The organism is Streptomyces sp. CC208A, from assembly GCF_030010625.1.
In the GTDB taxonomy this organism is placed as follows: Bacteria; Actinomycetota; Actinomycetes; order Streptomycetales; family Streptomycetaceae; genus Streptomyces.
Map to the genome: position 1 here is coordinate 111,305 of NZ_JASCXN010000013.1, position 57,671 is coordinate 168,975.

General features: G+C 73.0%; 48 protein-coding genes, 3 tRNA genes and 1 pseudogene (1 of these 52 cut by a window edge). 21 read left to right on the forward strand and 31 right to left on the reverse strand.

Going from position 1 to position 57,671, the window contains the following annotated elements; all coding sequences use genetic code 11:
• The 10 genes and pseudogenes from QK442_RS16670 to QK442_RS16715 all read right to left on the reverse strand — a co-directional run.
• Positions 1–831, reverse strand: the 5' portion of a protein-coding gene (locus tag QK442_RS16670; RefSeq protein ID WP_282694723.1) for an MFS transporter. The gene continues 729 nt to the left of window position 1, outside the view; the window shows 831 of its 1,560 coding nt (coding positions 1–831); it begins with the start codon at positions 829–831; its stop codon lies off the left edge, out of view.
• 72 nt (positions 832–903) lie between these two features.
• Entirely contained in the window at positions 904–2,967 is a 2,064-nt protein-coding gene (locus QK442_RS16675; protein ID WP_282694724.1) for a glycosyltransferase family 39 protein, read from the reverse strand.
• On the reverse strand, positions 2,964–4,247 hold the full coding sequence (locus tag QK442_RS16680; RefSeq protein WP_282694725.1) for a bifunctional glycosyltransferase family 2/GtrA family protein: 1,284 nt from the start codon (positions 4,245–4,247) through the stop codon (positions 2,964–2,966). Before QK442_RS16680 ends, QK442_RS16675 begins: the two co-directional genes overlap by 4 nt.
• A 26-nt stretch (positions 4,248–4,273) precedes the next feature.
• The gene (locus QK442_RS16685) at positions 4,274–5,818 is read right to left on the reverse strand and encodes a HAMP domain-containing sensor histidine kinase (protein ID WP_282694726.1); all 1,545 of its coding nucleotides are present in this window, start codon (positions 5,816–5,818) and stop codon (positions 4,274–4,276) included.
• Between the two features lie 5 nt (positions 5,819–5,823).
• Positions 5,824–6,579 (reverse strand): response regulator transcription factor, encoded by a 756-nt coding sequence (locus QK442_RS16690; protein ID WP_282694727.1) that lies wholly within the window; start codon positions 6,577–6,579, stop codon positions 5,824–5,826.
• 138 nt (positions 6,580–6,717) lie between these two features.
• Entirely contained in the window at positions 6,718–7,620 is a 903-nt protein-coding gene (locus tag QK442_RS16695) for an amidohydrolase family protein (RefSeq protein ID WP_282694728.1), read from the reverse strand.
• Entirely contained in the window at positions 7,607–7,942 is a 336-nt protein-coding gene (locus tag QK442_RS16700; RefSeq protein WP_282694729.1) for an antibiotic biosynthesis monooxygenase, read from the reverse strand. Before QK442_RS16700 ends, QK442_RS16695 begins: the two co-directional genes overlap by 14 nt.
• A gap of 87 nt (positions 7,943–8,029) precedes the next feature.
• Positions 8,030–8,895, reverse strand: a pseudogene (locus tag QK442_RS16705) (DUF2797 domain-containing protein).
• 26 nt (positions 8,896–8,921) lie between these two features.
• Entirely contained in the window at positions 8,922–9,743 is an 822-nt protein-coding gene (locus tag QK442_RS16710; RefSeq protein ID WP_282694730.1) for a BRO family protein, read from the reverse strand.
• Positions 9,744–9,870: 127 nt separating this feature from the next.
• Positions 9,871–10,236: a PH domain-containing protein gene (locus tag QK442_RS16715; protein WP_282694731.1), complete on the reverse strand. Its 366-nt coding sequence runs from the start codon at positions 10,234–10,236 to the stop codon at positions 9,871–9,873.
• Positions 10,237–10,428: 192 nt separating this feature from the next.
• Between QK442_RS16715 and QK442_RS16720 the strand changes: the two genes are divergently transcribed.
• Complete coding sequence (locus tag QK442_RS16720; RefSeq protein ID WP_282694732.1) at positions 10,429–10,758, forward strand: hypothetical protein; 330 nt, start codon at positions 10,429–10,431, stop codon at positions 10,756–10,758.
• A gap of 161 nt (positions 10,759–10,919) precedes the next feature.
• Here QK442_RS16720 and QK442_RS16725 read toward each other — a convergent pair.
• Together QK442_RS16725 and QK442_RS16730 are read right to left on the reverse strand one after the other, a co-directional pair.
• Positions 10,920–10,992, reverse strand: a tRNA-Arg gene (locus tag QK442_RS16725).
• A gap of 297 nt (positions 10,993–11,289) precedes the next feature.
• Positions 11,290–11,380: transfer RNA gene (locus QK442_RS16730), tRNA-Ser, on the reverse strand.
• Positions 11,381–11,872: 492 nt separating this feature from the next.
• Here QK442_RS16730 and QK442_RS16735 point away from each other — a divergent pair.
• Together QK442_RS16735 and QK442_RS16740 are read left to right on the forward strand one after the other, a co-directional pair.
• On the forward strand, positions 11,873–12,325 hold the full coding sequence (locus QK442_RS16735) for an SSI family serine proteinase inhibitor (protein WP_282694733.1): 453 nt from the start codon (positions 11,873–11,875) through the stop codon (positions 12,323–12,325).
• 151 nt (positions 12,326–12,476) lie between these two features.
• Positions 12,477–16,070 carry a PAS domain-containing protein gene (locus QK442_RS16740; RefSeq protein WP_282694734.1) on the forward strand — a complete coding sequence of 1,198 codons (3,594 nt, stop codon included), beginning with the start codon at positions 12,477–12,479 and terminating at the stop codon, positions 16,068–16,070.
• A 66-nt stretch (positions 16,071–16,136) separates the two neighbouring features.
• Here the strand turns inward: QK442_RS16740 and QK442_RS16745 are convergent, their stop codons facing one another.
• The 9 genes from QK442_RS16745 to QK442_RS16785 form a co-directional block, all read right to left on the reverse strand.
• On the reverse strand, positions 16,137–17,789 hold the full coding sequence (locus QK442_RS16745; protein WP_282694735.1) for a long-chain fatty acid--CoA ligase: 1,653 nt from the start codon (positions 17,787–17,789) through the stop codon (positions 16,137–16,139).
• Positions 17,790–17,952: 163 nt separating this feature from the next.
• Entirely contained in the window at positions 17,953–18,564 is a 612-nt protein-coding gene (locus tag QK442_RS16750) for a SigE family RNA polymerase sigma factor (RefSeq protein WP_282694736.1), read from the reverse strand.
• A gap of 306 nt (positions 18,565–18,870) precedes the next feature.
• Positions 18,871–20,037, reverse strand: coding sequence for a lipid-transfer protein (locus tag QK442_RS16755; protein WP_282694737.1), 1,167 nt, complete (start codon positions 20,035–20,037; stop codon positions 18,871–18,873).
• On the reverse strand, positions 20,034–20,432 hold the full coding sequence (locus QK442_RS16760; protein WP_282694782.1) for a MaoC family dehydratase: 399 nt from the start codon (positions 20,430–20,432) through the stop codon (positions 20,034–20,036). Before QK442_RS16760 ends, QK442_RS16755 begins: the two co-directional genes overlap by 4 nt.
• Positions 20,433–20,446: 14 nt before the next feature.
• Complete coding sequence (locus QK442_RS16765; protein WP_282694738.1) at positions 20,447–21,490, reverse strand: acyl-CoA dehydrogenase family protein; 1,044 nt, start codon at positions 21,488–21,490, stop codon at positions 20,447–20,449.
• A gap of 16 nt (positions 21,491–21,506) precedes the next feature.
• Positions 21,507–22,508 (reverse strand): bifunctional MaoC family dehydratase N-terminal/OB-fold nucleic acid binding domain-containing protein, encoded by a 1,002-nt coding sequence (locus QK442_RS16770; protein ID WP_282694739.1) that lies wholly within the window; start codon positions 22,506–22,508, stop codon positions 21,507–21,509.
• Entirely contained in the window at positions 22,505–23,671 is a 1,167-nt protein-coding gene (locus QK442_RS16775) for an acyl-CoA dehydrogenase family protein (RefSeq protein WP_282694740.1), read from the reverse strand. The genes QK442_RS16770 and QK442_RS16775 overlap by 4 nt, the downstream gene beginning before the upstream one ends.
• Before the next feature lie 230 nt (positions 23,672–23,901).
• A complete protein-coding gene (locus QK442_RS16780) occupies positions 23,902–24,207 on the reverse strand; it encodes a hypothetical protein (protein ID WP_282694741.1) in 306 nt (101 codons plus the stop codon).
• Between the two features lie 528 nt (positions 24,208–24,735).
• A complete protein-coding gene (locus QK442_RS16785) occupies positions 24,736–25,269 on the reverse strand; it encodes an O-acetyl-ADP-ribose deacetylase (protein ID WP_282694742.1) in 534 nt (177 codons plus the stop codon).
• Positions 25,270–25,687: 418 nt separating this feature from the next.
• Between QK442_RS16785 and QK442_RS16790 the strand changes: the two genes are divergently transcribed.
• Positions 25,688–27,109, forward strand: coding sequence for a hypothetical protein (locus QK442_RS16790; protein WP_282694743.1), 1,422 nt, complete (start codon positions 25,688–25,690; stop codon positions 27,107–27,109).
• 77 nt (positions 27,110–27,186) lie between these two features.
• Here the strand turns inward: QK442_RS16790 and QK442_RS16795 are convergent.
• Positions 27,187–27,271: transfer RNA gene (locus tag QK442_RS16795), tRNA-Ser, on the reverse strand.
• A 97-nt stretch (positions 27,272–27,368) separates the two neighbouring features.
• Entirely contained in the window at positions 27,369–28,835 is a 1,467-nt protein-coding gene (locus QK442_RS16800; RefSeq protein ID WP_282694744.1) for a trypsin-like peptidase domain-containing protein, read from the reverse strand.
• A gap of 201 nt (positions 28,836–29,036) precedes the next feature.
• On the opposite strand from QK442_RS16800, the gene QK442_RS16805 reads away from it, so the two are divergent.
• From QK442_RS16805 to QK442_RS16815, 3 genes are all read left to right on the forward strand, one after another.
• Positions 29,037–29,876, forward strand: coding sequence for a glycerophosphodiester phosphodiesterase (locus QK442_RS16805; RefSeq protein WP_282694745.1), 840 nt, complete (start codon positions 29,037–29,039; stop codon positions 29,874–29,876).
• A gap of 90 nt (positions 29,877–29,966) precedes the next feature.
• Positions 29,967–30,578 carry an ATP-binding protein gene (locus QK442_RS16810; RefSeq protein ID WP_282694746.1) on the forward strand — a complete coding sequence of 204 codons (612 nt, stop codon included), beginning with the start codon at positions 29,967–29,969 and terminating at the stop codon, positions 30,576–30,578.
• Positions 30,579–31,031: 453 nt separating this feature from the next.
• Positions 31,032–32,009, forward strand: coding sequence for a DUF5926 family protein (locus QK442_RS16815; protein WP_282694747.1), 978 nt, complete (start codon positions 31,032–31,034; stop codon positions 32,007–32,009).
• Between the two features lie 219 nt (positions 32,010–32,228).
• Here QK442_RS16815 and QK442_RS16820 read toward each other — a convergent pair whose 3' ends face one another.
• Together QK442_RS16820 and QK442_RS16825 are read right to left on the reverse strand one after the other, a co-directional pair.
• A complete protein-coding gene (locus QK442_RS16820; protein ID WP_282694748.1) occupies positions 32,229–32,906 on the reverse strand; it encodes a hypothetical protein in 678 nt (225 codons plus the stop codon).
• A gap of 219 nt (positions 32,907–33,125) precedes the next feature.
• Positions 33,126–33,962 (reverse strand): bifunctional DNA primase/polymerase, encoded by an 837-nt coding sequence (locus tag QK442_RS16825; protein ID WP_282694749.1) that lies wholly within the window; start codon positions 33,960–33,962, stop codon positions 33,126–33,128.
• 552 nt (positions 33,963–34,514) lie between these two features.
• Here QK442_RS16825 and QK442_RS16830 point away from each other — a divergent pair.
• Positions 34,515–36,005 (forward strand): PP2C family protein-serine/threonine phosphatase, encoded by a 1,491-nt coding sequence (locus QK442_RS16830; RefSeq protein WP_282694750.1) that lies wholly within the window; start codon positions 34,515–34,517, stop codon positions 36,003–36,005.
• A 130-nt stretch (positions 36,006–36,135) separates the two neighbouring features.
• The gene (locus tag QK442_RS16835; RefSeq protein ID WP_282694751.1) at positions 36,136–37,593 is read left to right on the forward strand and encodes an aminopeptidase P family protein; all 1,458 of its coding nucleotides are present in this window, start codon (positions 36,136–36,138) and stop codon (positions 37,591–37,593) included.
• 79 nt (positions 37,594–37,672) lie between these two features.
• Here the strand turns inward: QK442_RS16835 and QK442_RS16840 are convergent, their stop codons facing one another.
• Positions 37,673–38,116, reverse strand: coding sequence for an ATP-binding protein (locus tag QK442_RS16840; protein ID WP_282694752.1), 444 nt, complete (start codon positions 38,114–38,116; stop codon positions 37,673–37,675).
• A gap of 251 nt (positions 38,117–38,367) precedes the next feature.
• Here QK442_RS16840 and QK442_RS16845 point away from each other — a divergent pair, with 251 nt between their 5' ends.
• The 9 genes from QK442_RS16845 (at position 38,368) to QK442_RS16885 (ending at position 48,169) form a co-directional block, all read left to right on the forward strand.
• On the forward strand, positions 38,368–39,150 hold the full coding sequence (locus tag QK442_RS16845) for a hypothetical protein (protein ID WP_282694753.1): 783 nt from the start codon (positions 38,368–38,370) through the stop codon (positions 39,148–39,150).
• Between the two features lie 143 nt (positions 39,151–39,293).
• Positions 39,294–40,061 (forward strand): YcnI family protein, encoded by a 768-nt coding sequence (locus QK442_RS16850; RefSeq protein ID WP_282694754.1) that lies wholly within the window; start codon positions 39,294–39,296, stop codon positions 40,059–40,061.
• Positions 40,062–40,139: 78 nt separating this feature from the next.
• The gene (locus tag QK442_RS16855) at positions 40,140–40,871 is read left to right on the forward strand and encodes an SCO family protein (protein WP_282694755.1); all 732 of its coding nucleotides are present in this window, start codon (positions 40,140–40,142) and stop codon (positions 40,869–40,871) included.
• Positions 40,868–41,320: a copper chaperone PCu(A)C gene (locus QK442_RS16860; protein ID WP_282694756.1), complete on the forward strand. Its 453-nt coding sequence runs from the start codon at positions 40,868–40,870 to the stop codon at positions 41,318–41,320. The genes QK442_RS16855 and QK442_RS16860 overlap by 4 nt, the downstream gene beginning before the upstream one ends.
• A gap of 57 nt (positions 41,321–41,377) precedes the next feature.
• On the forward strand, positions 41,378–43,291 hold the full coding sequence (locus QK442_RS16865; RefSeq protein WP_282694783.1) for a copper resistance protein CopC: 1,914 nt from the start codon (positions 41,378–41,380) through the stop codon (positions 43,289–43,291).
• 102 nt (positions 43,292–43,393) lie between these two features.
• Positions 43,394–44,632, forward strand: coding sequence for an iron uptake transporter deferrochelatase/peroxidase subunit (gene efeB, locus QK442_RS16870; protein ID WP_282694784.1), 1,239 nt, complete (start codon positions 43,394–43,396; stop codon positions 44,630–44,632).
• A gap of 42 nt (positions 44,633–44,674) precedes the next feature.
• Positions 44,675–45,610, forward strand: coding sequence for a prephenate dehydratase (pheA, locus tag QK442_RS16875; RefSeq protein WP_282694757.1), 936 nt, complete (start codon positions 44,675–44,677; stop codon positions 45,608–45,610).
• A 466-nt stretch (positions 45,611–46,076) separates the two neighbouring features.
• Entirely contained in the window at positions 46,077–47,366 is a 1,290-nt protein-coding gene (gene serS / locus QK442_RS16880) for a serine--tRNA ligase (RefSeq protein ID WP_282694758.1), read from the forward strand.
• Entirely contained in the window at positions 47,363–48,169 is an 807-nt protein-coding gene (locus tag QK442_RS16885) for an HAD family hydrolase (protein ID WP_282694759.1), read from the forward strand. Before serS ends, QK442_RS16885 begins: the two co-directional genes overlap by 4 nt.
• Positions 48,170–48,462: 293 nt before the next feature.
• Here the strand turns inward: QK442_RS16885 and lpdA are convergent, their stop codons facing one another.
• From lpdA to QK442_RS16910, 5 genes are all read right to left on the reverse strand, one after another.
• Positions 48,463–49,866 (reverse strand): dihydrolipoyl dehydrogenase, encoded by a 1,404-nt coding sequence (gene lpdA, locus QK442_RS16890; RefSeq protein ID WP_282694760.1) that lies wholly within the window; start codon positions 49,864–49,866, stop codon positions 48,463–48,465.
• A gap of 145 nt (positions 49,867–50,011) precedes the next feature.
• Positions 50,012–50,731 (reverse strand): ABC transporter permease, encoded by a 720-nt coding sequence (locus tag QK442_RS16895; RefSeq protein WP_282694761.1) that lies wholly within the window; start codon positions 50,729–50,731, stop codon positions 50,012–50,014.
• A gap of 16 nt (positions 50,732–50,747) precedes the next feature.
• The gene (locus QK442_RS16900) at positions 50,748–51,659 is read right to left on the reverse strand and encodes an ABC transporter ATP-binding protein (protein ID WP_282694762.1); all 912 of its coding nucleotides are present in this window, start codon (positions 51,657–51,659) and stop codon (positions 50,748–50,750) included.
• Positions 51,656–52,546 (reverse strand): ABC transporter permease, encoded by an 891-nt coding sequence (locus QK442_RS16905; RefSeq protein WP_282694763.1) that lies wholly within the window; start codon positions 52,544–52,546, stop codon positions 51,656–51,658. The genes QK442_RS16900 and QK442_RS16905 overlap by 4 nt, the downstream gene beginning before the upstream one ends.
• Positions 52,543–53,505 carry an ABC transporter ATP-binding protein gene (locus tag QK442_RS16910; RefSeq protein WP_282694785.1) on the reverse strand — a complete coding sequence of 321 codons (963 nt, stop codon included), beginning with the start codon at positions 53,503–53,505 and terminating at the stop codon, positions 52,543–52,545. Before QK442_RS16910 ends, QK442_RS16905 begins: the two co-directional genes overlap by 4 nt.
• A 361-nt stretch (positions 53,506–53,866) precedes the next feature.
• Between QK442_RS16910 and QK442_RS16915 the strand changes: the two genes are divergently transcribed.
• The 3 genes from QK442_RS16915 (at position 53,867) to QK442_RS16925 (ending at position 57,630) form a co-directional block, all read left to right on the forward strand.
• Positions 53,867–54,712, forward strand: coding sequence for a M24 family metallopeptidase (locus tag QK442_RS16915; RefSeq protein ID WP_282694764.1), 846 nt, complete (start codon positions 53,867–53,869; stop codon positions 54,710–54,712).
• The gene (locus QK442_RS16920) at positions 54,712–56,511 is read left to right on the forward strand and encodes an SDR family oxidoreductase (RefSeq protein ID WP_282694765.1); all 1,800 of its coding nucleotides are present in this window, start codon (positions 54,712–54,714) and stop codon (positions 56,509–56,511) included. The genes QK442_RS16915 and QK442_RS16920 overlap by 1 nt, the downstream gene beginning before the upstream one ends.
• A 174-nt stretch (positions 56,512–56,685) precedes the next feature.
• Positions 56,686–57,630, forward strand: coding sequence for a MerR family transcriptional regulator (locus QK442_RS16925; RefSeq protein ID WP_282694766.1), 945 nt, complete (start codon positions 56,686–56,688; stop codon positions 57,628–57,630).
• The last annotated feature ends 41 nt before the right edge of the window (positions 57,631–57,671 follow it).

Consider the following 57,671-nt stretch of genomic DNA (forward strand, 5'->3'; position numbering starts at 1 on the left):
CGCGCCCACGAACTTCTGGTTGCGGAAGAAGTGCATGTCGAGCATCGGGTACGGGGTCCGCAGCTCCCACAGCGCGAACGCGGCGAGGACGGCGACGCCGAGCGCGGCCGGGACCAGCACCTCGGCGGAGGTCCAGCCGTGCTCCGGGCCGGTGATGATCGCGTACACGGCGGCGGTCATGCCGACGGTGGAGAGCAGTGCGCCGAGCAGGTCGGGGCGGTCGCCCTGGGGGTTCTTCGACTCGGGGACCAGTTTGAGGACCGCGACCAGGCCGATGACGGCGACCGGGATGTTGATCAGGAAGATCATCCCCCACCAGAAGTGGTCGAGGATCGCGCCGCCGATCAGCGGTCCGGCGGCGAAGCCGAGCGAGCTGACGGTGGCCCAGAGCGCGATGGCCTTCACGCGCTCGGAGTCGTCGAAGATCTGCATGACGACGGCGAGCGTGGTGGTCATCAGGAGCGCGCCGCCGACGCCCATGCCCGCGCGGGCGGCGATCAGCTGGCCGGTGGAACCCGCCAGACCGGCGGCGAGCGAGCCGAGGCCGAAGAGCGCGAGACCGACGGCGAGCAGCTTCTTGCGGCCGTAGCGGTCGGCCGCGTTGCCGGCGGTGAGGAGAAGGCCGGACTGGACGAGCGAGTAGGCGTTGATCATCCACTGGATGTCGCTGGTGGAGGCGTGCAGCTCCGTGGTCAGCGAGGGGATGGCGACGCTGAGGACGGTGTTGTCGAGGAGCACGGTGAGCTGGGCGAGACAGATGACGCCGAGGATCAGCCAGCGCTGGGGGTGGCCGCCGGTCGCCACGGGCGTGGCCGTGGGCGTGGCTGTCATGGAGACTCCTATACGGTGTACGAGCTTCAAGGCTCGTACACCGTATAGGAGGTCTCGTACGCTGTATAGCGGTTATTTCTTCGGGGCGGTCAGGTCGTAGAAGGTGGCGTTGCCGACGGTGGTGGGGGTGAAGTTCTCCTGGACCCAGGTGCTGATCTCGGAGCTGCCGCCAGGCCCGCCCATGCCTCCGCCTCCGCCTCCGCCTCCGCCGATGAAGTAGTGGATCCGGCCTTCGGCGACGTACTGCTTGAACCGGGCGAGGGTCGGGGACGGGTCGCTGCCGTTGAAGCCGCCGATCGCCATGACCGGCTTCTCGGTGGCGAGCTGGTAACTGGCCGCGTTCTGGGCGCCGATCGCGGCGGCGGCCCAGGTGTACGCGTCGGCGTCCTGAAGCAGCTTCGCCTTCGCCTCCGTACCGACACTGGCGCCGTTGAGGAGACCGGCCATGCCGCCGCCACCGCCACCGCCGCCTGCGCGTTCGCCGAAGGCGGGGGGCTGTCGGCCGTTTCGGTTCTGGCCGCCTCCCGGGAAACCGTTCGGGGGCTGCGTACCGTTCGGGGGCTGCATGCCGTTCGGGGGCCGCACGCCTCCGTCCGTACGTCGGCCGCCCCCGTCCATGCGCGGGCCCGCGCCCGAGGGGCCCGCCGTGACGATGGAGCCCTGGTGGCCGGTGGAGAGCGTCTCCAGGGTGTACGCGAAGGGGCCCGCGAGTCCGGCCGCCAGGCCGAGTCCCGCCGCGGCGAGGCCGAGGCGCCGGCCGGTCCGGCCCGCGAGGAGCAGCCCGAGCGCGGCGACCGCGCCCACGGCGAGCACCGCCCAGCGCAGCCACGGCAGGTGGTCCGGCGTACGGCCGAGCAGCACCCACCCCCACCAGGCCGTCGCGCCCACCACGACCGCGAGGCCCGCCGAGGCGAGCGGCGCCGTCCGCTCCTCCCACAGCACCGCCGCGCCCATGCCGATCAGGGCGGCGAGGTACGGGGCCAGGGCCACCGTGTAGTACTCGTGGAAGATGCCGGCCATGAAGCTGAAGACGCCCAGCGTCATCAGCAGCGACCCGCCCCACGCCAGGAACGCGGCCCGGGCCGTGTCCGTGCGCGGCGCCTTCCGGGTGACGACGAGTCCGGCGAGGAGCAGGAGCAGCGCGGCCGGGAGGAGCCAGGAGATCTGGCCGCCGTTGGAGTCGTCGAACATGCGCAGCAGCCCGGTCTCGCCCCAGCGGCCGCCCTGCCCGCCGCCGGGCCCGCCCATGCCGCCGCCTCCGCCGCCGACGCTGCCGACCTCGTTGCCGTTGATCCGGCCGAGGCCGTTGTAGCCGAAGGTCAGCTCCAGGAAGCTGTTGTTCTGCGAGCCGCCGACGTACGGGCGCGAGGCCGCCGGCCAGAGCTCGACGAGCGCGACCCACCAGCCGCCGGAGGCGAGCAGCGCGAGCCCGGCGAGGCCCAGCTGTCCGAACCGCTTCAGCGGCCGGGCCGGGGCGCACACCGCGTACACGAGCGCGAGCGGCGGCAGGATCAGGAAGGCCTGGAGGGTCTTCGTCAGGAACGCGAGCCCGAACGCGACCCCCGCCCCCACCAGCCACTTCGTTCCGCCCTCGGCCTGCTCCAGGGCCCGCAGCACCGCGTACACGGCCACCGTCATGAGCAGCGCGAGCAGCGCGTCCGGGTTGTTGAAGCGGAACATCAGCGCGGCGACCGGCGTCAGCGCGAGCACCGCGCCCGCGATCAGGCCGGCGCCCGCGCCGAAGCGGCGGCGGACGGCCGCGTACAGGACGGCGACCGTGGCCACGCCCATCAGCACCTCGGGCACCAGGATCTGCCAGGAGCCGAGGCCGAAGAGGCGGACGGAGAGCGCCATCGGCCAGAGCGCGGCCGGCGGCTTGTCGACGGTGATGGCGTTGGCGGCGTCGAGCGAGCCGAAGAAGAACGCCTTCCAGCTCTCGCCGCCGGCCTGGACGGCCGCCGAGTAGAAGGAGTTGGCGTAGCCGGAGGCGCTCAGGTTCCACAGGTAGAGCGCGGTGGTGACGGCGAGCAGGCCGAGGAGGGCGGGGCGCGCCCAGGGGGCGTCCTCGGGCCGGCCGCGCCAGAGCCGTACGAGGCGGGTCTCCCCGGCGGCCGGGGTCGGGGCGGTCGCGGTCATCGGGGGTCCCCCGTGGTCTGTCGGCGCTCCGGGAAGACCCAGAGCCGGAAGAGCAGGAAGCGCAGCACGGTCGCGGCGAGGTTGGCGACGACGAGCACGGCGAGTTCGGTGGAGTGCGCCGGGTCGCCGGTCGCCGCCCCGAGCGCGGCGAGCGATCCACTTGTCAGGGCGAGGCCGATGGCGAAGACCACCAGGCCCTGCGCCTGGTGGCGGACGGCCCGGTCGCGGCCCCGGACACCGAAGGTGAGGCGGCGGTTGGCGGCCGTGTTGGCGACGGCGGAGACGAGGAGGGCGGCGGCGTTGGCGGACTGGGCGCCGGTGCCGAGCCGGAAGAGGGAGTAGAGCGCGAGGTAGAAGAGCGTGGACGCCACGCCGACCGCGCAGAACCCGACCAGTTGGCGGGCGAGGCCGCCGGGGACCCCGGAGAGGGCGCGGTCGCGCGGGTCGTCGCCGAAGGGCCGGGCGAGCCGGTCCAGCGGCAGCGAGCCGGTCGCGAGCGCCCGCCCGACCCGCCACACGCCCTTCAGGTCGTCGGTGGCGGTCCGCACGATGTGCACGGTCGAGTCGGGGTCGTCGACCCAGTCGACCGGCACCTCGTGGATCCGAAGGCCGGCCCGCTCGGCGAGCACCAGCATCTCGGTGTCGAAGAACCAGCCGGTGTCCTCGACCATCGGAAGCAGCCGTTCGGCGACGTCCCGCCGGATCGCCTTGAAGCCGCACTGGGCGTCGGAGAAGCGGGCGGCGAGCGAGCCGCGCAGGATCAGGTTGTAGGCGCGGGAGACGAACTCCCGCTTGGGCCCGCGCACCACCCGCGAGGAGCGGGTGAGCCGGGACCCTATGGCCAGGTCGGAGTGGCCGGAGATCAGCGGCGCGACGAGCGGGAGGAGCGCGTTGAGGTCGGTGGACAGGTCCACGTCCATGTAGGCGAGGACGGGGGCGTCGGAGGCCGACCACGCGGTCCGCAGCGCCCGGCCGCGCCCCTTCTGTTCGAGCCGTACGGACCGCACCTCGGGCACCTCGGCGGCGAGGGCGGCGGCGATGTCGGGCGTGGCGTCGGTGGAGGCGTTGTCGGCGACGGTGACGCGGAAGCCGTACGGGAAGGTGCGCGCCAGGTGCGCGTGGAGCCGGCGGACGCAGGGCTCCAGGTCCTTCTCCTCGTTGTGGACGGGGATCACCACGTCCAGAACGGGCCGTCCCGCTTCGCTCACCGGCAGGTGCTCCCGGGCGGGGAGGGTGCCGGGGGCCTGCGTCGCGGGCCCCGCGAGGGTGTGGGTTCGCATGCCCACGACCCTCGCCGGGCCCCCTGTCACGGCTGTGTGATCAGCCTGTGGCCGGCCTGTGAGTCCGCCTCCGCGGGTGCGTCGGCCGCCGGAAGACGGACGGCGAAGACGGTCCGGCCGGGGGCGGACTCGACGGTCACCTCGCCCCCGTGGGCGGAGACGACGGCCCGCACGATGGCGAGGCCGAGCCCGGTGGAGCCGGCCTGCCGGGAGCGGGAGGCGTCGCCGCGCGCGAACCGCTCGAAGACGGCGGGCAGCAGCTCCGGCGGGATGCCGGGCCCGTCGTCCCGGACCTCGACGACGACGGCCGCGCCCTCGGCCCGGACGCGGGCGGTGACGGTGGTCCCGGGCGGGGTGTGCGTCCGGGCGTTGGCCAGCAGGTTGAGCAGCACCTGCTGGAGCCGGGCCGCGTCGCCGCGTACGGCCGCCGGTTCGCCCTCCCCGGGCAGTTCGAGGCGCCAGCGGTGGTCGGGCCCGGCGGCGCGGGCGTCCCCGACGGCGTCCACGACCAGTGGGACGAGGTCGGTGCTCTCGTATGAGAGGGGGCGCCCGGCATCGAGCCGGGCGAGCAGCAGCAAATCCTCGACCAGGCCCGTCATCCGGGTCGCCTCGGACTCGATCCGGCCGAGTGCGTGCCGGGTGTCGGGCCCGCACTCCTCCCGTCCGCGCCGGGTCAGTTCGGCGTAGCCGCGGATGGAGGCGAGGGGGGTGCGCAGTTCGTGGCTGGCGTCGGCGACGAACCGCCGGACCCGGGTCTCGCTCTGCTGGCGGGCGTCGAGGGCCGCGTGGACGTGGTCGAGCATCCGGTTGAGCGCGGCGCCGACCTGCCCGGCCTCGGTACGCGGATCGGCCTCGGCCTCCGGGACCCGCTGGTGGAGCGCCACCTCGCCGCTGTGCAGCGGCAGCCGGGCGACCTGCTCGGCGGTGGCGGCGACCCGGCGCAGCGGCCGCAGCGCGATCCGTACCAGCACGGTCCCGGCGAGCGAGGCGGCGACGAGGGAGGCGCCGGTGAGGCTCAGCTCGACGAGGACGAGGGTGGAGAGGGCGTTCTCGACCTCGGTGAGCGGGATGCCGGTGAGGAAGGCGCCGTGGACGCCCTCCGCGTACACGACCCGGTACGAGCCGAGCCCGCCGGGCAGCTCGACGGTGTGCGGCCGGGAGTCGCGGGGGACGGCGGCGAGCGCGGTCCGCTGGCCCTCGTCCAGGTCCTCGACCGGGAAGCGGGGCCGCTCGCCCGCGCCGCCGCCGGCCACCTCCGTCGAGTACCCCGCCTCGGTGACCTTCCCGTCCTCGACGACGGCGCCGAGGGCGCCGATCGGGGAGCCCGGGTCGCCGAGGAAGGCGAGCGGTCCGCGGCCCCGGACCGGATCCGGCCCGACCGGCAGGACGGGCGGCCCGGCGGCCCGCCGGGCGATCCCCGTCAGCTGCTCGTCGGCCCGGTCGTAGAGGTAGGAGCGGTACGCGATGGTGGTGACCGTGCCGATGACGGCCGCGACGACCGCGATCAGCGCGACGGCGGAGACCACGAGCCGCGTCCGCAGCGACCACGGCCGCCGGGGACGGAGGCGCATGAGGACTACTCCCCCGGCTTGATGAGGTAACCGGCCCCCCGCCGGGTGTGGATCATCGGCGAGCGCCCGGCGTCGATCTTCCGCCGCAGGTAGGAGATGTAGAGCTCGACGACGTTGGCCTGACCGCCGAAGTCGTACGACCACACCCGGTCGAGGATCTGCGCCTTGCTGAGCACCCGGCGCGGATTGCGCATGAGGTACCGAAGGAGCTCGAACTCGGTCGCGGTGAGGTGGATCGAGTCGCCGCCCCGGGTGACCTCGTGGCTGTCCTCGTCGAGGGTGAGATCGCCGACCGTGAGCACCGACTCGCTGCGGGCCTGCGCGGCCCCGGAGCGGCGGATCAGCCCGCGCAGCCGGGCGACGACCTCCTCCAGGCTGAACGGCTTGGTGACGTAGTCGTCGCCGCCGGCCGTGAGCCCCGCGATCCGGTCCTCGACGGCGTCCTTCGCTGTCAGGAAGAGGACCGGAACCTCCGGCAGCTCACGCCGGATCGAACCGAGCAGGCTGAGCCCGTCGACGTCCGGGAGCATGATGTCCAGGATGACGACGTCGGGCCGGAACTCCCGCACGGCCCGCAGGGCGCCGGCGCCGTCGCCGGCGCTGCGGACCTGCCAGCCCTCGTAGCGCAGGGCCATGGAGAGCAGTTCGGAGAGGGACGCCTCGTCGTCGACGACGAGGACACGGACGGCGGTGCCGTCGGCACGGAGCAGATCGGCGCGGGCGCCACGGCGGGCTGATGTGCTGCGAGTGGTGACGGTCATGGTCCCCACGCTCGCCGCCGCTACTGAGATCCCCCTTGCGCTTTCCTGTGAATTCCCTGAGAAAGCGGGAGGAGAGAGGCCGGGCGAGGTTTCACGTGAAACAGGGCAGCCGTGGTTTCACGTGAAACGAACGGTTGGTCACGGTTTCACGTGAAACATCGCGGCACCGTTGTCGTGGAGGACGGCCCGGAGCCAGTCGTCGCCGAGCCCGAGCCGTTCGAGGGCGTGGAGCTGGTGGAGGTACGGGTACGGGATGTTCGGGAAGTCGGAGCCGAGCAGGACCCGGTCCTGGAGGTCGGCCAGCCGCTTGAGCGCGTCGCCCGGGAAGGGCGCCAGCCGCTCGCTGAAGTCCGTGAACGCCATGGTGGTGTCCAGGTGCACGCCCTCGTACCGCTCGGCGAGCCCGAGGAAGTCCTCGTACTCCGGCATGCCCATGTGGGCCACGACCAGCCGCAGCCGGGGGTGCCGGGCGAGCAGCGCGCCGACCGGTCCGGGACCGGTGAAGGCGCCGGGCGCGGGGCCGGAGCCGCAGTGGATGACGATCGGGGTCCCGCTCTCGGCGAGCAGCCCCCACACCCCGTCGAGCAGGGGGTCGTTCGGGTCGAAGCCTCCGACCTGGAGGTGCACCTTGAAGACCCGCGCCCCCGCGTCGAGCGCCTGCCGCACGTACGCGGCGGCTTCCGGCTCGGGGAAGAAGGTCGCGGTGTGCAGGCAGTCGGGCGTCCGGGCGGCGAAGTCCGCGGCCCAGGCGTTGAGCCAGGCGCCCATGCCGGGCTTGTGCGGATAGAGCATCGAGGTGAAGGCGAGCACCCCGAAGCCGCGGAGCAGCTCGACCCGCCGCGCCTCCTCCTCGCGGTAGGTGATGGGCCAGGGCTGCCCGGTCAGCGGCCCGACGGCGTCGAAGTAGGCCCACACCTTGTCGAGGACGTTCTTCGGCATGAAGTGCGTGTGGACGTCGACGAGCCCGGGCAGCCCGAGCCGCGCGACGAACCCCCGCACCGCTGCCGCCTCCTCCGCCGCGCCGGGTTCACTCCCGCTCAAAGCCGTAACTCCGCTCGACCTTCCCGATGTGGACGCTGTACGCCGTGTACCAGTGCTCCCGCCCGTACTCCTTCGCCGCCGTGTGCGCGGCGTCGAGGCGCCAGGCGTCGAGCGACTCCAGGTCACGGAAGTAGGCGACGGTGATGCCGAGACCGCCGGGCGTGCGGGCGGACTCGTACCCGAGGAAGCCGGGGACGGCGGCGACCCGCTCGCGCAGGGAGGCGGCGGTCTCGGCGTACCCCTCGGGGGCGTCGGGCCGCAGGGAGGTGAAGACAGCGGTGTAGTAAGGCGGTTCGAGTCCGGAGACCGGTTTCTGAGTCATGCGATCACCCTCGCCGGACCGGACGCCCGGTGTCCACGGCCGCCGGCCAAAGGGATCCAAGACTTTACGAAGCCCGCCGCCGCCCCTTCAGAACAACCCGCCCTGCTCTCCCCCGCCCCCGGCATCGCCCACAGCACCGACGGGCACACTCCAGACATCACCCTCCCCACCCCGCTCCAGCCCCCACCCCCCGAGCAGCCGCCCGTCGAGCACGAGGTGGCGCCCGCCGGGGTCGAGCAGATGCAGGTCGGGCCCGGCGGCGGCGAGCACCCGCCCGGTGACGACCCCGCCGTCGACGAGCTCGGTGACGGTCCCGTCGAGGGCGGGCAGCGAGCCGATGCCGAAGACGTCCTCGTGGTCGTACGCGGCGAACGGCAGCGCCTCCAGGGTCTCCCGCCATCCGCCGACCCCCAGGGCCCGCGCGTACAGCTCCTCGACCTCGCCCCGCCGGGCGGCGGCGTCCGGCAGACCGACCCGCAGGGCCCGCTTCCGCTCGTACGACACCCGGTCGGGCACTCCGAGCACCTGCCGCAGCACCTCCTCGGTCCGCCGGCGGCCATCAGCGGCCCGCGTCCGAGCCAGCAGAAGGTGACGGCCCCCTGTTCGAGGAGCCGGACGGACCCCCGGTGCTCCCCGGTGATCCCGACCTTCACGGTGCCGGCCCCGAACCAGGCGAGGTAGACCCGGTAGGGCCGGGGGTCGTCGGCGAAGGTGTCGGCGGCGACGGAATGAACCCGGTCGAGCCGCGCACACTCGCCACACAGCCCGCCGGTGGACCGCCCCGGCACGGCGGCCCCGCCAGGACAGGGGTTCCCCCGCGCTCCAGGACAGACCCGCCCACCCACGGCCCGGAAGGCGAGCGCCCGCCCGTACACGACCGGACTCACCCGACCGCCCCACCACCGAAGCCCGGCGGACCCCCCGGCCCACCCGAGCCCACCACTCCGCCACACGCCCGACGTCCCCTCTCTCCGCCTCCTCAGGGAAGCACGTAGATCCGGGTCCCGTCCGGGCAGGGATCACCGACCTCGCGCATGCAGCCGCGTTCGATGAGCAGCCGGACGCAGTCGCGGACGCGGTCGCCGGAGAGGCCGGTGCGCCGGGTGACGTCCTGCGGGCGGCAGCGGACGCCGCCGCGGACGAGGGCGGGGGCGAGACAGCTGGCGACGGCCCGCATGTCGCCGCTGATCTCCCAGGACTCGACGAGCTCCTGCGCGCTGAGCCGGGACGGCCCTTCGGCGCCGCGCTGGCGGGGGACGGCGAAGGCCCTCTCAAGGGAGTCGGCGACCCTTGAGAGGCTGTGCCGCGCCTCCCGCAGCAGTTCCGCACAGCCGGCGAAGTCCACGGAATCCTCGTCGAACCGCCCCTCCAGCCGGACGAGGACGTCGACGAGCTCGGGCGGCAGCACGAACCCGCCGTGTGCGGGCGCCGGTTCGAGCCCGTACCCGCCGTGCCGCTGCACCTCGGCCACCAGCTCGCCCACCCAGGACCGGAACGGCCCGGCCTCGGGCGACCGGCAGGCGGTGACGAGCTGCACGAGCCCGGCGAGGCTCACCATGCGCGCCGTCCCGCGGATGCCACTGCGCGCGAGTATCTCCGGGCTCGGCGCCAGCTCCCGCGCAGGCGCCAGGCACCAGACGGGCAGCGCCACACTCCGCAGCGCCTCCCGCGGCCCCGGGTACCCGAGCCGCCGGGCCACGTCCACGAGCGGGAACCAGTGCGCCCCGTCGACGGCGGTCAACCGCCTCAACCGCCCCCCGGCGGCGGCCCGTACGAAGTCATCGATGTCGATCGCGTCCAACGATCATCACCTCCACCCGGCACGTTAGGACGAAGGCATATTCAAATGACATGCACATCGGACGGATTCACCCAAAAGGGGAAGGCCCCGGCTAAACCGAGGCCCTCCCAGAGCGTCCGAGTCTCCGTCAGCGGGCCACGAACTGCGTGAGAATCGCCTGCACCTCATAGATGTCCACACCCTTGGTGAACGTCTTGGTGACGGGCAGCGCCTGCCCCGAGATCCAGATCTTCAGCTCGGCGTCGAGATCGAAGGTGCCGGCCGTCTCGACGGCGAAGTGCGTGATGCTCCGGTACGGGATCGAGTGGTACTCGACCTTCTTGCCGGTGATCCCCTGCTTGTCGACGAGCACGAGCCGCCGGTCCGTGAAGAAGATGACGTCACGGATCAGCAGATACGCGGCGTTCACCTGCTCCCCCTGCCCGAGCAGCCGCGCGTAGTCCTGCTGCGCCTGCGCCGGCTCGATCGCGTGCGCGTTCCCGAAGAGCGCCATACCGATACCCCCCACTTTCAGTCACGAATACGATCATCCGAACCTAACCGCACCCCCCACCCCCCTGGCAACGCCCCGCCTCGCGTTCCCGCTCCCTGGGGTCGAGGCGAGTCGAATTGAGTACGGGTACTCACGCCGGAGTCACGGTCCGCCAAGAGCATGGGGAGCACCACACCTCCGGGGGGGGAATCGATGAACGCTCGCACCCTGTTCCGTCTGACCTTCGCCAACGCCGCTTCCGCCGTCTACCTCGGACTCGTCGGCGCGTCCGTCGTGTTCGAGGTGGTCGCCGCGCTGTTCGAGGACCCCGGAATGGTCGGGATATGGCCGCTCCTTCTCACCGCCCCCACCTCCTTGCCGGCCACAGAGGGCATCGAGGCGCTCGGGGGCACGGCCGCGTCCGACTGGTCCCTGGTCGGCGGGGTCGCCATCGGCGCCCTGGTCCAGTCGTTCGCCCTGGGAGCGACCCTGGAGGCCCTGCGCGGCCCTCGCCAAGAGCTCCCCCGCCCGAACCGCGGCTGAACCGCTCTCCTCCTTGATCGCCATGACGAGGGAGGTCTCCGCCGAGGCGAGCGAGGAGGGGTGCGTACCGCGTACCGCGATCGGGACGGCTGCCGCACTTCGCCGCCGCACGACCCGGCAACGCAAGAGGCCCGGACTCTCGTCCGGGCCTCTCAGCTGTGTGCACTCGGCAGGATTCGAACCTGCAACCTTCTGATCCGTAGTCAGATGCTCTATCCGTTAAGCTACGAGTGCTTGTTTTTAGTTCTTGTCTCCGTTTCCCGGCCCTTTCGGCCCGCTGTCCCGGCGACAGGAAGAACATTACATGAGTCCCGGCGTCATGTGAAATCCGATTACCCAACCCCCTCTGACCTGCGGAAACGCCGCCCGGGGAGGGAGTGGAGGAGGGGGGCGGACCGAAGGGTTCCGAGGTCCGGAAGGCGGCGAAAGGCGCCGAAAGAGACCGGGGTCACAGGCTGCGGGCCAGGAGGGGCGGAAGGTGCGGCCGGGAACGGCGGAAGCCCCGGCCGTCGGGCCGGGGCTTCCTGGGGGCGGAGGCGGAGGGATTTGAACCCTCGATGGGCGGTAAAGCCCAAACCGCATTAGCAGTGCGGCGCCATAGACCGGACTAGGCGACGCCTCCTCGCATCCCGCGCGGGGTGCGTGCAGATGATGACACAGGCGAGCCTCGTGTCACCAATCGCTTTCACCGTACGAAGACTTGATCCCCAAGCTCCCGGAGGAGGTGCGGACTGCATCCGGTCGGCTGGTCCGGGCGCTCCGGCGTGGTCGCCTCGCGGCGGCTCATCCGGGGTTGCTCGGGGCCGTTCCGGAATTCGGGGAGCAGAGGCACGGCCTGGGCCGTACTGCCGCGCGATCCGTACCGGCGAGCCGGTGACGGACACGATGCGGTTGACTCCCACGGGCGCTCTTCTACGCCCACCCCGAAGGGCACTACAACGCTACCAGAAACACGGAGCACCTCTTATATGCGGGCGGGGCCCGGGACAAAGGCCCGGGGCGTCCTCTGGCCCTCCTCCTCTTTCCCTGGCTCCCGGGGGCGCAACGCCGTATCGCCCGCCGCGTTAGAGGGGGTGTCCGGTCGGTCTTTCGCCTTCTCGTTCGGAGTCGCCCCATGCTGCTGCGCAGTCTCGTCCTCGCCACCGCCCTCGCCGGGACCGCCGCCGGGGTCGCCTCCGCCGTGCCGTTGCCGCCGCTGCCGGGGCTGCCGCTGCTCTCGTCGCCCCAGGCCTCGCCCGACGCGTTGACGGTGGAGGTCTCCGGGAGCGGGCATCCGGAGGCCGACGGGAGGTGGGAGCTGAGGTGCGGGGAGGGGGCGGGGGGCGATCATCCGGCGGCCGCGCGGGCCTGTGAGCGCCTGGCGGGGTTCGCGCGGGCCGGGGAGGATCCCTTCGCGCCGGTGGCGGCGGACCGGTTCTGCGCGCAGGTGTACGGCGGGGCGGTGACCGCCCAGGTGACGGGCGTCTGGCAGGGGCGGCGGGTCGACGCCCGTTTCTCGCGTGCGAACGGCTGCGAGATCGAGCGCTGGGAGAACGCGGAGCCGCTCCTTCCGAGCGTCCGGGGCTGAGGGCCGGGGGCGCCGTTAGACTCCCTCCGTGACAGGGCCGCCGCCCGAGGGGCAAGATGGGGCCGGCCCGCCGTCACGGCACATGCCGGGCGGCGAACACCGCGGGCACACCCCGCGGGCAAGTGCAGGGCGTCAGGGAGGAAGCGTCGTCGTGAGCAGCAGGCCATCCCGAGGCGCTGCTCGCCTCGCAGCCATACTCGACGCCCTTCCCGACGGTCTCGTGCTCGTCAACTGCAACGGCACGGTCGTCAACGCCAACACCATCGCCCTCGGCATGTTCGAGACCCCCGGCACCGCGCTCGTCGGGCGCGGGCTGCTCGATCTGCTGCCCGACTTCGACTCCCGGCTCATCCCCGGGTCGATGCGCCGCCCCGACCCCGCGGACGAGCGCGGCCGGACCAAGCCGATGCGGATGATCGCCCGCCGGACCGACGGCGGCGAGTTCCCGGTCGAGGTGACCAGCGCCAGCCTGGAGGACGGGCGCGAGGCGTACGACTCGTACAGCGGCTACACCGGTGACGAGCTGCTGATGCTCGTGGTCCGCGACCTCACCGGCACCCTCGACACCGAGGCCGAGCTGGCCCGCTCGCAGCGCCAGACCGAGATGATCCTGCGGGCCGCCTCCGAGGGGGTCGTCGGCACGGACACCGAGGGCCGGGTCGTCCTCGTGAACCCCGCCTTCGCGCAGATCCTCGGCTACCGGGCCGGCGAGCTCGGCGGCGCCGAGCTGCACCCGCTGATCCTCGCCAAGCGCGCCGACGGCACCCCCTTCCCGTACGAGGAGTCCCCGCTCGCCGACACCCTCAAGTCCGGCCGCAAGCACCGGGTGCGCGGGCAGGTCCTGTGGTCGAAGAGCGGGGAGCGCGTGCCCGTCGACCTGACGACGGCGCCGGTGCGGGACGGGGACCAGCTCGTCGGCGCCGTGATGACCTTCACCGACCGCAGGCCGTACGAGGAGCTGGTCGAGAAGCACGCCGCCGAGCTCGCCGACCGGGCCGAGCGGCACGCGGCCGAGCGCGAGCAGCAGGCGGAGAGGTACGCGGCGCTCGCCTCCCGGCACGCCCAGCTGACCGCCGTCCTCGCCGAGTCGCTGCGCGGTCCCCTGGAGGAGCTGCGGAGCGAACTGGGTTCGCTCGCCGCCGACGACGGCGTCCAGCTGTGGCCCGAGGCCAACCAGGTGCTGCACCACCTGGTCGCCGGGTACGCCCGGATGACCGCCCTCGTCGACAACGTCCTCGGCTACCAGCGCCTGGACGCCGGCGAGGAGGAGCTCGACAAGAAGGTCGCGCTGCTCGACGCGATCGTGACCGGCGGCATCGACGCGGCCGTGGAGCTGATCGGTCCCGGCCGGGCGCAGTTCGCCGTGCACGCGCCGCCGATCGAGGCCGAGGTCGACGCCGGCCGGCTGACGACCGCGCTCGCCCACCTCGTCGCGGACGTCGCCGGGGTCGACGCCACCGGCAAGACCCGCGCCCCGGCGCCGGGCGCCGCCGCCCCCGCCGACTCCACGATCGTGGTCGCGGCGGCGCAGCGCGGCGAGGTCGTCCGCATCGAGGTCCGCGGCCCGTACGCGGGCGGCGACCCGGTCCACGGCCCCATCGTGCGCGGCATCGTGGCGGCGCACGGCGGTGTCGTGCAGACCCACGAGGTGCCGGGTACGAGCGGCGGCACCTACGTCCTGGAGGTGCCGATCGGCGCCGGGCGGGGAACCGTCCCCGCGCCCGAGCCGAAGCCGAAGCCGGAGCCGGAGTCTGAGCCGGGGACCGTGTCCGACGTGCCCGCGCTGCCCGCGCAGGCGTCCGGGCCGGTGGACGGCGGGACCGTCGGCGGTCCCGGGCGGCGCCGGGCCCGGCGCGGGTCCACGGACGCCTTCCTGGAGAGCGCGACCGCACCGGAGAGCGGTGGCGGACGCCGCCGGGCCCGTACGGAGGAGACCGCGGGCCCCGCCGAACTGATCCCCGCCCAGCAGTCCGCGGGCGTCGAACCGACCGGCCGCCGCCGTGGCCGCCCGGCGGAGGGCTCCGTGGTGACCGCCGCCGAGGGCGCCCAGGAACGGGCCGCGCTCGGTGCCGCCGTGCCGCCGCAGGGCGTCCCCGTCGACCCGTCCGGCGCCCCCGCGCTGACGCCGGCGCTGCCCACCGCGCCGCAGGGCGCGGTCGCCGTGGCCGCTGTCGAGGCCGCCGGGGCCGAGCGGCCGACCGGGCGCCGGCGGCGTGCGCTCGCCGCCGCGCAGGAGCGCGCCGCGGCCGCCGAGGCGGGGCCGCGGACGCCGTTCGCGCTGCCGCCCGCCGACGCCGACCGCGAGCTCCCGGCGGACGTACCACCGGCCGGAAGCGACCATGAGGCCGTACGGGACCTGCCCGTCGGGCACACTCCCCCGCAGTCGCACCCCCTCCCGCCGGTTCCCGAGGTCCCGCAGGCCATGCCGGTACCGGCCGCCGCGCCCGCTCCCGTACCGCCGACGCCGCCGACGCCGCCGACACCGGGGGCCACGGCGGCGGCGCCCACGGACGGGACCGGGACCGGTTCCGTACCGCTGCCTCCCGAGCTGCCGATGCCGAACCCGATGCCCGCCCCGGCCCCGGCTCCGACTCCGACGGCTGCCCCCGCCCCGACTCCGGCGCCTGCCCCCGCCCCGGCTCCCCTGCCGAAGGACTCCACGCAGGGGCGCGCGTTCAGCGTGCGCACGCTCGGGCAGGGGGTGCCGTTCGCGCCGCCGGCGCAGGCCGGGACGCCCGTGGCCGCGCCGTCGAGCGGCTCGGGCCGGCGCCGCAAGCTCGCGGCGCCGCCGGAGGTCGACCCGCCGGCTCCGGCGGCCGTACCGGCACCCGTACCCCCGTCCGTACCGGCACCCGAACCGCTCGGGCTTCCGGACGCCGCCGGGTCCGAGGGGCGGGGGCGCGCGTACGCGATAGGGGCGCCCGCCGAGGGGTCCGCCGAGGGGCCCGAGCCGCTCGACGGTCCCGGGGGCGCGGTCGAGGTCGTCAACCGGCCCGCGCCGCTGCCCGTCGACGACGAACTGCCGCCGGAGCCGCTCGACAACCCGCGCCGGCTGCTCGTCTGGCCCGCGCCCGACGTGACCACCCAGCAGGCGCTGAGCGACCGCGGCTACCGGCCGGTGATCGTGCACTCCCGCGAGGAGGTCGACGCGCAGATCGCCGCCTTCCCCGCCGCGCTCTTCGTCGACCCGCTGACCGGACCCATCACCCGGACCGCGCTCCAGTCGCTGCGCCAGGCGGCCGTCGCCGCCGAGGTGCCGGTGCTGCTCGCGGCCGGGCTCGGGCAGGCGGGCCGGGAGGAGGCGTACGGCGCCGATCCCGCCGTCCTGCTCAAGGCGCTCGCGCCGCGCGACAGCGAGCAGCACCCCTCACGGGTGCTCGTCATCGAGGAGGACGAGCACATCGCGGGCGCCCTCTCCGCCGCCCTGGAGCGGCGCGGGATGCAGGTGACGCGGGCGGCCGCGGACAGCGAGGCGGTGGCGGTGGCCGGCGAGCTCCGGCCGAACCTGGTGGTCATGGACCTCATGCAGGTGCGCCGCCGACGGGCCGGGATCATCGACTGGCTGCGGGCGAACGGGCAGCTCAACCGCACCCCGCTGGTCGTCTACACCTCGACGGGACTCGACCCCGAGAAGCTGCCGGAGCTGTCCTCGGGGGAGACGGTGCTCTTCCTGGCCGAGCGCTCCAACAGCGCCGAGGTCCAGGCCAGGATCGTCGACCTGCTGGCGAAGATCGGCACCAACTGAGGCAGAAGACCGGTACCGACTGGGGCAGAGGGGAGGGCCGTTCCCCGGCCCTCCCCTCTGCCGCCCTCAGATCTGCGTGACGTCCAGCTCGCCCTCCGCGTACTGCCTGCGGATGACCTTCTTGTCGAACTTGCCGACGCTGGTCTTCGGGACCGCCGGCACGATCGCCCAGCGCTCCGGCAGCTGCCACTTGGCGATGCCGCCCTCGGTGGCGAGGAAGTCCCGCAGGGTCGCGTAGTCGGCCTCCGCGCCCTCCTTGAGGACGACGGTCGCGAGCGGGCGCTCGCCCCACTTCTCGTCGGGGACGGCGACGACGGCGGCCTCGGCGACGGCCGGGTGGGCCATGATCGCGTTCTCGATCGCGACGCTGGATATCCACTCCCCGCCGGACTTGATGACGTCCTTGGCGCGGTCGGTGAGGGTGAGGTAGCCGTCGGGGCTGATCACGCCGACGTCGCCGGTCTTGAGCCAGCCGTCCTCGCTGAACTTGTCCTCGGGGCGTACCGGGTCGGCGCCGACGCCGCCGAAGTACGCGCCCGCGATCCAGGTGCCGCGCACCTCCAGCTCACCGGCGGACTCACCGTCCCAGGGCAGGTGCTCGCCGCCGGGGCCGACGAGCCGGCCCTCGACGCCCGCGGGGAAACGTCCCTGCGTGACGCGGTATGGCCACTCCTCCTCCGGGGTCAGCCCGGCCGGCGGGTGCGCCATCGTGCCGAGCGGGGAGGTCTCCGTCATGCCCCAGGCGTGGCAGAGGCGGACGCCCAGCTTGTCGTACGCCTCCATGAGGGAGGGCGGGCAGGCGGCGCCGCCGATGGTGACCTGCTTCATGGAGGAGAGGTCGCGCGGGTTCGCGGTGACCTCGGCGAGCAGGCCCTGCCAGATGGTGGGGACGGCGGCGGCGTGGCTCGGCTTCTCGCGCTCGATCATCTCGGCGAGCGGGGCCGGCTGGAGGAAACGGTCCGGCATGAGCATGTTGATGCCGGTCATGAAGGTGGCGTGCGGAAGCCCCCAGGCGTTCACGTGGAACTGCGGGACCACGATCAGGGTCGTGTCCTTGTCGGTGAGGCCCATCGACTCGGTCATGTTCACCTGCATGGAGTGCAGGTAGATCGAGCGGTGGGAGTAGACGACGCCCTTCGGGTCGCCGGTGGTGCCGGAGGTGTAGCACATGGCGGCGGCCGTGCGCTCGTCGAGCTCGGGCCAGTCGTACGTCGTCGGGCGGCCCGCGATCAGCTCCTCGTACTCGTGGACGCGTGGCGCGGCGCCCTCCAGGAGGGAGCGGTCGCCGGGGCCCGCGACGACGACGTGCTCGACCGTCGGCAGGTGCGGCAGGAGCGGGGCGAGGAGCGGCAGCAGGGAGCCGTTGACGAGGACGACCCGGTCGGCGGCGTGGTTGACGATGAAGACCAGCTGCTCGGGGGGAAGGCGCAGGTTGAGCGTGTGCAGGACGGCGCCCATGGAGGGGATCGCGAAGTACGCCTCGACGTGCTCGGCGTTGTTCCACATCAGCGTCGCCGTCGCCTCGCCCGGCTGGACGCCCAGCTCGTCGCGGAGGGCGTTCGCGAGCTGGGCGGTGCGGTCGCCGATCTCGGCGTAGGTGCGGCGCTGCGGCTCCGGCTCACCGGTCCAGGTCGTGACGGTGGACCTGCCGTGGACCCGTCGGCCGTGTTCGAGGATGCGGCTGAGGGTGAGCTGTACGTCCTGCATGGTGCTGTACACGGGGCGTCCTCCCGGTGGGCGCTACGTGGCAGTAAGGGTGTGCAGATTCTGCGCACGTACCGCGCGGTATGTCACTACCCGGGAGTACTGAAATTGCCAGTGATCGCTGGCGGATGCCGGCGCTGTCCGTTCGGCGTAGGCCGACGGGACGGGGTACGCCCGCTCAGCGGCCGGCGCCCGCCGTGAGCTCCGGGTCCTCGCGCAGGCGGCCCAGGGCGCGGGAGACCGCGCTCTTCACCGTGCCCACGGAGACCCCGAGCACCTCGGCCGTCTGGGCCTCGCTGAGGTCCTCGTAGTACCGCAGGACGACCATCTGCCGCTGCCGCTCCGGAAGCTTCATCACGGCGCGCCACATGGCGTCGTGCAGCACCTGGCGCTCGGCCGGGTCCGGCTCGGGCAGCCCGGCGGGCTCCGGCAGCTCGTCGCAGGCGAACTCCTCGACCTTGCGCTTGCGCCACTGCGAGGTGCGGGTGTTCACCAGGGCCCGGCGCACGTACCCGTCGAGGGCCCGGTGGTCCTCGATCCGCTCCCAGGCGACGAAGGTCTTGGCGAGCGCGGTCTGGAGCAGGTCCTCGGCGTCGCTCGGGTTCGCGGTCAGCGAGCGGGCGGTGCGCAGGAGCAGCGGCCCCCGTGCCCGTACGAACGAGGAGAAGGAGGGGTACGCGAACGGGCTCGGGCCCTGGCGCGGCGAGGTGCGCGGGGCGGTGCGCTGCGCGGGCCGCCCGGCGGCCGTCGAGGCGGCGGCGCAGACGGGGCCAGTGGGTGGCGGAGTCATGGTTCCACGCTAGGAGCGGAGGGGTGCCGGGCGGATCGGCCCCAGGTCCCGAACCCCGCTCCCCCTCAAGTCGGAGTCCCCGGGGTGCCCCCACCTCCTCTGGGTGGAGCCGCCGTCACCCCGGGGGTGAGGGGCGTCCGGGGAACCGCCTGGGAGACCGGCTGGGAGACCGCCCGGGGAACCGCCTGGGAGACCGGCTGGGAGACCGCCCGGGGAACCGCCTGGGGGACCGGCTGGGAGACCGCCCGGGGAACCGGCTGGGAGACCGCCCGGGGAACCGCCCCCTCCGCCGACCGTCGGGCGTCCTCATGTGTCCGTGCCGAGGACGAGGCCCGAGGTCGGCACCCCCGTACCGGCCGTGACCAGGGCGCGGGCCGCCCCGGGTACCTGGTTCACCGAGGTGCCCCGCAGCTGCCGGACCGCCTCCGCGATGCCGTTCATGCCGTGGAGGTACGCCTCGCCGAGCTGCCCGCCGTGGGTGTTGAGCGGCAGCGCGTCCGCCGCGACGAAGTCGCCGCCCTCCCCCGGCCCGCAGAAGCCGAACTCCTCCAGCTGCATGAGCACGAAGGGGGTGAAGTGGTCGTAGAGGATGCCCACGTCGATGTCGGAGGGGCGGAGTCCGGAGCTCCGCCACAGCTGCCGCGCCACCACCCCCGTCTCGGGCAGGCCGGTCAGCCCGTCCCGGTAGAAGCTGGTCATGGCCTCCTGCCCGCGGCCCGCCCCCTGGGCGGCGGCGAGGACGACGGCGGGCGGGTGCCGCAGGTCGCGGGCGCGCTCGGGGGTGGTGACGACGATCGCCTGGCCGCCGTCGGTCTCCTGGCAGCAGTCGAGGAGGCGGAGCGGCTCCGCGATCCAGCGGGAGGCGGCGTGGTCGGCGAGGGTGATCGGCCTGCCGTGGAACCAGGCGGCGGGGTTGGTCGCCGCGTACCGGCGGTCGGTGACGGCGACGTGCCCGAAGACCTCCGGGGTGAGCCCGTAGGCGTGCAGGTAGCGCTGGGCGGCCATGGCGACCCAGGAGGCGGGGGTGAGCAGCCCGAAGGGCAGCTGCCAGCCGAGCGCGACGCCCTCGGCGGACGGCTCGCGCCGCTGCACGCCGGAGCCGAAGCGGCGCCCGGACCGCTCGTTGAAGGCCCGGTAGCAGACGACCACTTCGGCGATCCCGGCGGCGACGGCGAGCGCGGCCTGCTGGACGGTGGCACAGGCGGCGCCGCCGCCGTAGTGGACGCGGGAGAAGAAGGAGAGCTCGCCGATGCCGGCCGCCTGGGCGACGGTGATCTCGGGGCTGGTGTCCATGGTGAAGGTGACGAGCCCGTCCACGTCCCCGGGGGCGAGCCCGGCGTCGTCGAGGGCGGCGCGCACCGCCTCGACGGCGAGGGAGAGTTCGCTGCGGCCGGAGTCCTTGGAGAACTCGGTCGCGCCGATGCCGGCGACGGCGGCCCGGCCGCCGAGGCCGTCGGGGCGGAGCGGGCTCATCGGGACACCTCCACGGTGACCGTGCCGGTGACGTGCCGGCCGAGACCGTTGGCCCCGGTGACGCGGACGAGCGCGGTGGCGGTGCCGTCCGGGCCGTCCGTCACCTCGGTCACGGTCCCGGTCAACGTCAGGGTGTCGCCGGGGCGGTTGGGGGCGCCGAGCCGGATGGCGACCCGGCGGAGCACCGCGCGCGGGCCGAAGTGGTCGGTGACGTACCGGCCGACGAGTCCGTTGGTGGTCAGGATGTTCATGAAGATGTCCGGGGAGCCCTTCTCCCGGGCGGCCTCGGCGTCGTGGTGCACGTCCTGGTAGTCGCGGGAGGCGACGGCCCCGGCGACGATCAGGGTGCGGGTGACGGGGATCTCCAGCGGCGGCAGTACGTCTCCGGCCTTCATGACGTCTCCGGCCTTCATATCGAGCCTCCCCGTGCGAGCAGGTCGCCGAGTTCGGCGAGGAGTTCGGTGCCGGCGCCCAGATAGGCGTCGAGCTGCCGGCCCCAGAGGAAGTGCCGGTGGACGGGGTGGTCGAGGTCGGCGCCCATGCCGCCGTGGAGGTGCTGGCCGCTGTGCACGACCCGCTTCCCCGCCTCGGACGCCCACCAGGCGGCGGTCAGCGCCGCCCCGGCGCAGTCGAGGCCCGCGTCGGACCGCCAGGCCGCCTCGTAGGCGGTGACCCGGATGGACTCGGTGTCCATGTGGGCGTCGGCGGCCCGTAGTTGCACCGCCTGCCGGGTCGCGAGCGGCCGCCCGAACTGCTCCCGTACGGAGGTGTACGCGACGGCCCGGGCCAGCGACCCGGCGCAGACCCCCGCCTGGAGACCGGCGAAGGCGGTACGGGCGGCGGCGAGCACATCCTCGTACGGCCCCGCTCCCTCCCCCGCCCCGAGCCGCTCGGCGGGCGTCCCGTCGAGCACAAGCCGCCCGGCCGCCCAGGGCGCGGTCAGCTCGACGGGCTCGACGCCCGCGTCACCGACGTCTTCGGTTCGCACCAGCCACAGGGTCCGGTCCGTGTCCGGTACGAGCACGTGGGTGGCGTCGCGCAGCCACGGCACCCAGGTGACGCCGCCGGTGAGCCGCCCGTCGTACGCCGTGACCGCCCCGGTCGCCGGGAAGGCGCCGGTCGCGACGGCCGTCCCGTCGCGCAGCCCCGGCAGCAGGCGGGCGCGCTGCTCCTCGGTGCCGTGCCGGGCGACGGCGAGGATCCCGTACACGCCGGTCGCGGCCAGCGGGACCTGGGCGGTCACCCTTCCCTGCTCCTCCAGGAGGAGGACGAGGCCGAGCAGGCCGATCTCCTCGACGGCGGCGGGCAGTCCGGCCGCGCTCAGCGCCTTCCACAGCTCGGCGTCCGTGCCGGTGCCTGCGGCGGCGAGCCGCTCGTGCGTGGAGAGGTCGCCGAGGATCCGGGCGGCAAGGTCCCGCGCGGCCTCCTGCTCCTCGGTGGGCGTGAAGTCCATGTCAGCGGCTCCCCTCCTACGGCTCTACGGCATCTACGGCACTTACGGCGCTTACGGCACTTACGGCGCGGAAGACGGGCAGCTCCAGCTCCTCGTCGGCCCGCAGGAACTCCAGCCGGACCGGCATCCCGATCCGGACCTTGTCGTACGGCACCCCCACCACGTTGCTGATCATCCGGACGCCCTCGGCCAGTTCGATCAGGCCGACCGCGTACGGGGGGTCGAAGGCGGGGAAGGGCGGGTGGTGCATGACCACGTACGAGTAGACGGTCCCCTCGCCGCTCGCCTCGACGGTGTCCCACTCCGCCGCACCGCAGTCGTCGCACCCCGGCAGCCAGGGGAAGCGGAGGGTCCCGCAGGCCGTGCACCGCTGGATCAGCAGCCGGTGCGCGGCGACGCCCTCCCAGAAGCCGGCGTTGTCCCGGTTGATCACGGGGCGGGGCCGCAGGGGCCGCTCCGGGGGCTCCGGAGGCTTCGGGAGCTCTGGAGGCTTCGGGGGGCGGGTGGCGGGGGCGTACTTGAGGATCCGGAAGCGGTGCGTCCCGGCGAGCTCGCCGCCGGCCCGTACGTCCGTCCGCGTGGTCACGAAGTGCCCGATGCCCAGCTTGGTGGTCTTGCGCGGCGAGACGGACTCGACGATCGCGTCGAAGGTGATCTCGTCGCCGGGGCGGAGCGGCCGCAGGTACTCCTGCTCGCAGTCGGTGGCGACCACCGAGGTGTACCCGGCGCCGTCGAGGAGGCCGAGCAGCTCCGCGTACGCCTCGGAGCGGTCCTCGTTCCCGGAGAGGCCGCCCATCGTCCACACCTGGAGCATGGTCGGCGGCGCCACCGCGTCCGGCCCCCGGTACGCCGGGTGCGTGTCCCCCATGGCCTCGCACCAGTGCCGGATCATCGGCAGGTTCACCGGATCCTTGCCCCGCCCGGCGGTGGCGGCGGGCCTGCCCTCGTAGGCCTTCAGCCGCTCGTACAGCCGGTCCTCCGGTCCCCCGGCCGGCCGCTCCCGCCCCTCCCCGCTCATCGCCGTCCCCTTCCCCGCATGCCGAGTCGTGCCCGCGCGACGATCTCCCGCTGCACCTCGCTCACCCCGCCCCCGAAGGTGTTGATCTGGGCGGCCCGGTTCATGCGCTCCAGCTCGCCGCCGTCGGCCTCCCCCGGCGATCCCGCCCGTACCGTCCCCGCCTCACCGGTGATCTCCTGGCAGATCCGGTAGACCTCCACCGCCGATTCGGTTCCCGCGAACTTCACGCCGCTGGCGTCCCCGGGGGTCAGCCTGCCGGCGCCCACGTCCCCCACCAGACGCCAGTTGAGCAGGCGTGTCGCCGCCAGCCGGGCGTGTGCCTCGGCCGCTCGTATCCGCACCCACGGCTCGTCGATCCGGCGCCGGCCCGTCACCGGATCGGGGGTGCGGGCGCGGTCGAGCGCGGCGGCGAAGAAGTCCTCGGCCTGCATGCCGATCGCGGCGAGCGCTACCCGCTCGTGGTTGAGCTGGTTGGTGATGAGCCCCCAGCCGCCGTTCTCCTCGCCGACGAGGTTCCCGGCCGGGACCCGGACGCCGTCGTAGTAGGTCGCGGTCGTGGTGAGCCCGCCGACGGTCTCGATCGGGGTCCAGGAGAAGCCCGGGGCGTCGGTGGGGACGAGGAGGAGGGAGATGCCCCGGTGCGGGGGTGCCTCGGGGTCGGTGCGGCAGGCGAGCCAGATCCAGTCGGCGTTCTGCGCGTTGGAGGTGAAGATCTTCTGCCCGTCGACGACCCAGGAGTCGCCGTCGCGCACCGCCCGGGTACGGAGCGAGGCCAGGTCCGTACCGGCCTCGGGCTCGCTGTAACCGATGGCGAAGACGCACTCGCCGCGCAGGATCCGGGGCAGGAAGGCGGCCTTCTGCTCCTCGGTGCCGTACCGCATGAGGGTGGGGCCCACGGTGTTGAGGGTGACCATCGAGACGGGGGCGCCGGCCCGGTACGCCTCGTCGAAGAAGACGAACTGCTCGTCGGGACCGCGCCCCTGCCCGCCGTACTCCTCGGGCCAGCCGAGGCCGAGGAGCCCGTCGGCTCCGATCCGCCGCAGCAGCCGGCGCTGGGCGGGGCCGTCGGTCGCCGGGGGCGGCCCGTCGGGCATCGTCTCGCGGAAGTACGCGCGGAGTTCGGCGCGCAGCCGGAGCTGCCGCTCGGTCGGGGCGAGGTGCACGGGACGGCCTCCCGGTGGGGACGACGAAGGTTTCTGACTGTCCGTCAGATACGGTCACCGTGTCAAGGTCGCCGGTCGCACTCCCCGGTCGCCCCCCCGTCGCACTCCCCCGTACGGAACGGGGAGGGCGGGAAACGGCGAGGCGGCCTGTGCGCCGGTGCCGAAGCACCGCCGCACAGGCCGCCGTTCACACCGCGGTCACGCCCCCTCGGGCCGGCCCCGTGGGGTCGTCACCACCACGGGTAGAAGTTGACGACGTTGTTCGACTGGGCGATGTGGGTGAAGGCGGAGCCGTTCACACTCGCCGTGTTGTTCTGGTTGGAGGCACCGGAGCCGGTCGCCACCTGCTGCGTGGTGGTCGAGTTGCCGTTGTTGTCGCCACCCACGCCGCTGCCGATGATGGTGGCGACGCTCGTGTTCGATCCGTCGTCCGCGAAGCCGCCGTTGTCGGCCTGCGCCACGCCGCCGAAGAAGGCGACGGCGAGCGGCAGGGCGGCGACGGCGGCGACGATGCGGGCGGTACGGATGCTTGCCATGTCTGTTCCTCCGGGAACTGAAGCCAGTCTGCTGTGCACGGATTTGCTGATCACTGAAGGAAGGCCGTGAACTCCGGCCCTGACCAAGGTGGTTGGCCTACCGCCCCGGTCGGTCGTTCTCTGCTCGACGTCGCGAATCCAGAGTTGCCCACCGAATCCCCGGCGAACCACCCCGGACGGTCGTATTCCCCCGCAAGCGTGAGGACAAGCCGATAAACCCTTCGTAACCGAGAAAGCTCCAGTTCACGACGGGGAGGGGGAGCGAAACTCCCCTGGATCCGGTGCGCCGCAAGGGAGGAAGCGTTCCGCCAGAACCCCCGGCAAAACGGACGGGGAACGCCCGTGGCACCCCACGCCCGTTCGAACGCATCTCGCGCACAGGGAAAGGAATTTCGAGCAGGATTCTCTGCTCGGCTCGGCCCGGACCGGCTCAGCTCAGCGGCTCAGCCCGGACCGGCTCAGCTCGGCCCGGACCGGCTCGGCCCGGACCGGCTCGGCCCGGACCGGCTCAGCTCAGCTCAGCTCAGCTCAGCGGCTCTCGTCTTCGCCCGCGTCCCCGACCGCCGCCTCGAAAGCCGCGTACGCGGTCGCGTCGAAGAGCACGAACCGCACCTCCTCCACGGCGGTGTCCGCCGCCCGTACCGTCTCGACCGCGATCCGCGCGCCGTCGTCGATCGGCCAGCCGTAGACGCCCGTGGAGATGGCGGGGAACGCGACCGTACGGTCTCCCAGCTCGTCCGCCACCCGCAGGGACTCCCGGTAGCAGGAGGCCAGCAGCTCCGACCGGTCCTCGCCCTCCGACCAGACGGGACCCACGGTGTGGATCACGTGCCGCGCCGGCAGCCGCCCGGCCGTGGTCGCGACGGCCCGCCCGGTCGGCAGGCCCTTGCCGTAGTGCGAGCGGCGCAACTCCCGGCAGGCGGCGAGGATCTCAGGCCCGCCCTTCCGGTGGATGGCGCCGTCGACCCCTCCGCCGCCGAGCAGGGACGAGTTCGCGGCGTTGACCACCGCGTCCGCCGCCTCGGCGGTGATGTCCCCCCGCACCAGCACGATCCGGACCATGACACCCTCCTCGGCTCCCAGGCCCCCGACTCCCCTTCCTCCCATCATCCCGCCGCCCCGACGGAGAGAAGAACCGCTTTTACCCCACTCCGCCGGTCCGCGAATCCCCTTCCGGGGCTCGGAACGGCCGATACGGGGGTCAATGCATACCTACGAGCCGGTACGAAGGAAGCGATGTCACACGTACGAGTGGGTGTTCCGGCCCTCGCCGCACCCCGCCCGGAACCGCCGTCCCCGGACCCGACTTCCACGGCTCCCGCCGGGCGTGACGGGCGAAATGGCCGGTCCAACGGGTGTTTTCACCCTGAAGCGAAAGGAGATATGCGCGTGTCTAACCCCGCGGCCGCGCCTAAATTATCCAGAATTTCACCTACTGCCCCAGTTGAAACCAGGACGTCTCGTCGCCTAGGAGCGTGGCATGCAGATTCGCAGGTGGCTCCCGGACCAGCCCACCCTCATCGGCCGCCATGACTGGCCGGACGAGGGGGACGAGGGGACCCATCTGCGGCTGAGGGCCGGCGCCATCGTCGTACTCGACCGGCGGGCGTGGCGCGTCCTGGAGATCACCGGCTACCCCAACGACCACTGGCCGGAGGCCTACGAGAAGGCGTGGCGCGACCACATGGAGCTGTGGTGGCACGCCAACGAACTGCGGCGGGTCAACAACCAGGCGGTCAAACCGGCCTCCGACCGCACCGACTTCTACAAGCGCCCGGTGGTCCTGGTGCTCCGCGACGAGAACCTCCCCCGCTCCGCACCGAAGCACTGGTGCGCCCCCGCCAGCCAGGACTGGCAGGTCCTCCCCGAGCACTACGCCGTCTGCCGGGCCTGCGGCGAACTGCCGCCCTGCCACCACGGGGAGTACAGCCCCGAGGGCGGCCCCCGCCTCCCGGAACAGAACGGCGGCATCCCGCTCCTCGTGCCGGAGGGCTGCTGCATGGGGTGCGCCGAACTGATCAAGCCGCGCATGCGAACCGTACGCTTCCCCGGCCCCAACCTCTGGTACCCGGACCTGGGCGAGGACACCGCGGTCTTCCACGCCCGGGCCGCCTGCGAGGACCAGGTGGCGTTCTACCGCGCACAGTGGCAGGCGAAGTACCCCCAGCCCGCCGTGCATCAGCCCACACCGGCGTTCCCCGGCTTCGACCACTTCTTCCTGCCCCAGCCCCGCCACGACCAGGACCCGTCCTCGCCCCTCGTCCCCACCCACGGCCACGGCCCCGCCCCCTCGCACCGCCACGACTCCACGGCACCCCACAGCCAGAGCGCCACGAGCACGCACGGCCAGGGCAGCGCGGCACTGCACGGCCAGAGCGCCGCGGCGCCCCACGGCCAAGGCTCCACGGCACTGCACGGCCAGGGCTCCACAGCACCCCACAGCCAGAGCTCCGCGGCGCCACACGGCCAAGGCCCCGCGAGCGCGCACGGCCAGGGCTCCTCGGCGCCACAGCCGCACCCCCAGGAGGAGGCGCGCTCCTCCCTGGTCACCGGCTCCGGCGCCTTCTCGCCCGCCTTCGACGACTACCGCCCGGAACCCGCCCCGTACCCCTCGGCACCGCCGCCGTCCCCCCAGCCCTCCCCGGCCACCCACACCGCCCAGGCCGCCCCGCCCGCGCCCGCCGCCGTGCCGGCGCCGGCCCCCGCCCCGATGTCCGTCGGGGACGCCGCACCCGCCGTCCGGGCGGCGGAGGAGCTGAGCCGTTCCCTGACGTCCGCGTCCCCGCGGGTCTTCCACAACGCGGAGCAGGCGGCCCGGGTGATCGAGGAGCTCACCGCCGCGGTCCGCAACATCGCCCTCTGCCTGAACAACCCCCAGGCCCGCAGCCACCCCCACTCCTGACCCACCTGGCCCGCCGGGTCACCCCGAAAACCGAGAGCCTCCGACCGGTCATTCCGGTCGGAGGCTCTCGCGCACTGCGGTGGGTGTGGGATTTGAACCCACGGTGACTCGCGCCACGACGGTTTTCAAGACCGTTCCCTTAGGCCGCTCGGGCAACCCACCCTCGCTCCGGACCGCTTGGAGCGGAGCGGGCTACAGACTACCGGCTGGAGGCCCTGGCCATGGAGGCGTGACCACAGGTCGGCCACGCGCGCGTGGGTCAGCTGTCGCCGGTTCGTTCGCCGAGGACGACCGTGGTCGTCGCCGTCTTGCCGTCGCGCTCGTAGGTGATCTCCACCGAGTCGCCCGGCTTGTGGGTCCAGATCTCGCTGATGAGGGTCGGGCCGCTGTCGATCGGGTGGCCCCCGAAGCCGGTGATCACGTCGCCGGGGCGCAGGCCGGCCTTGGCCGCCGGGCCGTCGGGGGAGACCGAGGCCGTGCCGCCCGCGCCCTGCTCGGCGATCGTCGCGCCCTTGCCCTTGTCGTTCATGTTCACGGTCGCGCCGATCACCGGGTAGACCGGCTTGCCGGTCTTGATCAGCTGCTCGGCCACCGTCTTCGCCTGGTTGACCGGGATCGCGAAGCCGAGGCCGATCGAGCCCGCCTGGGAGGGGCCGAAGCCGCCGCCGGTGGACTGGATCGCCGAGTTGATGCCGATCACCGCGCCGCTCGCGTCGAGCAGCGGACCGCCCGAGTTGCCCGGGTTGATCGAGGCGTCCGTCTGCAGCGCGCTCATGTACGAGTTGTTGCGGCCGCCGTCGCCGGAGGCCACCGGGCGGTTCTTGGCGCTGATGATGCCGGTCGTCACCGTGTTGGAGAGGCCGAAGGGCGCGCCGATCGCGATCGTCGAGTCGCCGACCGCCACCTTGTCGGAGTCGCCCAGCGGCAGCGGCTTCAGCCCCTTCGGGGCGTCCTTCAGCTTGAGCACCGCCACGTCGTAGCCCTCGGCCCGGCCGACGACCTCGGCGTCGTACGTCCTGCCGTCCGAGAAGGTCGCGGAGAGCGTGCCGCCCTCCGCCGCCGACGCCACCACGTGGTTGTTGGTGACGATGTGGCCCTCCTGGTCGTAGACGAAGCCGGTGCCGGTGCCGCCCTCGCCCCGTACCTCGCCCGACTTCGCCTGGATGGTGACCACGCTCGGCAGCGCCTTCGCGGCGACCGCCGCGACCGTGCCCGGCTCCCGCTTGAAGGAGGCCGGGGCGTCGGCGGAGGAGACCGTCGTCGACGCCGGGCCCTGGTCCTCGCGCTGGGCCGCCCAGTAGCCGATGCCGCCGCCGATGCCGCCGGCGACGAGCGCCGCCACCAGGACCGCCGCGACGAGCCCGCCGGTGCGCTTGCGCGGGGCGGACGGGGGCACGGGCTCCCCCCAGGACGGGACGGCCGGAGGCGCCGGCGGGAGGCCGCCCGCGGAGGCGGCCGCCATCGCGGGAGCGTGCTCCGGAGCCGGAGCCGGAGACGGAGCCGGAGACGGAGCCTGGGACGGAGCCGGAGGCTGTACCGGAGGTGCGGGCGGGGCCGGAGGGACGGGCGGCTGCACCTGCGTGGGAGCCTCGGAGGCGGGCGTCCCGGCCTGCGCCGCGGGCGTCAGGGCGGACGGCGGGGTCGGCGGGGCGGCGGGAGGCGTGGCGGGGGCGGACGGGGCAGTCGGGTCCGCCGGAACCTCGGTGCCCTCGTTCTCGGTGCTCACAGCTCGCTCTCCTCGTTCACTGCTCGTTCACTGCGCGGGGACGGTGGTACTACTCGCTCCAAGGTGCTGTGCACAGCCTTTCCCACCCGGCGTCAGGCCACGGTAAGGCGGAGCTGTGCATCGGCACCCCATCCTTTATAACTGGACAGAACGGACAGGTTCCGTGTGTCCGGCCCGCCCCGCCAATGGCACCATGACGCGGTGACCCACGCACGGCAGCAATCGAACCCCGGCCCCGTCCAGGTCGTCGCCCACCGAGGGGCCTCCGAGGACGCCCCGGAACACACCCTGGCCGCCTATGTGAAGGCCATCGAGGACGGCGCCGACGCCCTGGAGTGCGACGTACGGCTCACGGCCGACGGCCACCTCGTCTGCGTCCACGACCGCAGGGTCGACCGTACCTCGAACGGCCGCGGCGCCGTCTCCACCCTGGAGCTCGCCGACCTCACCGCCCTCGACTTCGGCGCCTGGAAGGCGTTCAAGGAGCGGGAGGACTCCGGAGAGCCCGGCGAGATCCCCGACTGGGGCGACCCCGAGTACACCTCGGTCCTCACCCTGGAACGGCTCCTGGAGCTGGTGTCCGACGCCGGACGGCGGGTCGAGCTCGCCATCGAGACCAAGCACCCCACCCGCTGGGCCGGCCAGGTCGAGGACCGGCTCCTGTCGCTCCTGAAGCGTTTCGGCCTGCACGCGCCCGTGGCGGCCGAGGAGTCCCCGGTACGGATCATGAGCTTCTCGGCCCGCTCCCTGCAGCGGATCGCCGCCGCCTCGCCGAACCTGCCGACCGTCTCCCTCGCCCAGTTCGTCACCCCCCGGCTGCGCGACGGGCGCCTGCCCGGGAGCGCGCGCGTGGCGGGGCCGTCCATCCGGATCGTCCGCCACCACCCGGCCGTCATCCTGCGCCTCCAGAAGGCCGGCCACCAGGTCCACGTCTGGACGGTGGACGAACCCGAGGACGTCGAACTCTGCCTGCGGCTCGGCGTCGACGCGATCATCACCAACCGCCCCCGGCAGGTCCTCACCCACCTCGGGCGCGCCTGAACCACCGCTCCGGGTGCCCCACGCGGGCGGCCGGAGCGGGCGGGCCCGGGGTGTGCACCGGCGCGTTCGGCACGTACGCGATCGTCACTTGTGCTCCACACCACCCGGAACAGGCGGTTTCCGGCCGGGGTCGCCGGGGCATCCACACCGTGGCGTGGGGCGAAGGAGGTCTCGGGGGTGGCGTTGATGGTGGCACAGAAGGTGCCCACGTCGTCGAGCATGGCCGTGCCCCATGGCCCTGCGGGCGTGGGGGAAGCGCGACACCGCATGCGGGACGAGCTGTACCGCGGCGGGGTGTCGGAATCGGTCGTCGACGACGCGGTCCTGATCCTGTCCGAACTGCTCAGCAACGCCTACCGGCACGGCAGGCCGCTGGGCCGGGGCGACCGGGGCGAGGGCGACGTGCTGGCGGCCTGGCGGCTCGACCCGTCGGGCGGGCTGACGATCGAGGTGACGGACGGAGGCGGTCTCACGAGACCCGTCCCGTCGACGCCGTCGGTCACCGCCCGCGGCGGACGCGGGCTCAACATCATCGGTGCCCTGGCCCAGGACTGGGGCGTCCGCGACAGCGCGACGGGCGAGGTCACGGTCTGGGTGATCGTCACGGAGGGCCACCGCCGCGAGGACTTCGCGGCCCGCGTCGGCGCCGGCGCCGGCGGCTCCGGCTTCGACCTCCTCGACGCGTACGACGACCTGGACTGACGGCTCGGGCTGACGGCCTGGGCCGACGGCCCGGACTGACGATCTGGACTGACGGCCTGGCGCGAGGCCGTGGCGCGGTACCTCGGACCGGCGGGCGGCTTCCGGCCGCCGGCGGGCAACGGATGTACGGCTGTACGGCTCCGATGCGGCAGGTACGGCTGTACGACTCCGGCTCGGCCGGTCCGGCTGTACGGCTCCGCTCGGCGGTACGGCTGTACGGCTCCGCTCGGCGGTACGGCTCCGGCGCGGCGGCCGCGTCGCGGAGCCCGTACCCGACCTGTACCCGCTTCCGTATCCACCCCCGTACCCGACCCGTTCCGGACAAGTGCCGGACAGGGTCCGGCGGGAGCGGGTCGCGCCGGCGGGTGGTCCGGGCCCGGCTGAGGCTTCGGCGGCGTCCGGGCGGCTAGGCTCGCGCCCGACACAGCACCGCGATCGGGAGAAAGCCACACCATGGCCAAGAAGCGTCCCCAGACGAAGGCCGGCAAGAGCGGCCAGGCACAGGTCACGAACGGGGAGATCCCGGTCGTCGGCGCGCGCGAGCCCTGCCCGTGCGGTTCGGGCCGCCGCTACAAGGCGTGCCACGGCCGGGCCGCCGCGCACGCCACGACCGAGCACGTCCAGCGCCCCTTCGAGGGTCTGGCCGGCGAGTGCGACCTGGTCGCGCTGCGCGAGCTGGTGCCCGCCGCCACCGTGCCGCTCACCCTCAAGGGCGGGCTGCCCGAGGGCGTGCCGTCGGTGACGCTCGCGACGGTCCTGCCGATGGCCTGGCCCGCACTCCGCCGCGACGACGGCTCCGTCCTGCTGGCCCTGCAGAACGACGGCACCTCCGGCGACCTGTCCCGCGACCTCGCCGACACGCTCCAGCGGGCCCTTGAGACCGAGCCCGGCAACCCGGTGCCGCCGCGCCGCGTCGAGCCCGAGGGCCCGCGCCTCCAGGACCTGCTCGACCCGGAGGCGCCGTTCGTGCCCGAGGTCCACACCGGCTTCGAGTTCTGGATCCCGCAGTCGGCGGACGGCGCCGACCCCGAGGTCGCCGCCTCCCTGGAGCGGGCCAACGCCGCCGCGATCCCGACGGTCAAGCTGGCCTCGGTCGACGCCGCCTACTGGTGCGAGACCCCGGAGAAGAACCACCTGCGCTGGGTCATGCCGCACCAGGAGGAGAAGCTGCTCGACGCGCTCGCCCGCCTCCAGGCCGCCGGTTCCACCTCGCTCGGCCAGGACACCCGTCTGGTCGGCTCCTTCCGCGCCCACGGCCTGATGGTCCCGGTGTGGGACCTGCCGTCGGCGATGACCGCCGAGGAGTGCGAGAAGCCCGCCGCCGAGTTCGCCGAGCGGCTGACCGAGGCGCTCGCCCAGGACACCCCGCTGACCGCCGAGGAGCGGCGGGCGCGCGGCGGTCTCACCAACCGTCAGGTCACTCTCAGCTAATACCCCCGGTGGTATCGGTGACCGACAGACCGACCAGTCGGTGACTTCCGCCACAATGGAACCTACGAGACCGTAAATCCCTGTCCGAATAACCGAGATCGAATTTGCGAACAGCAGATCTCTTGTTACGGTTCTGGAAGCCCGGTCGCTGGTGCATCCCCCGTCGCCAGCGACCGGGCGTTTCCATGTCCGCCCCCGCCGTCGCGCCGGGGCCGTTCCTCAACTCGCTTCGTCGTCGGCCGTGTTGCTGCCCGACCGGAGCAGCAGCGGCGCGTCGCCGCCCTCGTCCTTCCACGCGAACTCCGCCACGGCCGTGTGCGAAAGGGCCGCTCCCGTCCCCGGTTCCCTCGGCGTCTCGCAGGTGTCCGGCTCGTCCCGCGCGGGCACCGCGCAGCGCACCTGGACCGTCCGTCCGCCGGGCGCCATGAGGGTCAGAATCGCGTCGATCTCCCGTCCCGTGGCGTTGCGGTAATACGTCCGCGCCCAGACGTCCGGACCCTCGGAGAGGACACAGGTCTGTGCCTCGACGCCCTCGGGCGAGGCGAGTTCGGGACCGCAGCGGCTGGCCCGCTCGGGCGCCCCGGAGGGGACGGCGGCGCGCACCGCGGGCCGTACCGGAGCCGGGGCGGCGGGGGCCTCGGCGGGAGCCGCGGGGGCGTCCTCGGGAGCAGCCGCGGGGGCGGGCGTGGCGGTACGGGCCTCCCGGCCGAGGCCGAGGTCGCCGAGGAGGCCGCCGGCCGGCCCGCCCGGCTTCGCGTCGGCCGGCGCCGGGGTCGCCGCGCGGGTCGGCGCGTCGTCCGTCTGGCCGGCCGTCGCGGCGAAGGGGACCAGGACGGCGATCGCGACGGCGGCGCCGAGACCGGCCGTGCGGAGTTGCGCCGGGCTCAGCCGACTCATGCGACCCACCTGTTCTGTTCGGGGAACGGTCCGGGAGGACGACGCTCACGGACGGTGGGGCCGAACCTACCGGCGCCGGACGGGCACCCGGCGGGCCGCGCGCCCGATTCCCGTACGCGTCGGCCCAGGACACACCCGTTCGGGTGAACGAGAGCGGGCGTCCGGCTCACCCGACCCGCCCACGCGCGCGTGGACCCCGTCGACGCGACGGGGACCGGCTCAGTAGGCGAGCCTGCTGCCGCCCCCCGGTGTGGCCGTGCTCGCCTCGACCAGGGCGTCCACCACCGCCTCCACGTCCGGCAGCCACGGCCGGGCGGAGCCCGCGAACGGCGCCCGCTCCCAGCGGACCGGCCCGGTGCCCGCCGTGGACGGCGGCAGCAACAGATAGCCGCCCTCTCCATGGAACCGCAGCGAACTGGGCACGCTGTCCTTCGCGTACAGCAGCTCGCCGAGGCGTTCGAGTCCGTACGGGGCGACCAGTATCGACCAGCGGGTCGGTGTCGCCACCACCGGGCCGAGGCGCATGCCCGCCGCGTCGAGGGCCTGCAGCGCGCGCGTGCCCGCCGGGGCCGGGAGGCTCACCGCGCACGGCGCGCGGCCGCCGGTGGCAAGGACGATGGGGGCGTCCGGGCGCCGGGTCCACCACCAGCGGATCATCCGCTCGTCGGTGGTGGCGGCGAGGAGACCGGGGTCGAAGGGGTGCGCTCCGGGGACCACGCAGCCGGGGTCGAGGCAGGCGCACACCGGCCCGTCGCCGTCGGCGCCGTCCGCGCGCTCGCCGACGCCGAAGCCGGGACCGCCGCCGAACCGACCCGCACCGAACCGACCCGCACCGAACCACCCGGCACCGAGCCGCCCGGCCGTACCTCCGGCGGCCGCGCTCCCGGCGGCCACGCTCCCGGAGCTCTTCGTCGTACGGGCGGGCTCTTCGAGGCCCACGCCCGGCAGAACGGGCCAGTTCCACTCGACCGCGAAGGTCACCGCCGCGTCCTGCCGGGCGGTCCTCGCCTTGCGCCGGAACCGGAACCTGCGTCGCCTTCCGAGGATCTCGCGCATGAGCGCTCGTTCCTTTCCGTTGAACGCCGAATCCACATCACACCACGTGCAGATCTCTTCACCGTGCGTATCAGCGCGTACAGCGTCGGCGGTGCGTCGCCCCGTGCGGGAACGGGGCCGGCCGGAACGGGGCCGGGTCACAGTCAGGTCGAAGCCGGTTCAGAACACGATCCCCGCCACGCGGGAACGGGCTGCGGCCTGCGGCACGTACGACGCCGGGGTTCCGCATCTCGATGTCCGGGGCGCTTCCAACTGCCCCTGCCTGTCATCGATTACGTACCCCACACGCTCAGGATGACGCGCTTTCAAACGACGCCAGTCGACCGCAAATGGTGCACACCGGGGTCAATTTTCAGCCAACTTCCAGCCCGCTTCAACCCTTGTGCGCAAGCTCCTGGAGCACTGATCGGAACACTCCCGGAACACCTCCCGGACCACCGACCGGAACACCCCCGGAGCAGCCCTCGGACACCACAAGTCCCACCGGGACGATGCTGGACATCGCTCCTCGGGTGCGTGTACATGTGGAGGCATCGAGCGGCGCGATATGACATGGGGGTTTGCGATGCCATGGCGTCAAACGCACCGGTCGGAAAGCCGACCGAGATGAGCTCCCCACACCTGCCGAAACACCGTCCGAAAGTGGCCGGAATCGATTCCACGGTTCCCGCTCCACAGCACACTAAGGCGCCCCTCGCGGGCGTCCCCGCCGCCGCGGCGCCGGCCGACGGGCCCCCCGCCCCCGGCGCGCTGATCACGGACCGCCTGGCCGGCTGGGTCTCCGACCTCACCACCCTCCACGAACTCACCGAGCGGCTCATCAGGACCTCCACCCTCGACGAGGCCCTGCGCGAGCTCCTCGGCGCCGGCGCCGCCCTCGTGGGCGCCCGCCGCGGCATGGCCGTCCTCGAACCCGCCGACGGCCTCGGCCCCGCCACCACCATCGGCCTCGGCCTCGCCCACGCCGACCTCGGCACCATCGAGACCGTCCCCCGCGGCGCCACCGGCTACGGCCGCCTCCTCGACGGACTCCCCGACCCGGCGGACCCCCACGGCGCCACCCGCGTCCCGGAACCCATCGCCATCCACGACGTCCGCACCGAGGAAGGTCTCGACCCCCGCCACCGCGAGGTCGCCGCCCGCCTCGGCTACGCCGCCAGCTACGCCCTCCCCCTCGCCACCGAGGAGACCGGCCGCCTCGGCGCCGGCGTCTGGCTCTACGACGAACCGGCCGCCCCCACCGACCGCCAGCGCCACCTCGTCGGCCTCTACGGCCGCTTCGCCACCGAACACCTCGCCCACCTCCTCCAGGTCGAACGCGCCCGCGCCCAGGTCGCCACCGTCGCCGAGGAACTGCTCCCCAGCCGGCTCCCCCGCGTCCCCGGCGTCCGGCTCGCCGCCCGCCACCACACCGGCCCCCGCGGCGGCGGCGACTGGTACGACGCCCTCCCCCTGCCCGAAGGCGCCCTCGGCCTCTCCGTCGGCTCCGTCTCCGGCACCGGACCCAGCGCCCTGGCCGCCATGGGCCGGCTCCGCGCCTCGCTGCGCGCGTACGCCGTGATGGAGGGTGAGGACCCGGTCGCCGTCCTCTCCGACCTGGAACTGCTGCTCCGGCTCACCGAACCGGCCCGCTCGGCCACCGCCCTCTTCGCCCACGCCGAACCCGCCCGCCGCCGGCTCGTCCTCGCCGGCGCCGGCCACGCCCCGCCGCTGCTCATCGGCGAACACCGCACCGAGTACGTGGAGACCTCGCTCTCCGCCCCGCTCGGGATGCTCTCCTGCTGGGAGGCGCCCAGCGTGGAGCTGTCCCCCGCACCCGGAGAAACGGTGCTGCTCTACACGGACGGGCTGCTGCGGCGTACCGGCGACCCCGTCGACCGGGCCTTCGCCCGGCTCCACGCGGCCGCCGCGAGCGTGCCCCGGACGGACCGGGAAGACCCCGGCGCGATCGCCGACCACATCCTGCGGGTCCTGTTCCCCGACGGCCTCGACGGCTCCGTGGAGGGCGAGGACATCGTGCTCCTCGCGGCCCACTTCGACTGAGCACGGCTCGACCGAGCACGGCGAGGAGCCGCCCGTGACCGCCCGGTAACAGGTCTTCCGGCCCTGTGCCCCCTTCCGCACGACCGTACGATGGAGGGGGTTCAGTGTCGTACCAAGAGGAGGCAGACCCGTGGCCGATGAGCTCACCCCGGAGACCCCGGACGAGGCCGAAGAGCCGATCAAGCAGCGGAAGAACGGCCTGTACCAGGGCGTCTCCGACGAGCTCGCCGAGAACATGAAGTCCGGCTGGGCCGACACGGAGCTGACCGGCCTCGCCCCGATCCCGCAGGCCGACCGGACGGCCGCCCGCCGCGCCGCGCTCTCCGCCCGCTTCCCGGGCGAGCGCCTGGTGATCCCGGCCGGCAACCTGAAGACCCGGTCGAACGACACCGAGTACAGCTTCCGCGCCTCCACCGAGTACGCGTACCTCACCGGCGACCAGACGCACGACGGCGTCCTCGTCCTGGAGCCCACCAAGACCGGCCACGAGGCCACGATCTACCTGCTGCCCCGCTCCAACCGCGAGAACGGCGAGTTCTGGCTCGACGGCATGGGCGAGCTGTGGGTCGGCCGCCGCCACTCCCTCGCCGAGGCCGAGCAGCTGCTCGGCATCCCCGCGAAGGACGTCCGCGAGCTGCCCGAGGCCCTGAAGGAGGCCACCGGCCCCGTCCGCGCCGTACGCGGCCACGACGCAGGCATCGAGGCCGCCCTCACCGACAAGGTCACCGCCGAGCGCGACGAGGAACTGCGCGTCTACCTCTCCGAGGCCCGACTGATCAAGGACGACTTCGAGATCGCCGAGCTGGAGAAGGCCTGCGCCTCCACCGCCCGCGGCTTCGAGGACGTCGTCAAGGTCCTCGACAAGGCCGAGGCCACCAGCGAGCGCTACATCGAAGGCACCTTCTTCCTCCGCGCCCGCGTCGAGGGCAACGACGTCGGCTACGGCTCCATCTGCGCCGCCGGCCCGCACGCCTGCACCCTCCACTGGGTCCGCAACGACGGCGCCGTCCGCTCCGGCGACCTGCTCCTCCTCGACGCCGGCGTCGAGACCACCGAGCTGTACACCGCCGACGTCACCCGCACCCTGCCGATCAACGGCCGGTACACCGACATCCAGCGCAAGATCTACGACGCCGTGTACGAGGCGCAGGAGGCCGGCATCCGCGCGGTGAAGCCCGGCGCCGCCTACCGCGACTTCCACGACGCCGCCCAGCGCGTGCTCGCCGAGAAGCTCGTCGAGTGGGGCCTCGTCGAGGGCCCGGTCGACCGCGTCCTGGAGCTGGGCCTCCAGCGCCGCTGGACCCTGCACGGCACCGGCCACATGCTCGGCATGGACGTCCACGACTGCGCCGCCGCGCGCACCGAGGCGTACGTCGACACCACCCTGGAGCCGGGCATGTGCCTGACCGTCGAGCCGGGGCTCTACTTCCAGGCCGACGACCTGACCGTGCCGGAGGAGTACCGCGGCATCGGCGTCCGCATCGAGGACGACATCCTCGTCACCGAGGACGGCAACCGGAACCTCTCCGACCAGCTGCCGCGCCGCTCCGACGAGGTCGAGGCGTGGATGGCGGCCCTGAAGGGCTGACCTGCTTCCTTGTGGAGATTTCTTGTGGAGAAGGGCCCTCTCGGGGGCCCTTTTTCGCTGCTCAGGCCATCAGGGCCGCTCAGGCCATCAGGAGGGACGGCCCGTCCTTCCACTTCAGGATCTTGTCGAAGCTGACCACCGCCCCGCCCCGGCCCGAACGGCCGAAGTGGACGTGGTCGGAGAGCTCCTCGATCAGCCGCAGACCACGGCCGTGCTCGGCGTCCGGACGGACGGCCGGAGCCGTCGGCACCCCGGGGAAGCCCGGGCCGGCGTCGGTGACCTCGATCCGGCAGGTCTCCCCGTCGAGGAAGGCCGTCACCCGGTACGCCTCCGAGCCCCGGCCCGCGGCGCCACCGCCTCCGTGCTCGACCGCGTTGGCACACGCCTCGGTCAGCGCCACCGACAGCTCGTACGACACGTCGGGATCGACCCCGGCCGTCTCCATGGTGCCGAGGAACAGGCGCCGGGCGAGCGGAACGCTCGCGGCCTCGCGCCGCAGATGGAGTGACCACCAGATGCTCATGCTCCAGCCTCCCGGCAGCGGCTCGACATACCTCTAGCTATTGCCGGGGACGACGGTCCGTAAGCACCCGGAAGCGGCGAGAGCGCCCGTTCGGCGGATGCACCGGACCCCGACCCCGGTGTATGCGCCCGGTCCACCTGCCGGTTCGTCCCGCTCCCCATGCCGGTCCATGTCGTCCCGAACACCCCCAAGAACGACCTTGCGGACCTGCCGCATGGCGGCAGTGGCCCTGGTGCGATGATGGGGCCGCCATGCCTGCCCCCGCGCTCGCGCCACGACTGCTGAGGGCCGCGGTGTTCACCGCGGTCTGCGTCGTGCTGTCCGCCCTCGGCCACGCGCTCGCCGCCTGCGCCGGCATCGCCCTGTGGACCCTCCTCGCCGGACTCCTCGGCGTCTTCGGCGTCACGGTCCTGCTCACCGGACGCGAACGCTCCCTCGGCTTCGTCGTCGCCACCCTCGCGGGCGGACAGCTCGGCCTCCACCTGCTCTTCGGCCTCGGCCAGCGGCAGCTCGCCCTGAACCCCCAGGCCGACGACGCACTGGTACGGACGGCCGCCAAGCTCGTCTGCGGAGCGGGCGCCGCCGCCCTCACCCCCGGCGACGCCGCCGGGATCCTGAGCCGCGCCGGAATCGACCCGGCCGGCGTCCAGGCCCACGCGGGCACGCACGCCGCCGACGCCGCGCACACCGGCGGCACCCTGCTGCCGAGCCTGCCGATGCTCCTCGGCCACCTCCTCGCCGCCCTCGTGGCGGGCTGGCTGCTGCGCCGGGGCGACCTCGCCCTGGTCCGGCTCGCCGAACTCTCCGAGCAGGGCACGGCCGAACTCGCCGAGACCACGCTCGTACGCTCCCTGCGCGCCGCCCTCCGGCTCGTACGGGCCCTGCTCGCCGGCCTCCCGGGCCCCACCCCCGCCGGCCCGCGCGGCCGCCTCCGTACCGCCTTCGACTCCTCGCCGCCGGCGGTGGCCGAGGCACTCCAGCACACGGTGATCCGCCGCGGCCCGCCGGCCGCCGCCTGCGTCCTCGCAGCCTGACGCGGTCCGCTCCCCCGAGGGGCGAGGCCGCGCCCGTCCGTACGCGTCCGCCCGGGGTACGCCCCCGGCCACCGCGCCCGGACCGGACCACCCTCTCCCCCCGGGCCCCTCGCGGCCCCTCACCGAGCCGGAGTCTCCTTTCCATGAACGTCTCCCGTGTCCTGCTCGCCGCCGGCACCGCCGCCGCCTCCGTCGTCCTCCTCTCGGGCACGGCCTTCGCCCACGTCACCGTGCAGCCGCAGGGCGAGGCCGCCCAGGGCGGCTACGCGACCGTGAACGTCAAGGTCCCCAACGAGCGCGACAACGCCTCCACCGTGAAGGTCGAGGTCAACTTCCCCCTCGACCACCCCCTCGCCTCCGTCATGCCCCAGCCGGTCCCCGGCTGGAAGGCCGAGGTCACCAAGTCCAAGCTGGACAAGCCGCTGACCCTGCACGGCAAGCAGATCAACGAGGCCGTCTCCAAGGTCACCTGGACCGCGGACGGCTCGAAGATCGGCCCCGGCCAGTTCCAGCAGTTCCCGCTCTCCCTCGGCCGGCTGCCCGAGGACACCGACCAGCTCGTCCTCAAGGCGATCCAGACCTACGACAACAAGGAGATCGTGCGCTGGATCGAGGAGAAGAAGGAGGGCGCCGAGGAGCCGCAGAACCCGGCCCCCGTCCTGAAGCTCTCGGCCGCCGGCGAGGACCACCACGGCAGCGGCACCTCCACCGCTCCCACCGCCACCGCCACCGCCACCGCCTCCGCCGACGGGAAGGGTGAGAAGGGCGCGGCAGGCGACCACGCCACGACCGAGACCGCCTCGGCCTCCTCCGCCGACACCACGGCCCGCGTCCTCGGCGTCGCGGGCATCCTCGTCGGTGTCGCCGGCGTCGCCTTCGGCGTCCTCGCCGGACGCCGCCGCTCGGCCTGACGCCCCCGGCCGGGCGCGCCCGACACGCCCGGCCCCCGGCACCCCGGCACGCCCAGCACCCCGAAAGACGATCACCCCATGTCCACAGAGAAGACGTTCCCGCCGCAGGGCGGCGGGGACGACCCCACCGGCCGCCCCGGGCGGCGCACCCCACTGATCATCGCCACCGTCGCGATCGTCGCCGCCCTCGGCATCACCACCGCCGTCGTCCTCGGCGACGACGGCAAGGCCCCCACCGCCTCCGGCCTCGTCCAGATCGAAGGCACCACCGAGAAGAACCAGGCCGCCACCGTCCTCGACCGGCCGTTCACCAAGCCCGACCTCGTCCTCACCGACACCACGGGCAAGAGCTACGACCTGCGCGAACGCACCAAGGGCAAGCCGACCCTCATCTACTTCGGCTACACCAACTGCCCCGACGTGTGCCCGCTGACGCTGAGCAACATCGCCATCGCCAAGAAGCAGCTCCCCCAGGCCGACCAGGACAAGCTCCAGGTCGTCTTCGTCACCACCGACCCCGAACGGGACACCGCCGACTCCCTGGCCAAGTGGCTGCCCGCCGCCGGCGACCCCTCCTTCACCGGCCTCACCGGCGACTTCTCGAAGATCCAGGCAGGCGCCCGCTCGATCGGCATCGGCATCGACCCGCCGAAGAAGGAGAAGGACGGCACCGTCGTCTCCATGCACGGCGCCCAGGTCATCGCCTTCTCCCCCACCACCGACCAGGGCTACGTCCTGTACGGGGAGGACACCACCGTCGACGACTACGCCAAGGACCTGCCGAAGATCATCAAGGGGGAGAACCCGTGACCCGCCGCACCACCGCCCTGTCCGCCGCCGTGGCCCTCGCCGCCGCCCTCGCCCTCACCGGCTGCTCCTCCGACGGCGGAAGGCCCGAGCTGGAGGTCAGCGGCGCGTACATGCCCCAGCCCGTGATGGACATGGCCGGCGGCTTCCTCACCATCCGGAACACCGGCGACACCGCCGACAAGCTGACCTCGGTCACCAGCCCGCTCTCGGACGACGTCACGATGCACGAGACGAAGGACCAGAAGATGCGGCAGGTGAAGTCCTTCGACATCCCCGCCAACGGAGAGCTCAAGCTGGCCCGGGGCGGCAACCACCTCATGTTCATGGAACTCAAGGAGAAGCCGAAGCAGGGCGAGAAGGTCAGCGTCGAGCTGCACTTCGAGAAGGCCGACCCGATCACGGTCGAACTCCCCGTCGAGGCCCCCAACCACAACCCTCAGCAGCACTGAGCGCGTTGACGGAGTGACACAGTGACGACAACCACCGCCCCGCGCCTCGGCACCGCCCTGGCCCGGCTGCTCGTTCTCGCGGCCGCGCTCCTGGGCACGCTCCTCGCCGGCGCCGCCCCCGCCTCCGCGCACGCGGCACTGACCGGGAGCGACCCGAAGGCCGGGGCGGTGGTCGCCGTCGCCCCCCAGGAGATCGGCCTCACCTTCTCGGAACAGGTCGCGATGAGCCCCGACTCGATCCGGGTCCTCGACCCTTCGGGCCGCCGCGCCGACACCGGCGAGATCATCAACATGTGCAGCGGCTCCCTCGTCAAGTACGGAGTCGCCCTGCGGGCCGGCCTGCCGGACGGCACCTACACCGTCGCCTGGCAGACCGTCTCGGCCGACAGCCACCCCATCGCCGGCGCCTTCACCTTCTCCGTCGGCGCCCCCTCCGCCACCTCGGTCGCCCTGCCCGAACAGACCCCCGGCGGCGGAGTCGTCGGCGCCCTCTACGGAATCGCCCGCTACCTGTCGTACGCCGGCTTCGCCGTCCTGGTCGGCGGCGGCGCCTTCGTCCTCCTGTGCTGGCCGCGCGGCGCGGGCGTCCGGCCCGTGCAGCGGACCGTCGTCCGGGGCTGGCTGGCCCTCACCGGCGCCACCCTCGCCATGCTGCTCCTGCGCGGCCCGTACACCGGCTCCGGCAAGCTCGCCGACGTCTTCGACCTGGCCGGCCTCCAGACCGTGCTCCAGACCAAGACCGGCGCGGCCCTCACCTCCCGGCTGCTGCTCCTCGGCGCGGCCGCGCTCTTCGTCGCCGTCCTCTTCGGCGCCTACGCCCGGCGCACCGACCCCAAGGAACGCAAGGACCTCGCCTTCGGCCTGGGCCTCGGCGGCACCGTCGTCGCCGCGGGCATCGCCGGCACCTGGGCCCTGGCCGAGCACGCCTCCACCGGCCTCCAGCCCGGCGTCGCGATGCCCGTCGACATCCTGCACCTGCTCGCCGTCGCCGCCTGGCTCGGCGGACTCACCACCCTCCTCGTCGCCCTCCACCGGGAACCGTCGGTGGAACGCGCCGCCGTCGAACGCTTCTCCCGCGTCGCCCTCGCCTCCGTGACCGTCCTGGTCGCCACCGGCCTCTACCAGTCCTGGCGCCAGGTCGGCTCCTGGTCCGCCCTCACCGGCACCCGCTACGGACAGCTGCTCCTCGTCAAGATCGGCCTGATGGCCGTGCTCGTCGGCATCGCCTGGATCTCCCGCCGCTGGACCCGCCGCCTCACCGACCGAACCCCGCAGACGGAAGCGGAGACGGACACGGAGGCGGGCTCGGAAGCGGAGCCCGACGAAGAGGAACGCGAGGAACAGGCGCTTCAGGAGACCCTCGACGAGGTCATCGCCGAGGAGACCGACCCCGAACGGGCCGCCCAGCTCGCCCGGCAGCGCACGGCGATGGCCACCGCCCGGCGGAAGAAGGCCCGCGACGCGGACGCCGAACGGACCGGACTCCGCCGCTCGGTCCTTACCGAGGCCGCCGTGGCCGTCGTCCTGCTCGCCGTGACCACCGTCCTCACCTCCACCGAACCCGGCCGCACCGAGGAGCAGCTCGCCAGGACCGGCGGGACGACGGCCGGCCCGGCCGCGGTCCCCGACCGCCCGGTGGACATCCGGCTCCCCTTCGACACCGGCGGCGAGAACGGCAAGGGAGTCGTCCAGCTCACCCTCGACCCGGGCCGCACCGGCGCCAACGCCCTCCACCTCTTCGTCGAGCGCCCCAACGGCAAACCGCTGGACGTCCCCGAGGTCAAGGTGAACCTCACCCTGGAGGAGAAGGGCGTCGGCCCGCTCCCCGTCGCCCCGGACCGGATCCAGACCGGACACTGGACCGCGAGCGGCGTGCAGCTCCCGCTGCCCGGCGACTGGCGGATCCAGGTGACGGTCCGTACCTCCGAGATCGACCAGACCACCATCGAGAAGAACGTCAGGATCGGCTGAACCCCCGTGAGCAACCCCGTGACCGACCCCGCATCCAGCCCCTCGCCCGCCCCTTCGTCCGGCAGCGCGTCCGGCTCCTCGCCCGGCGGCGACCACCTCGACATCTCCCGGCGCCGGCTGCTCGGCACCGTCGGCGCGGCGGGCGCGGCCGGCCTGGTGATCGGCGCGGCCGCCGGCGCCGGCATCGCGACGGCCGTCTCGGACGACGGCTCCCCCGCGGCCGGCGACTCCCGGCCCCTCACCTCGGTGGGGGCCACCGAGGTGACGTTCCACGGGAAACACCAGCCCGGCATCACCACCCCCCTCCAGTCGCGGGGCCACCTGGTCGCCTTCGACCTCGCACCGGGCGCCGGCCGCAAGGAGGCCGCCGCGCTGCTGCGCCGCTGGTCGGCGACGGCCCGGACGCTCATGGCCGGAGAGGCCCCCTCCGGGGACACCGGCATCGCGCTGGACGCGGGCCCGTCCTCCCTCACGGTCACCTTCGGCTTCGGCCGCACCTTCTTCGACCGCACGGGACTGACCTCCCGGCGGCCGGCACAGCTCGACCCGCTGCCCGCCTTCTCCTCCGACGCGGTCGACCCGAAGCGCTCGGAAGGCGACCTGTGGGTACAGATCGGCGCCGACGACGCCCTGGTCGCCTTCCACGCCCTGCGCGCCCTCCAGAAGGACGCCGGGGACGCCGCCCGGGTCCGGTGGCAGATGAACGGCTTCAACCGCTCGGCCGGGGCGACCGCCCGCCCGATGACCGCCCGCAACCTGATGGGCCAGGTCGACGGCACCAACAACCCGAAGCCCACCGACCCCGACTTCGACCGGCGGATCTTCGTCCCCGCCGACGCGACCGGCGCCCAGGACTGGATGGCGGGCGGCTCCTACGCCGTCGTGCGGCGGATCCGGATGCTCCTGGACGACTGGGAGCGGCAGACGACCGAGAAGCAGGAGCGGGTCATCGGGCGCCGCAAGGCGGACGGCGCGCCGCTGTCCGGCGGCTCGGAGACCACCCCCCTGGACCTGGACAAGAGGGGCCCGGACGGCAAGGCCCTCATCCCCGACAACGCCCACGCCCGGATCTCCGCCCCCGAACAGAACGGCGGCGCGGCGATGCTGCGCCGGCCCTTCTCCTTCCACGACGGGATCGGCACGGACGGCACCCCGGACGCGGGACTCCTCTTCGTCTGCTGGCAGGCCGACCCGCTGCGCGGCTTCGTGCCGGTGCAGCGCAAGCTCGACCGGGGCGACGCGCTGTCCGCGTTCATCCGGCACGAGTCGAGCGGTCTCTACGCCGTCCCGGGCGGAGCCGCCGAGGGCGAGTACGTCGGCCAGCGGCTGCTTGAAGGCTGAGACGGCACGGGGGTGAGGGCCGGGGCGCATTAGGGTGACGGTATGTCCGCCACCCGGTACACCTACCTCGGCCCCGAAGGCACGTTCACGGAGGCCGCGCTGCGGACCCTGCCCGAGGCGGCGACGCGGGAGCTCGTCCCCATGGTCTCGGTCCCGGCCGCGCTCGACGCCGTACGGAACGGGGAGGCGGCCGCCGCGCTCGTCCCGATCGAGAACTCGGTCGAGGGCGGGGTGACGGCGACCCTCGACGAACTGGCCTCCGGCGAGCCGCTGATGATCTACCGCGAGGTGCTGCTGCCGATCGCCTTCGCACTGCTCGTACGGCCCGGGACCGCGCTGTCGGACATCAAGACGGTGACGGGCCACCCGGTGGCCCAGCCGCAGGTGCGCAACTGGCTGCGCAAGCACCTCCCGGAGGCGGTGTGGGAGTCGGCCGCGTCGAACGCGGACGGCGCCCGACTGGTGCGGGAGGGGCGGTTCGACGCGGCCTTCGCGGGCGAGTTCGCGGCGGCGACGTACGGCCTGGAGGCACTGGTCAAGGAGATCCACGACGCGGAGAACGCGGAGACGCGGTTCGTGCTCGTGGGCCGGCCGGCCCGGCCGGCGGCGCCGACCGGCGCGGACAAGACCTCGGTGGTGCTGTGGCTGGGTGACGATCATCCGGGTGCCCTTCTGGAACTCCTCCAGGAGTTCGCGGTGCGCGGGGTGAACCTGATGCTGATCCAGTCCCGGCCGACGGGGGCCGGGATCGGGAACTACTGCTTCGCCGTGGACGCCGAGGGCCACATCTCGGACCGACGGGTGGGCGAGGCGCTGATGGGTCTGAAGCGGATCTGTCCGCAGGTGCGCTTCCTCGGCTCGTATCCGCGGGCGGGCGCGTCCCGCGCGGACGTCCGGCCGCTGCGGCGGGGTACCTCGGACGAAGAGTTCACGGCTGCCTCCGACTGGCTGGCGAGGGCCCAGGACGGCAGGGCCTGACCGCGATACTGACCGAGCGGCGCATCTCGTGCGTTCGTTCGTCCACAGGCAGCACTTATTAGTCCTACCTGCATATTTTCCTTTCACCCCTTCACTTATCCACAGGGCTCCCGCATCCCCTGGGGACAAGTCGACACCCGGTCTCCACAAGGTCGACAAATCACCCTCGTCACCCCTCGTGCGCATGCCCTCCATCCACAGGCCGTCCCGTTGTGGACGTCAGAACGGGCTACCGGTACTCACTCTCCGGAGGGAGCGATTCCCCTCGAAATGAGTGCGTGGATGGAGTTCGATCACCTCTTTCGGAGGTGACACCCAAGGAATCCACAGAACTTCCGCACACCCTGTGGATAACTTGAGGCGGGGTGCGTTTCCGCAACCCGTAAGATTTCGGCAATTCGGGCATACCAACACGCGCCCTTATATCCGGTCGGGGCGCACGAGCGCACACCGGTAGCCTGGTGGGGTGATTGACCTTCGCCTGCTCCGTGAGGACCCCGACCGTGTTCGCGCCTCCCAGCGCGCCCGTGGAGAGGACGTCGGCCTCGTCGACGCCCTGCTCTCCGCCGATGAGCGGCGCAGGTCGTCCGGCGTCCGCTTCGACGAACTCCGCTCCGAGCAGAAGGCGCTCGGCAAGCTGATCCCCAAGGCCACCCCCGAGGAGCGCGCCGAGCTCCTCCAGCGGGCCGAGCAGCTCAAGACCGACGTCAAGGCCGCCGAGGCCGAGCAGAACGAGGCCGACGAGACGGCCAGGAACCTGCTCCTCCAGCTCGGCAACATCGTCCACCCGGACGTGCCGGTCGGCGGCGAGGAGGACTTCGTCGTCCTGGAGACGCACGGCACCATCCGCGACTTCGCGGCCGAGGGCTTCGAGCCCAAGGACCACCTGGAGCTGGGCGAGGCGCTCGGCGCCATCGACGTCGAGCGGGGCGCCAAGGTCTCCGGCTCGCGCTTCTACTACCTGACCGGCGTCGGCGCCCTGCTCGAGCTCGCGCTGGTCAACGCGGCGATCGCGCAGGCCACCGAGGCCGGCTTCATCCCGATGCTCACCCCCGCGCTGGTCCGCCCGCGCGCCATGGAGGGCACCGGCTTCCTCGGCCAGGCCGCGGAGAACGTGTACCACCTGGAGAAGGACGACTACTACCTGGTCGGCACCTCCGAGGTCCCGCTCGCCGCGTACCACATGGACGAGATCATCGACGCCGACAAGCTGCCGCTGCGGTACGCGGGCTTCTCGCCCTGCTTCCGCCGCGAGGCCGGCACGTACGGCAAGGACACCCGCGGCATCTTCCGCGTCCACCAGTTCGACAAGGTCGAGATGTTCTCGTACGTCGCGCCCGAGGACGCGGAGAACGAGCACAAGCGGCTCCTGGACTGGGAGAAGCAGTGGCTCACCTCCCTGGAGCTGCCCTTCCAGGTCATCGACGTCGCCACCGGCGACCTCGGCGCCTCGGCCTCCCGGAAGTTCGACTGCGAGGCGTGGATCCCCACCCAGGGCAAGTACCGCGAGCTGACCTCGGCCTCCAACTGCGACGGCTTCCAGGCCCGCCGGCTCTCCGTCCGCATGCGGGACGAGCAGGGCGGCAAGAAGACCGTCCAGCCGCTCGCCACGCTGAACGGCACGCTGTGCGCCGTCCCGCGCACCATCGTCGCCATCCTGGAGAACCACCAGCTCGCCGACGGTTCGGTGCGCGTCCCGGAGGTCCTCCGGCCGTACCTGGGCGGGCGTGAGCTCCTGGAGCCGATCGTCAAGTGAGCGCCTTCCCCTACCGCCTGGTCGCGACGGACCTCGACGGCACGCTGCTGCGGGCCGACGAGTCCGTCTCCGACCGCACCCGGGACGCGCTCGCCGCGGTGACGGCGGCGGGCGCCGCGCACATCGTCGTCACCGGCCGGGCGGTGCCCTGGACCCGGCACATCCTCGACGACCTCGGCTACGAGGGGATCGCGGTCTGCGGCCAGGGCGCGCAGGTCTACCACGCCGGTGAGCACCGGCTGCTGACCTCCCTGACCCTGGACCGGCAGCTCGCCGGGCTCGCCCTGTCCAAGATCGAGGCGGAGGTCGGCCCGCTGGCCCTCGCCGCGAGCCGGGACGGCCTGGAGGGCGAGGTCCTGATGGGCCCCGGCTACCGGCCGCACGAGGGCCCGCTGCCGTACGTGTCGTACGAGGACCCGGCCGAGCTGTGGGCGGCGCCGCTGACCAAGCTCTATCTCCAGCACCCGACGCTGGGCGACGACGAGCTGACCGCGGTCGCGCGCGCCACCGTCGGCGGGCTCGTCGACGTGGTCATGGCGGGTCCGGGGATCGTGGAGATCCTGCCGCTGGGCCTGAGCAAGGCCACCGGCCTCTCGCTCGCGGCGCGCCGGCTCGGTGTGAAGGCGGCCGAGACGATCGCCTTCGGCGACATGCCCAACGACATCCCGATGTTCGGCTGGGCCGCGCACGGGGTGGCGATGGGCAACGCCCACGAGGAGCTGCGGGCGGTCGCGGACGAGGTGACCGCCTCCAACGAGGAGGACGGCATCGCGGTCGTCCTGGAGCGCCTGCTGGCCGCCTGACCCCGAGTCCGAGACGTACGGAGCAGGGCCCGCCTCCTTCACAGGAGGCGGGCCCTGTTCCGTGTCGAAGGGGCGGCCCGCGCGGTCACGTGGTCCGCGCGCTCGAAGCGGCCGCCCCTCGGGGAATCCCCCGTGTCCCCCGCACAACCAGTGTGCGCCGGACCGCCGTTCGGGAGCGAACGGTTTTCCGCGCGGGCGGTTTTCCGCGCGGTCGGTCTTCCGCGCGAACGGTCTTCCGCGCGAACGGTCTTCCGCGCGGGCGGCGAAGCGCCGCTTCGGGGGCCGGGCGGGACTCAGAAGTTGATCATGTGCCCGGCGATGCCGTGGATCGCTTCCTTGACGGCCTCGCCCAGGGTCGGGTGGGCGTGCACGTTCCGCGCGACCTCGTGGACGGTGAGGTCCCACTGCTGGGCCAGGGTCAGCTCGGGCAGCAGCTCGGTGACGTCGGGGCCGATCAGGTGGGCGCCGACGATCTCGCCGTACTTCGCGTCGGCGACGATCTTGACGAAGCCGGTGGAGTCGCCGAGGCCGTGCGCCTTGCCGTTCGCCATGAAGGGGAACTTGGCGACCTTGACGTCGTAGCCCTTCTCGCGGGCCTGCGCCTCGGTGTAGCCGAAGCTGGCGATCTGCGGCTGGCAGTAGGTCGCGCGCGGGATCATGGCGTAGTCGAGCTCCATGGTCTCGGCGTCCGCGATGGTCTCGGCGGCGATGACGCCCATGGCCTCGGCGGTGTGCGCGAGCATCAGCTTCGCGGTGACGTCGCCGATGGCGTAGATGTTCGGCACGGAGGTGCGGCAGCGGCCGTCGACGTCGATGGCGCCGCGCTCGGTGAGGGCGACACCGGTGTTCTCCAGGCCGTAGCCGGAGACGTTCGGGGCGAAGCCGATGGCCTGCAGGACCTTGTCGGCCTCCAGGACCTTCTGGGAGCCGTCCTTGCCGGTGACGGTGACGCGGACCTGCGGGCCGGACTCGTCGATCGCGTCCACGCGGGTGGAGGTGAGGACGTCGATGCCGAGCTTGCGGTACTGCTTCGCGAGCTCCTTGGAGACCTCCTCGTCCTCCAGCGGGGCCATCCGGTCGAGGAACTCGACGATGGTGACCTTGGTGCCGTAGTTGTTCAGCACGTACGCGAACTCGATGCCGATCGCGCCGGCACCGGCGATGACGATCGACTTCGGGGCGTCCTCGGCGAGGATCTGCTGCTCGTACGAGACCACGCGGTCGCTGAGCGAGGTGCCGGGCAGCAGGCGCGGGGTGGCGCCGGTGGCGATGATGCAGTTGTCGAAGGTGATCGTCTGCGTGGTGCCGTCGGCCTTCGCCACCTGGAGGGTGTTCGCGTCGAGGAAGGTGCCCCGGCCGTCGAACTCGGTGATCCCGTTCTTCTTCATCAGGAAGTGGACGCCCTTGACGCGGCCGTCCGCGACCGTGCGGCTGCGGCGGAACGCCTCGCCGTAGTCGAAGGAGACGGTGCCGTCGACCTTGATGCCGAAGGTCTTGGCCTCGTGGTTGAAGATGTGCGCGAGCTCCGCGTTGCGGAGCAGCGCCTTGGTGGGGATGCAGCCGACGTTCAGGCAGACACCGCCCCAGTACTTCTCCTCGACGACCGCGACCCGCTTGCCCAGCTGGGCGGCGCGGATGGCGGCGACGTAGCCGCCGGGGCCAGCTCCGAGTACGACGACGTCGAAGCGGTCTGACATGACTGACTCCCGAGGGTGGATGAGGGTGTTCGGTCCACGTACGAGCCCACAGTAGTCCGGTCGCCCGGCGGCGCCCCGGCGAGTGGTCCGTCGGTGACCGCCGGGCCCCTGGCCCGTCCCCTCCGGCGCTCCGGCCGGGGTGGTCCTACTCCTCGCCGGCGAGGGTCAGCGTGCGCAGCTTGTGCCCGGCGAACCAGGTGGCGCCGAGGGTGACGGCGACGAGCAGCACGACGGCCGTCGACAGGGCCACGTCCGAGCTGATCAGCCCCTCGCCGGTGACCTTCTCGGCGAGGGCGAGCGCCCACTGCTGGACGCTGAGGGTGCGGGCGCCGGCGATCAGGGAGCCGAACAGTGCCTCCCAGACCAGGGCGTAGACCAGGCCGATGACCACGGCGTGCCGGCTGACCGTGCCAAGCAGCAGGAAGAGCGCGCTGTAGGCGATGGAGGCGACCAGGGCGGCCACCGTGTAGGCGACGGCGACCTGCTGTCCGTTGCCGTTCAGGATGAAGCCGGCGATCAGGGTGGGCACGGCCGAGAAGACCATGGTCACGGCGATGGCCACGATCAGCTTGGTGGTGATGATCGTCGGCCGCTTCACCGGCTTGGAGAGCAGGTAGACGATGGAGCCGTCGTCGATCTCCGGGCCGATCGCGCCCGTGCCGGCGATGACGCCGATCAGCGGCACCATCGTGGCCAGCGCGAAGCCGCCGAGGAGGTCGGCCGCGACCTGGTCGTCGGCGCCGTTGAGGACGCGGACGGCCGTGGCGATGACCAGGAGCAGGCCGGGCAGGAGGAAGAGGATCGCCGCCCGGCGGCGGCCGAGGAGGGCCCGGTAGGTGAGCCGGGCGACAGTGGGGTCGTACATCGGGGTCGTGCTCCTTTCAGGCCGCGACGAGATACGAGAAGACGGATTCGAGGGACTCGTCGGACGGCGAGACCGTCAGCAGCCGGATCCCACGCGCGCGTGCCACCTGTGGCAGCAGTTCGGTGAACCGTCCGAAGTCGACGGCCTGGATCCGCAGTCCTCCGTCGACGGCGTCGACCTCGATGCCGGCCGTCGACGGGTCGGCGATCAGCGCGGCGGCGAGCGCCCGGTCGTCGCTGGAGCGGACCAGGTAGCGGTGCGGCCGGTCGGTCATCAGGCGGCGGATGCGGCGGAAGTCCCCGGAGGCGGCGTGCCGGCCGGCGACGATCACCTCGATGTGGGAGGCGAGCTGCTCGACCTCCTCCAGGATGTGCGAGGAGAACAGCACCGTCCGGCCCTCGGCGCCCATCCGGCGCAGCAGCTCCATGAGCTGCATCCGCTGGCGGGGGTCCATGCCGTTGAACGGCTCGTCGAGCAGCAGCACGGACGGCTCGTGGACGAGGGCCGAGGCCATCTTCACGCGCTGCCGCATGCCCTTGCTGTACGTGGCGATCTTCCGGTCCTGCGCGTACTCCATCTCCACGGTGGCCAGCGCCCGCTGGGCCTCCGCGGCACCGAGGCCCTGGAGTTCGGCGTTGGCCACCACGAACTCGCGGCCGGTGAGGAAGTCGTACATCGCCTCCCGCTCGGGGACGACGCCGATGGAGCGGTAGACCGACTCGTTGCGCCAGACCGGCGCGCCGTCGAGGGTCACGCTGCCGGTGGAGGGGTCGAGGAAGCCGCCCATCATGTTGATGAGGGTGGACTTCCCGGCGCCGTTGGGGCCGAGGAGGCCGGTGACGCCCGGGCCGATCGACATCGTGATGTCGTTGACCGCCACCACGTTTCCGAACCAGCGCGAGACGTGGTCGATGTGCAGGGTACTCACAGTCCGACCTTCCGGTAGCGGGCCATCAGGATGCCGTAGCAGGCGGCGACGAGGCCGAGGACGACCAGCAGGTAGACCGTGCCGACTCCGGCGCCGACCTCCATCTCGGCGGGGAAGGAGGCGGGGGCGCCGAGGAAGGCGTTCTGCAGGCCGATGACGAGGGTGAGGGGGGAGAAGAGGCCGAGCCAGACGATGGAGCCGGTGTTGTCGGTGGCGTAGGAGATGCCCTGGAGGGTGGAGACCGCGCCGTACGAGATGACGAGGACGGCGATCACGGCGGCGACGCCGAAGCCGCGGCGGGGGGTGAGCGCGGCCATGACCAGGCCGATGCCACTGAAGAGCACCGACAGGACGGCGACGGAGACGAGGCCCTGGCCGAACATCCTGGTCTGCTCGGCGAAGTCCATCTTGGCCAGCATCGAACCGATCCACATGATCAGCAGCGGGGTGGCGGTGAGGATGAAGAGGGCCGAGGCCATCGCCCCGTACTTGGCGAGCACGTAGTCCATACGCTCGATCGGACGGGAGAAGTACAGCGGGACCGTCCGGAACCTCAGGTCGCGGGAGACCGACTGGGGGGCCTGGGAGGCCAGGAAGACGGCGATGACGAGCTGGAGGTAGACCGCGTACTGGGTGTACTCCATCGCCAGCTTCCCGCTCTCCGTGTACACCGCGATGGCGACGACGATCAGCGCGGGCGCGCACATCACGGCGAGGAGCAGCATCGGCAGCACCTTCGACTTGGCGCTGCGGCCCAGGCCGTACGCCCCGCGCAGGGACTGCGAGAAGAGCGAGCGGCGGGCGTAGGAGCGGCCGAGCCGGGGGCCGTCGTAGGACCGGTATCCGATGTTGTGGATCCGGGTGGTGTCGGGGGCGGGGGTGCTCATCGGGCCTTGACCTCCTCGTGCTGCGCGGCCTCGGGACGGAAGACCTCGGCGATGTGGTGGCGGCGCTGCTCCATGCGGACCAGGCCGAGGCCGAGGGCGGCGACGGTGTCGCGCACCAGGTCGTACGTCTCCTCGCCGGGGGCCTCAAGGAGCAGGATGTGGCCGGCGCCGGGCAGGCCCTCCTCGACGCCCGCGTGGAGGGTGACGCCGGCCTCGGTGAGGGCGGCGCGCAGGGCGCCGGTGCCGTCCGGGTGGGCGTCGGAGTCGGTGACCTCGACCGCGAGGGTCGTGGTGGTGCGGGTGAAGTCGCTGGTGGAGCTGGACCGCAGCAGCTTTCCGCCGTCGATGACGACGACGTGGTCGCAGGTCCGCTCCAGCTCGCCGAGGAGGTGGGAGGTGACCAGGACCGAGATGCCGAAGTCGGTCCAGACGCGGCGGATCAGGCCGAGCATCTCGTCCCGGCCGACCGGGTCGAGGCCGTTGGTCGGCTCGTCGAGGAGGACCAGCTTGGGGTCGTGGACCAGGGCCTGGGCCAGCTTCACCCGCTGCTTCATGCCGGTCGAGTAGCCGCCGATGGGGCGGTAGCGCTCCTCGTACAGGCCGACGTGGCGCAGGGTGTCGGCGGTCCGCTCGCGGGCGGCGGCCGGCGGCAGGCCGGACATCCGCGCCATGTGGACGACGAACTCGGTGGCCGAGACGTCCGGCGGGAGGCAGTCGTGCTCGGGCATGTAGCCGACGCGCTCGCGGATCTCGGGGCCGTGCGTCGAGACGTCGAGGCCCAGGACCTCGGCGCGGCCCTCCGTGGCGGGGGAGAGACCGAGCAGGATCTTGATCATCGTGGACTTGCCGGCTCCGTTGGCACCCACCAGTCCGGTCACACCGGGCCCGATGTCCAGGGAGAGCCGGTCGAGAGCGGTCACCCGGGGGAACCGCTTGCTGAGGCTTTCGGTGGCGATCACAGTCACGCTTCGACGGTAGTGGTGAACGCCACAGCGGTCGTCAGCCCTACGGCTCGATCCTTCTCCGACTTCGGGAGGACACATCCCGGGGGGAGGTCGCGACCAAAGTCGTTCGGGGAGCGGGCGGGGGTCGGGTAAGCCCCGGGCGGGTTCCGGATGGATCTCGGGTGAGTTCCGGACGGGCCTCGGATGAATCTCGGGCGGGTCCCGGGCGGACCCCGGGCGGGTCCCGGGCGGGCCGAGTTTTCCACAGGCCGTCGTCCACACCTCTTGACGCAGCCGCCAAGCATTGTCACATTCGTCGATGTCAAGTTACGGAAGCGGAGTGCGACCGTACGCTCACACCGGACGGGCGGGTGGCATGACCTCAGCAGCGACAAGTGAACTGGCCGCGGAACTGCGGGGGTTCAGGGAAGTACAGCAGCTCTCCTACGCCTGCGCGGAAGCGGTCGCGGCGCAGCTCAAGCCGGGCGTGACCGAGCGCGAGGCGGCGCGGATGCAGCGGGAGTGGCTGTACGAGCGGGGGGTGAAGGACTGGTTCCACCGGCCCTTCGCCTGGTTCGGCGACCGCACCGCCTTCGTCGACTTCAAGATCCCCCTCCAGTTCTTCCCCACCGACCGGCGCCTGGAGGCGGGGATGCCCTTCATCCTCGACATGGCGCCCGTGTACAAGGGGTACGCGGCGGACATCGGCTACAGCGGCTGCCTCGGGCTCAACCCGCTCCACGACAAGCTGCTCGCCGATCTGCGCGAGCACCGCGAGCTGATCCTGCGCGAGGTGCGCGAGCGGCGGAGCCTGCGCGAGATATACGAGGACGTGGACCGGCTCATGGTCCGCCAGGGGTACGCCAACCGGCACCGGGCCTATCCGTTCGGCGTGATCGCCCACAAGATCGGCCGGGTGAAGGAGCGGCGGTTCGCGCCGACCCTGTTCGGCTTCGGCGCCCAGTCCCTCAAGGGCCTGGTGAGCGACGCGCTGCACGGGCACCGGGACGGCTGGTCGCCGCTCTGGTCCCCCTACAAGTTCTCCGACCACCCGCCCACTCCGGGCCTCTGGGCGGTCGAGCCGCACCTCGGATTCCGGGGGACGGGCGCGAAGTTCGAGGAGATCCTGGTCGTCACCGACTCCAGGGACCCCGAGCAGAGCGCGTTCTGGCTGGACGACGACCTGCCGCACGTGCGGCGCTGGAACGAAGGAGCGGTGTGATGGCGGGCGCGGGACTCAAGGGGGCGCGGGAGCGCCGGGTCCGGACGGGCGGGATCGAGCTGTGCGTCGCCGAACTCGGCGAGGCCGACCGGCCGACGGTGCTGCTCGTGCACGGCTACCCGGACTCGAAGGAGGTCTGGTCCGAGGTCGCGGTGCGGCTCGCCGAGGAGTTCCACGTCGTGCTGTACGACGTCCGGGGCCACGGGCGTTCCACGGCGCCGGCGCCGCTGCGCGGCGGCTTCACCCTGGAGAAGCTGACCGACGACTTCCTGGCCGTCGCGGACGCGGTCAGCCCGGACCGGCCGGTCCACCTCGTCGGCCACGACTGGGGCTCGGTGCAGTCGTGGGAGTTCGTGACCGTGCCGCGCACCGAGGGCCGGATCGCCTCCTTCACCTCGATCTCGGGCCCGTCGCTCGACCACTTCGGGCACTGGATCAAGAGGCGGATGACCCGCCCCACCCCGCGCCGGGTCGGGCAGCTCCTCGGGCAGGGCGCCAAGTCCTGGTACGTGTACCTGCTGCACACCCCGGTCCTGCCGGAGCTGGCCTGGCGGGGGCCGCTCGGCAAGCGGTGGCCGAAGCTGCTGGAGCGGGTGGAGAAGCTCCCGGCCGGCGACTACCCGACGGCGTCGCTGCCCGGTGACGCGGCCACCGGCGCCTGGCTGTACCGGGACAACGTCCGGGCGCGCCTGTCCCGGCCGCGTCCCGACGCCTTCGCCCACGCGCCCGTGCAGCTGATCACCCCGACCGGGGACGCCTTCCTCTCCGAGCGGCTCTACGACGACCTGGGCGACTGGGTGCCGGAGCTGGCCCGGCGGAGCCTGCCGGCCAAGCACTGGGTGCCGCGCACCCGGCCCGATCTGCTGGCCGCGTGGGTCACGGACTTCGTCCGCACCCACGAGGAGCCGGCGACGCGGGCGCCCCGGCCGGCGGCGGAGTCGGCGGCGAAGGGCGGCGTGCGGCCGGAGTACGCGGAGCGGTTCGGCGGGCAGCTGGTCCTGGTCACCGGCGCCGCCAGCGGCATCGGGCGGGCCACCGCCTTCGCCTTCGCGGAGGCCGGGGCGCGGGTGGTGGCGGTGGACCGGGACGGCGAGGGCGCGGCCCGGACGGCGGAGATGGCCCGGCTGATCGGCGCGCCGGAAGCCTGGGGCGAGGCGGTGGACGTCTCCGACGAGCAGGCGATGGAGAAGCTGGGCGCGAAGGTGGCCGCCGAGTACGGGACCGTCGACGTCCTGGTCAACAACGCGGGGATCGGGCTCGCCGGCTCCTTCTTCGACACCACGGGCGAGGAGTGGAAGCGGGTCCTGGACGTCAACCTGTGGGGCGTGATCCACGGGAGCCGGATATTCGGGGCGCAGATGGTGGCGCGCGGGCAGGGCGGCCACATCGTCAACACCGCTTCGGCGGCCGCCTTCCAGCCCTCGCGGGCGCTGCCGGCGTACAGCACCTCGAAGGCGGCGGTGCTGATGCTGAGCGAGTGCCTGCGGGCCGAGCTGGCGGGCCGGGACATCGGGGTGAGCGCGATCTGCCCGGGGATCGTGAACACCGGCATCACGGCGACCGCCCGGTTCGCCGGGGTGACGGACCCGGCGGAGGAGAAGCGGCGGCAGCGCAAGGCCGCGCGCCTGTACGGCCTGCGGAACTACCCGCCGGAGAAGGTCGCCGACGCGATCCTGGACGCGGTGCTGCACGACCGTGCGGTCGTGCCGGTCACCCCGGAGGCGCGCGGCGCCCACGTCCTCTCCCGACTGGCCCCGGGCGTCCTGCGCACCCTGGCCCGCTGGCAGCCGCCGGCATAAGGGGGCGCGACGGGGCCGCGGGGGCGGGGGCGGGGGCGCAGGGAAGGTGACGGGGCCGCCGGTGTGGGTGAGGGGGCTGTCGGCCGGGGTGCGGGGCGGGGCGGCGGTCGTACGATCCCTCGCGGCAGGGGCCTCGCGGGGCGGGGTGGAACGGATCGGTCGGTGGGAGCGGGTTTGTCCGAGCAGTCAGCAGTGCGGCCGGAGTACCGGATCGAGGATCTCGCCCATCACAGCGGGGCCACCGTCCGGACGATCCGCGCCTACCAGGACCGCGGCCTGCTGCCCCGTCCTGAGCGGCGGGGCAGGTCGAACGTGTACGGGGAGAGCCATCTGGCCCGGCTGCGGCAGATCGCCGACCTCCTCGACCGGGGCTACACCCTGGCCTCGATCAAGGAGCTGCTCGAAGCGTGGGACACGGGCCGGGGGCTCGGCGGGGTGCTCGGCCTGGTCGCGGAGGTCCAGGGGCCGTGGACGGACGAGGAGGCGGCCCGGATCACCCGCGCGGAGCTCGACGCCCGGTTCGGCGGGACCCCGGACGAGGACGCCGTACGGGAGGCGGTCGAGCTCGGTGTCCTGGAGCGGCTGCCCGGCCGGGACGCCGAGGAGTACCTGGTTCCGAGTCCCCAGGAGCTGGCGGTGGCCGTGGAGTTGTACGCGGCGGGCGTCCCCCTGTCGGCGATCACCGGGCATCTGAGGGAACTGCGGGAGCAGGTCGAGCACATAGCGGGCCGTTTCCTGGAGTTCACCACCGAGTACGTCTTCGCCCGCTACCTGGAGCACCGGCCGCCGACGGACTCCGACGCGGCCGAGGCGGCGACGATGGTGCGGCGGCTCAGACCGCTCGCCCAGCAGACGGTGGACGCGGAACTGGCGCGGGCCATGCGGATCCTGGCGACCCGTCACCTCCAGATCCATCTGTCCCCCGAGGCTCCGCCCCCCGTGAAGGACGACGAGTCGCGTCCGGTGCGGATACCGGCGGGCACGGTCAGGGCCGTCCAGGCGCTGGTCGGCGCGGAGAACGTGGCGGCCTTCGTGACGGCGGCCACCGAACGGGAAGTACACAAAAGAACATTGGACGCACTTGCGACAAATCCCCCTGATGCCCCCACGGTCCACTAAAGCAGTTGATTCTTCGGTTCAGTTGTCCACAGAATTCCCAA

Coding starts and splice junctions, on each gene's coding strand:
- QK442_RS16700 (WP_282694729.1), bottom strand. CDS start 7,942: ATGACTCAGAAACCGGTCTCCGGACTCGAACCGCCTTACTACACCGCT.
- QK442_RS16715 (WP_282694731.1), bottom strand. CDS start 10,236: ATGGCGCTCTTCGGGAACGCGCACGCGATCGAGCCGGCGCAGGCGCAG.
- QK442_RS16895 (WP_282694761.1), bottom strand. CDS start 50,731: ATGTACGACCCCACTGTCGCCCGGCTCACCTACCGGGCCCTCCTCGGC.
- QK442_RS16825 (WP_282694749.1), bottom strand. CDS start 33,962: ATGCGCGAGATCCTCGGAAGGCGACGCAGGTTCCGGTTCCGGCGCAAG.
- QK442_RS16820 (WP_282694748.1), bottom strand. CDS start 32,906: ATGAGTCGGCTGAGCCCGGCGCAACTCCGCACGGCCGGTCTCGGCGCC.
- QK442_RS16915 (WP_282694764.1), top strand. CDS start 53,867: ATGACCTCAGCAGCGACAAGTGAACTGGCCGCGGAACTGCGGGGGTTC.
- QK442_RS16840 (WP_282694752.1), bottom strand. CDS start 38,116: ATGAGCATCTGGTGGTCACTCCATCTGCGGCGCGAGGCCGCGAGCGTT.
- QK442_RS16690 (WP_282694727.1), bottom strand. CDS start 6,579: ATGACCGTCACCACTCGCAGCACATCAGCCCGCCGTGGCGCCCGCGCC.
- QK442_RS16780 (WP_282694741.1), bottom strand. CDS start 24,207: ATGGCAAGCATCCGTACCGCCCGCATCGTCGCCGCCGTCGCCGCCCTG.
- QK442_RS16920 (WP_282694765.1), top strand. CDS start 54,712: ATGGCGGGCGCGGGACTCAAGGGGGCGCGGGAGCGCCGGGTCCGGACG.
- QK442_RS16855 (WP_282694755.1), top strand. CDS start 40,140: ATGTCCACAGAGAAGACGTTCCCGCCGCAGGGCGGCGGGGACGACCCC.
- QK442_RS16750 (WP_282694736.1), bottom strand. CDS start 18,564: ATGACTCCGCCACCCACTGGCCCCGTCTGCGCCGCCGCCTCGACGGCC.
- pheA (WP_282694757.1), top strand. CDS start 44,675: ATGTCCGCCACCCGGTACACCTACCTCGGCCCCGAAGGCACGTTCACG.
- QK442_RS16845 (WP_282694753.1), top strand. CDS start 38,368: ATGCCTGCCCCCGCGCTCGCGCCACGACTGCTGAGGGCCGCGGTGTTC.
- QK442_RS16720 (WP_282694732.1), top strand. CDS start 10,429: ATGAACGCTCGCACCCTGTTCCGTCTGACCTTCGCCAACGCCGCTTCC.
- QK442_RS16905 (WP_282694763.1), bottom strand. CDS start 52,546: ATGAGCACCCCCGCCCCCGACACCACCCGGATCCACAACATCGGATAC.
- QK442_RS16735 (WP_282694733.1), top strand. CDS start 11,873: ATGCTGCTGCGCAGTCTCGTCCTCGCCACCGCCCTCGCCGGGACCGCC.
- QK442_RS16675 (WP_282694724.1), bottom strand. CDS start 2,967: ATGACCGCGACCGCCCCGACCCCGGCCGCCGGGGAGACCCGCCTCGTA.
- QK442_RS16755 (WP_282694737.1), bottom strand. CDS start 20,037: ATGAGCCCGCTCCGCCCCGACGGCCTCGGCGGCCGGGCCGCCGTCGCC.
- QK442_RS16815 (WP_282694747.1), top strand. CDS start 31,032: ATGGCCAAGAAGCGTCCCCAGACGAAGGCCGGCAAGAGCGGCCAGGCA.
- QK442_RS16785 (WP_282694742.1), bottom strand. CDS start 25,269: ATGGTCCGGATCGTGCTGGTGCGGGGGGACATCACCGCCGAGGCGGCG.
- QK442_RS16850 (WP_282694754.1), top strand. CDS start 39,294: ATGAACGTCTCCCGTGTCCTGCTCGCCGCCGGCACCGCCGCCGCCTCC.
- QK442_RS16790 (WP_282694743.1), top strand. CDS start 25,688: ATGCAGATTCGCAGGTGGCTCCCGGACCAGCCCACCCTCATCGGCCGC.
- QK442_RS16765 (WP_282694738.1), bottom strand. CDS start 21,490: ATGGACTTCACGCCCACCGAGGAGCAGGAGGCCGCGCGGGACCTTGCC.
- QK442_RS16680 (WP_282694725.1), bottom strand. CDS start 4,247: ATGCGAACCCACACCCTCGCGGGGCCCGCGACGCAGGCCCCCGGCACC.
- QK442_RS16760 (WP_282694782.1), bottom strand. CDS start 20,432: ATGAAGGCCGGAGACGTACTGCCGCCGCTGGAGATCCCCGTCACCCGC.
- QK442_RS16770 (WP_282694739.1), bottom strand. CDS start 22,508: ATGAGCGGGGAGGGGCGGGAGCGGCCGGCCGGGGGACCGGAGGACCGG.
- lpdA (WP_282694760.1), bottom strand. CDS start 49,866: ATGTCAGACCGCTTCGACGTCGTCGTACTCGGAGCTGGCCCCGGCGGC.
- QK442_RS16685 (WP_282694726.1), bottom strand. CDS start 5,818: ATGCGCCTCCGTCCCCGGCGGCCGTGGTCGCTGCGGACGCGGCTCGTG.
- QK442_RS16830 (WP_282694750.1), top strand. CDS start 34,515: ATGGGGGTTTGCGATGCCATGGCGTCAAACGCACCGGTCGGAAAGCCG.